The organism is Streptomyces sp. MNU76, assembly GCF_020982545.1.
Taxonomy (GTDB): Bacteria; Actinomycetota; Actinomycetes; order Streptomycetales; family Streptomycetaceae; genus Streptomyces.
This window is the reverse complement of record NZ_JAJKLK010000030.1, coordinates 1-56642: the sequence shown is the minus strand read 5'-3', so window position 1 is coordinate 56642 and position 56642 is coordinate 1. Positions and strand designations below refer to the sequence as shown.

Here is a 56642-nt window from a genome sequence, read left to right as displayed (position 1 = left end):
GAGGCGGCCAGCGTGGGCAGCAGCAGCTCCCAGAACCTGGCGACGGTCCGTCGGGAGAGCCAGTCACCGTCGCGCCGGGCGAGCATGTCGAACCCCGCGGTCGTGGCCACCACGGCGGTGACCACGGCCGGGGCGGAGACGTCCTCGCGCAGCTCACCCGCCTGGTCGGCGCGCGTGAGCAGATACTCGACCCAGTTCTGCCAGTGCGCGCGCACATCGACCCGCGGCCCGAGGCCGGCCGCCCTGCCGAGTTCGAACCCCGCCCGCAGCACCACGTCGTCCCGCAGTCCCCGCGCCAACCGGTGCGTGGTGTCCACGAGGTTCTGCAGGCCACCGACCGCGGGGGTGTGATCCACGATGTCGCGCAGGCGCAGGGCCGCCGCGTCCTCGACAGCCTCCGCCAGCGCGGCCTTGTTGGCGAAGTGGAAGTGCAGTGCCCCGCTGCTCACCCCGGCCTGCGCGCTGATGGTGGTGAGCGAGGCGACCGCGTACCCCTCCCGGTCGAAGACCTCGGCCGCGGACCTGATCAGGTTCTCCCTGGTCCGCGCCGCCCTTTCCTGTTTGACCATCGCGTGCTCCGTTACTGAGGGGGATTGCCGTGCTTGCGGGAAGGGGAGTCGGCGTGCTTGGTGCGGAGCATGGTCAGGGAGTTGATCAGTACTTCGCGGGTCTCGGCGGGGTCGATGACGTCGTCCACGAGACCGCGCTCGGCCGCGTAGTAGGGATGCATCAGCTCGGCCTTGTACTCCTTGACCATGCGTTCACGCATCGCCTCGGGGTCGTCGGCCTCGGCGATCTGGCGCCGGAAGATGACGTTGGCGGCACCCTCGGCACCCATGACCGCGATCTCGTTGGTCGGCCACGCGTAGCTGAGGTCGGCGCCGATGGACTGGGAGTCCATGACGATGTAGGCGCCTCCGTACGCCTTGCGCAGGATCAGCGAGATCCGGGGCACGGTCGCGTTGCAGTAGGCGTACAGCAGCTTCGCGCCGTGCCGGATGATCCCTTCATGTTCCTGGTCCACTCCCGGCAGGAATCCGGGAACGTCCAGCAGGGTCACGATCGGGATGCTGAAGGCATCGCACATCTGGACGAACCTGGCACCTTTTTCGCTCGCCTCGATGTCCAGCACACCGGCCAGCGCCTGCGGCTGGTTGGCGACGATACCCACGACCTGTCCGTTCAACCGTGTGAGGGCGCAGATGATGTTGCGGGCCCAGCGCTCGTGGACCTCCAGGTACTCGCCGTCGTCGACGATCTCCTCGATGACCTTGGCCATGTCGTAGGGCCGGTTGCCGTCGGCCGGGACCAGGTCGAACAGCGCCTGTGAGCGCCGGGCCTGGGGATCGGCGCACGGCACGCACGGTGGGTACTCGCGGTTGTTCTGGGGGAGCATCGACAGCAGGTAGCGCACCTCGGCGATGCAGGTCTCCTCGTCGTCGTAGGCGAAGTGCGCCACGCCGGAGGTCTCGGCGTGCACGTCCGCGCCGCCCAGGCCGTTCTGGGTGATCTCCTCGCCGGTGACCGCCTTGACCACGTCCGGACCGGTGATGAACATCTGCGAGGTCTCACGGACCATGAAGACGAAGTCCGTCAGGGCGGGGCTGTAGGCCGCGCCGCCCGCGCAGGGACCGAGCATCACACTGATCTGCGGGATGACGCCCGAGGCCCGGGTGTTGCGCTGGAAGATGCCGCCGTAGCCGGCCAGCGCCGAGACGCCCTCCTGGATCCGGGCGCCCGCGCCGTCGTTGAGCGAGACCAGCGGGGCACCGGCCGCGATGGCCATGTCCATGATCTTGTGGATCTTCGTGGCGTGGGCCTCGCCCAGCGCCCCGCCGAAGATCCGGAAGTCGTGCGCGTAGACGAAGACCGTACGGCCCTCCACCGTGCCCCAGCCGGTGATCACACCGTCGGTGTACGGCTTCTTGGCCTCCAGACCGAACCCGGTGGCCCGGTGCCGGCGCAACTGCTCGACCTCGTTGAACGAACCCGCATCCAGCAGCAGCTCGATGCGCTCCCGGGCCGTCAGCTTGCCCTTGGCGTGCTGCGCCTCGGTCGCCCTCTCGCTGGGGCCGGCCAACGCCTCGGCCCGCACCAATCCCAGTTCCGCCACACGCTCGCGGGCGTCTGCCGCCCCCGAGGTCCGGGGGATGTCATTCACAATGGTCACGGCGTGTCCCTCCCTCGTGGTGAGGCCCGGAGGAGCTACTTCCATCCTAACAAACCGTCCAGGCGGTTTTGGATGAGCGGGCCGTTCGTGCATCAGCCATGAACGACGACGGCGGCGGCCTACTGCCAGCTGTACGGGGAGCGGTAGGCGTCGGGCGCCCGCTCCGGGCGCCACGGCGGGACGTCGGGCGTCTGCTCCTCCCCGGTGTCCTCGCCCCGGGCCGCCAGCAGGGAGAACAACACGACGGTGAGCGCGGCGAGTTCGGCGTCCGTGGCTCGGCCCCGCTCCACCCGGAGTACCGCTCGCGTGCTGCTCATCCGGTCGGCTCCCTCTTCGTCGGAATTCCCCGCAACCGTCGGGCACCGCACTCAAGAACCGCTCTCGGCCCGGTCGAGATCCCTCCTCCGAGCGGGCCCTGCGCCCTGGAGGAGTGCCCCGCACGGCGTACGGAGCGCAGACGCTCTGCCGGCGGAGGGGCTGTCGCCCCGGGCCGGTCCGCCGACGCGGGCAGAGCCCGGACGCGCTTCAGGCATCCCGGCCCCGCGTCTCAGTCGGCCGCGTCGCCCCTGCGCGTCACGGGGATCGCCCCTGGGTTCAGCGAGGCCGCCAGCCGGGGCAGGAGCAGGGACCAGAACTGCGCGAGCCGTTCGCCCGAGAGCCAGGTGGCGTCCGCCACGCCCAGTGCCCCGAATCCGACAGTGGCGGCGACGACGGCCGTCGTGGCGGCCTCGGCGGAGACGGCCGACGTCAGTTCTCCCGCCTCCTGCGCCTCGGCGACGAGGTCACGCACCCGACGCTGCCACCAACGCAGCATCTGTGCCCCGTTCTTGCGGGAGGGGTCGCCGCACAGCCGGAAGCCGGCCCGGACCACGGGATCGGTGGCGACGGCGAGCAACAGGCCGGAGACGGTGTCCACGAGTGCCTGGAGCGAGCTGCCGGTCGCGGACCGGCACCCCTCGGCCAGTCTCCGGGCGGACTCGGTCGCCGCGCTCTCCACCTCCGCCGCCAAGGCGTCCTTGCTCGCGAAGTGAAAGTGCAAAGCTCCTGCGCTGACGCCCGCCCTACGGCTGATCAGGGGCAGCGTGGCCAGAGCGTATCCCTCGTCGGCGAAGATCTCGGCCGCCGCGAGGACGAGGGCGCGACGCGTCCTGGCAGCTCGCATCTGCTTGACCACATGGCCCCTTCCCGGTCTGACTCCACAATAGCAAACCGCATATTTGGTCTGTTTGCTAGTCCGATGCTGGTGTCATCACGAGAAGGACTTGACATGCTGCGGGTCCTCGTCCGGCGTGGGGCAAGGCTGAAGGGCTCGTCGACGCGCAGGAGGGCGGTCGTCGGAGGGTCAGACCTCGGCGTGTTCGGGCGCGTTCTCGGCCTGCCGGAGGCCCTGCGCTTCCTTGACGACCCGGGCCCCCCGGTCGGGGGCCGTGTCCAGCCGGATCAGCGCCGCGGGCGTGGCGATGGCCGGCAGGATGTGGTTGAACAGGACCGAGACGCGCTGGCTCAGATCGGACCAGTTCGAGGTCGCCTCGGAGAACATCTGCGTGCCGAGCCAGGCCCCGAGGAAGCACTCGGCGGTCTCGGTGGGGACGACGTGGGGCAACACCTCGCCCCGGTCCTTCGCCAGGCCGAGGTAGGTGGTCGACAGTTCGATCCAGGCGGGCCAGGCGCTGCCGAACAGGCGTCGGCTGTGCAGGTCGGCCGACAGACGGATGCCGGCGAGGAGAACGACGTCGCGGGGGATCCGGTAGGCCAGCACCATGCCGACGTCCACCCATTCCTGGAGCTTCAGCTCCCGGGGAACGTGGCCGCTGCCGGTGATCTGAGCCTCGATCACACCCCGGGCCAAGGCCTCCTTGGAGTCGAAGTGGAAGTACAGCGCTCCCTTCGTCACCCCGGCCCGGTCGAGGATCTCGGCGATCGTCGCCGCGGCGTAGCCCCGTTCGGCGAAGACTTCCGCTGCGGCCCTGATAACAGCACATCGGGTCCGTACTGCACGTTCCTGGCGCGCCATGGTGGGCTCCTCAGCCGAAATTAAAAACCGAACGTTACGTACCTTACCCACGGCGCCACTGTCTGCTCCTGCTCGCGGGACTTCTCTTGCCGCGTCACCTCCTGCGACGGACGGGGGCCGGTCCTGCGAGGGACGGGGGCCCGACAGTCACCAAGCCGTACGGCCCCCGTCCACGGTCAGCGTCGCGCCGGTGACGAAACTCGCCAGGTCGCTGCAGAGCCAGGCCGCCGCTTCCGCCACCTCCTGCGGGTCGGCCGCCCGGGCCTGCGGGGCGGAGGCGAAGGCCCGCTTCTCCCCCGCCGGGTTGAGGGCGAACCACTCCTCGACCATCTCCGAACGGGTCAGGCCGGGGGCGATCGCATTGACCCGTATCCCGTGCGGTGCGTACTCCACCGCCGCGGCCTTGGTCAGACCGATCACGGCGTGCTTGGAGGCGATGTAGGGCGCGCCGGCCGCGGACGCGACCAGGCCGCCCACGCTGCTCGTGTTGACGATCGCCCCTCCCCCGCCCGCCAGCATCGCGGCGATCTCGTACCGCAGGCAGTTCCAGGTGCCCCGGGCGTTCGTCCCCATGATCAGCTCGTACGCCGCGTCGTCGATGAGGTGCAGCGGCGTCTTGTCGATCCCCGCCCCGGCGTTGTTGAACGCCACGTCCAGGCTGCCGTACTGCTGCACCGTGAGGTCCACCACCCGCCGGATCTCTTCGCCGTCGCGCACGTCCACGACGTGGTATCTCGCTTCGGCTCCGGTGCGGCGCAGGTCGTCGACGAGTTGGCTCAGCCGGCTCCCCCGACGCGCCGCCAGCACGACGACGGCTCCCTGCCGGGCGAAGACCTGTGCCGCGGCCGCTCCGATGCCGCTGCTCGCGCCGGTGATGAGGGCGACCTTCCCCTTGAGCGGAGCCGCGGGGCCGCCGGTCATGGCCGCGGTCCTCTCGTGAGGATCGCGGGCCCGGCCCCCCGGCGCCGCCAGAGGGTCCCCTCGGCGGCATCACGGTCCAGGGTGGAAAGCAGGTCCGCGTCGATGTCGGACAGGGACTCCACCACGTGCCGCACACCCGCTGCCCGCATGAGCCGGCGCTGGAAGCCGTGGGCGTAGGAGCTGGGGTGACCGACGAAGGCGACGCCCAGTTCTTTCGCCTCCTCGGCGACGCTCGCCACGTCGTCGATGAAGAGCACCTGGTCGTAGCCGAGTCCCCACACGTCCTGGGTGATCTCGGTGATTCCCGGGCGGAATCCATCGGTGCAGACGTAGCGCGGCCCGGCGAAGCAGGAAGCCCATGCGCCGAGGTGACGGTCGAAGTGGCTCTTGTCCAGGCCGCCGTAGCACACGATCTGCAGTCCGGCCGCGCGCAGCCGACGCAACAGGGCGAGCGCTCCGTCGGCCACCCGGACCGGATGGGTGCGCAGGTACCGCTCGCGTTCGGCGAAGTAGAGATCGATCATCTTGTGCGGGAGCATCGGGGCCCCCGCGGCCTCCACGAACGCCCGTGCCGCCGTCAGGCGCGACCGGGAGAAGACGGCGTGCTCCAACTCGGGCGTGTAGTCGAGTCCCCAGCGGACCGCGAGGCGGTGGATCACCGGGCTGAACGTGTCGTCGAGCAGCACTCCGTCGATGTCGACGGCGGCGAGCCGCAGGGTACGCAGTGGGGCCTGGGACATGGAAGTCTCCTGGAGGACCGCGGAGTTCGGGGGAAGGTCAGGACATGGGTGCCAGCAGCACCGGAAGTTCCGTGTGCCCGCTGGAGATGAACGACTCGAGAAGGCCGAGCTCGTGGGCCGGGACCGCCAGCCGCAGATCGGGAAACCGCTCGAAGAGAGCCGGGAGCGCGATCGTCGCCTCGCTCATGGCCAGGAGCCGGCCCAGGCAGTGGTGCACCCCGTGTCCGAAGGCCAGGTGATCGCGGCGCGTGGAACGGGTGACATCGAACGTGCTCGCGTCGTCGCCGTGGGTTTCGGGATCACGGCCGGCGGTGACCAGAGACAGCACGATGGGGTCTCCGGCGGGGACGACGGTTCCGTCGAGATCGATGTCCTCGACGGCGAAACGCAGCGGGATGTTCGCCACCGGCGCCTGGCACCGCAGCGTCTCATCCACCACCGCCTCCCAGCCGACGACGCCCTCGCGCACGCGACCGAGCTGTTCGGGGTGGGTGAGCAGGGCGCAGATGGCGTGGTCGAGGAGGTTGACGGTCGTTTCGTGTCCCGCCCCGAGAATCAGGTGGAGGGTGTCGACGAGTTCCTTCTCGCTCAGTCCCCCACCGCCCTCGTCACGTGTCGCGATCAGCGCACTGGTGAGATCGGCGGCCGGCTCGGCCCGCTTGCGCCGGACGAGACCGCCCAGCAGCGCGTACAGCTCGGCCTGGTTCTCCTGGGCCAGCGCCGGGTCCGTGGAGGTGGTGAACAGGACGCTCACCACGCGATGGAAGTCCTGGCTCTCCCGGCCTTCGAGTCCCAGCAGTTCGGAGATCACCCGTATGGGCAGTTCGTAGGCGAACTCCCGGCGCAGGTCCACTGTCCGACCGGGCGGCACCGTCTCGAGCCGGGTGAGCAGTTCGTCGGTGATCTCGCTGATCCTCTGCTTCAGTTCGGCCACGCGCCGGGCCGTGAAGGCACCGGCGACCAGCTTCCGCAGGCGGGTGTGCTCCTCGCCGTAGGCGGTGAGCATGCTGCGCACCGACACCCACATCGCCAGCGGCCACGTGTGGTTCACCTCTCCGCTGATCCACTTCGGCCAGTGCCGGTAGGCGTCCTTGGACACCCGCGGATCCATCAGCACCTGCTTGATCAGGTCGTGCCGGTTGACCGCCCAGGCCGTGACGCCTCCGGGCAGTACGACCGGGGCGACGGGGCCGAGCTCCCGCAGTCGGCGGGCTTCGCCGTGCAGATCCTGGCCGGTGGGGTCGAGGACGAGCGGGACAGGTGAGGTGTGCACGTGCTGCCTCCTTGCGAACGATCATTAAAACAAACCGCGCATAAGGTTTTTAGCTTCACACAGACTGATCGCGAAGCGTAACGTCACCTGAACCTATCGTTACCCATCTGGCCAAAAACTTGTCAATACCCCACGCAAGTCTGCGACTTGGCCTGGCGCGGCGGAATCTTTCATTCAGCAGACCGCTCGACCCTTGACTAATCCTTTACCTTTGGGGTCCGTCAAGAAAACCGGTAGGTCCGTATCTTATTAGCCGTTGTCGCACAGACATCAAGTCAGGGGGGTCTTCGATGGTTCTGCCCGCTGCCCAACACGCAATCGCCCCACCGGCGTTGCCCCGGCTCACCACCACGGTCCCGAAGGAGTACGTCCACCGGGCCTGTCTGGCCGAGGTGTTTCTGACCGGCTGCACCAGCGAGGGGAACCAGCGCTTCTCCCTCACGGGGCAGTGGCCCCGGGCGCACACGTTCTTCAGCGACGGGACCAGGCATGACCCCCTGCAGGTGGCGGAGACCTTCCGTCAGGCAGGGATGTTCCTCGCACACGCCGAGCTCGACGTCCCGCTCGGGCAACGGTTCGTGATGTGGAACCTCACCCACACCACGTACCCCGAGCACCTGCGGATCGCCGCGACGCCGACCGACTTCGATCTGCGGGCGCGATGCACAGAGATCACCTGGCGCCGGGGCGTGGCCAACTGGATGCGCATGGAACTGTCCATCCACCGCGAGGACAACCTCGTGGCAACCGGGGCCGGTACCTTCTCGACCACTCCGCCGGCCGTCTACGAACGGCTGCGGGCGAGCCGGAAACCCTGGGCGGGGCCTTCGTTCGATCTGCGCACCCAGCGTGCGCCACTGGCCCCGGCGGCCGTGGGCCGTACCTCCGTGTCCGACGTGGTCCTCTCCGCCACCGACACACCCACCCGCTGGCTGCTCACCCCGGATCTCGCCCATCCGATCTTCTTCGACCACTGCGATGACCACCTGCCCGGCATGGTGCTGCTGGAGGGCGCCCGCCAGGCGGCCTGCGCGGCAGCCGCCCCGTGCAGGCTGGTCCCGGTGAGCGCGTCGACCGAGTTCTTCCAGTACGCCGAACTCGACCGGCCCTGCTTCCTCGACATCGCCCAGGTGACCGCGACAGCAGACGGCATGACGGCCGTACAGGTCACCGGCCATCAGGACGGGAAAACGGTCTTCACCTCGACGATCACCGGTTCGGCCGGCTGACGGCGACACCGGCAACCGCTGTCCCCGCACCACTGCCGCGTACCACCGTCCGTCCGCGAGCCGCACGACCGGGCCCGCGGACGGCACCGTTCCACCGCCACCCGGCCGTCCGCAACGGCAACGTGCTCCCCAGCTCCCCACCGCCGCCGACGGCGGTCCCCTCGCACCGCCCGGTCTCGCACCCCTTGCAGCCGGGCGCGAGCGTGCACGGGTCGACGGCCTCCGCGGGCGCCCCGCTCGCGTACAGGCCGCCCGCAACGATGCCCCGCTCACGTCCCGTGTGCCCCCGAGAAGAACAGCATCCCCTCGTGCCGGGACGGCGATACACCGGCGGCTGATCGGATGAGGACGCGGCTCCCGCCGTTCGTGTGCAGATGAGCCGCTCCAGCCCGCCGCTGACGGCGCCCGGCAGCTGCAGTATCGGGCGGACACAGGCCTACCGCCGGGCGGGTCCAGGCTTTCCACGACCGACTCGGCCCGGTGGAGGTACCCACGTTTCACAGGAGCGGTCCGGCTCGACTCCGGCCCGTGAGGCGTCCCAAAAACCACCCGTCGCGCCGCTTGATCCGTTCGCGCCTCATCGCTCAGAGCTGCGCCCCGGGTAACGCACGACTGCACCACCAACTCACCGCTGTCCAGCCAGGGATACGGTGGCCGGGTGGACGGATCGAACGCACCGGCCGGGTCAGTTGCGCCCACCTGGCGGCCCGATGTGCCGGGTGCCTTACAGCCCCTTCTGAGAACGGATGAGAGGGCCGTCGCGTTCTTTGCCGACGTCGCGGACCTCGACGCGACGTACCCGGACTCTCACGAGTTGGACGAGGGGGTCCGGCTCGCCTCCGGGACCCGGCTGGAGCAGTTCGCGCGAGCCGGGTCGGGGGACGCGTTCTGCTTCGTCGGCGAGGACGGTGAGGAACGCCCAGTGGTGTACGTGGGCCTTGCCGGCGAGGCCGACCTGCTCGCACTCGGACTGCCGGAGCTGATGCAGCTACGCCTCGTGGCACCGTGGTGGCGAGACGCTCCAGGCCGGACGCCCGAAGAACTCCAGGCGGTCGCCGACGAGCACCGGGAAGACCTGCCTGACTTCGCACGGCAACGGGACCGTGCGGCCCGGGCGCTCGGAATCGACCCGGATGAACTGCCATCCCAGGCGACGGTCCTGGCCCGGCTCGTTGAGCGCTCCCGGGGACCGGCAGCAGCGGCTTGCCTCGTCGTCGGAGGCGAGGGCGATCCGCTCGACCCCCTCTTCAACGCCGCCCGCCCCTGATCGACCGGCCACCGCAGGCCCCTGGCTCGTGCGGGTGCTGCCGACGTCCTTGCGCACACCAGCGCGCCAGACCCCGGTTGGTGATCTTCGCCGTGACGTACGAGTCGCGCTTATTGATCTTTCGGCGACAGCCCGCTGCCACGCTCGTAGAATGCCTAAATGCCCGAGCCGTTACGGATGAACCGCTGCTGGGTCGCCGCGCGGGCGGTGCTGTGCGTGGCCGGCATGGCTGCCACCGCAGCGCTGAACGCCTTTCCGGCGCCTGACCCGCAACCCGAGAAGCCTGTCAGCGCCGAGTGCGCCGAGTACATCGCGGACATCGAGACGCAGCTGGCCAAGGCAAAGAGTGAAGGCAATGACGACGGCGTGTTGGCCTTCACACGAACGCGGGTCGGCGCGGACGACTGCAGCGATGAAGTTCTCGACCACTTCAGCGGTGAAGGGGCTGTACAGGGCTCGCGGTGATGGCGGAGCTGAGAAGGGCGACATCCGCCTCGTCGAGGCCGCCGGCGACGACCTTGTCGGACCTACCGACTCGATCCCGGTATTCGGCAGGTCACGAGCATACGGCGGCGAGCGCGGCCGTGACGGCGGCTGGGAGGCTGGCCACGGTGGCGAACGCGATGGCGGCCCGTTTGAGGGCAGCGGGGTAGGTGGCGCCGTCCAGGGCGAGCGTGGCACCGGCAGCGGCGCTCGCCGCAGCACCCCTGCCTCAGGCAGCCGGACCGGGTGGGCGATAGACGCGCCCTCGGCGATCGTCGGCAAGCGCTCGCCGCGGCCGGCCGGGTTCATGTCGAGCCCTTCGTGGTCTTGGCCCTCCATCTCCCGTACCGGCTGCCCGAACCGTGCCGAAGTCGACGACCAGGTGCAAGCGGCTGGCCCTGCCGGGTGAGAGGACGCTCCAGGCCGCCGCCGGGTGACCGTCACAACCTGATGCCGGGTGCTGCCCGCCATCACCTCCGCCTGCGCATGACCGGCCGCGACGTACCGGGTGCCGTCGCGGGTCGCTTCGAGATGCCGGGGCGGTCAACCTGCCTGTCGCCCGCTCGACACCTGAGATAACGGCGGGTGCAGGACGCCGAGCGGCGGCACGCCCGCACCAGTGCCTTCACGGAGGCGGAGGACGTCATCACCGCTGTGCTGTCCGACCCTGGGGTAGCAGGGGGCGCGGGACCGGGTGGAGGACGCCCGGGGCGCAGCCTTCCACCGGAGGCGCCAGCCGCTGCGAGGACGGCCTGATGACATCGAATCTCGCTCACCAATAGTAGCTACCGAGGCTTTTGCCCGTTTGGTGATCCCTGTGGTGAGCGGTTGAAGCCGGGTGTCCGGCCCGGGTGACCTCTGTCCGAGGGGTCATGGCTCTTTTCCATCAGCAGCCTCCTCCCGTCAGCCTGAGATCGCCCGCAGGATCGGCTGGCCGAGTGCGCCGAGCCAGCCCGCGAGCGCTCCAAGCGGCCCGATCAAACTCGTGCCGGCCGTGGCCAGCGCACCCGCCGAGGACAGCAGCCGGGTGATCCGGCCGAGCCGGCCCGCCACCGCCTTTCGGTCTGGCTCCGGCCGGGCGACCTCCTCGTCCAGCGAGTCCAGTTCGGCCCGCACCTCGGGCTCGATGGCCGGCGGCAGTGCCGTCTGCTCGATGGACGCCCGTAGTTCGCGGACCAGGCCGCGTACCTCCTGCCCGCCCGCTGTGAAGACGGCCGACTGGCCATCGTGAACGGTCTGATTCCCGGCGACGTTGTTGACCACGCCGCCCTGCTGGTTGCCGATGTTGAAGGCCATGGCTCCCCATCTCCTCACCGCTGCCGCCAGAACGCCTGCCGCTCGGCATCCTCGAAACGGCGGCGTCGGGACGTCGCCACGACGTGCAGAACAATCCCGATGACCATCAGGACCGTCCCGACAGCCGCCATCGCGAACCCGACCGCCCCTACCGGCACCCCGGCCACCTTCGGCCCGAGCAGTTCCGGGGAAGAGTCGAAGTTCGAACTCCCCGACGAAATATCGTCGTCGGCGCCGGAAATGAATCGAATGATCACCCAGCCGTAGATTCCGCCCCCGACCAAAAACAGCAGGAAGCCGAGCAGGATCAGGTGTCGCGCCCTGGTACGGGTCGCGGCGATCTCTTTGAAAAAGCTCTCGCGCTGCGCCTGCTGAACGTAGTTGTACTGATCCCCGGCGATGTTGCTCAGCCGGTCGGCCTGCTGTCCTCCGATGTCGAACCGCCGCCCGCCGCCCGGCGGGCCGGCGGGTGGCGGCCCTGCGCCGGGAGCGCCGTGAGGCGGGGGCCCGGGCGCATGGGCGGGGCCCCAGCCCGGCATGGTGTCCGCGGTACCGCCCGGGGTGCCGCCGGCTCCGGGCTTCGGGGCCTGAACGGTCCGGTCGGCGGAGCGCCGCTCTTCGTAATGCACTTCCAGGGGCCCGAAATCCAGCACGTCGCCCGAGTGCAGCACCTGCTGCCCGAGCACCGGGTGCCCGTTCACCATGGTGCCGTTGGTGGAGGCGAGATCCTCGACGGTGGTCCGGCCCGAGGCCCGCCACACCACCGCGTGCCGTCGGCTGACACCCGGATCGCCCACCTGGATCTGGCAGTCGGAGTCCCGCCCGACCAGCATCGGCTGGTTGCCGATGACGAAGACCCGGCCGCGCATCCGGTCCGGTCGGTCGACCACGAGTTGCGGCAAGCTGCGCCCTCGCTGAGGCGGGTCCATGGCACGACCTCCTGCCTTGGCGAAGCACCCGGCGGCGGACGAAATGATTTGGCCGCCTGTACCGGTGATCCCCTCCTTCCAGTAAAGGCCGGTCGGCCCCGTCCTGCCACAGCAACCGGACGGCCGGATCTCGGCAGTACGTTCGGCCGCCGTCCCCTCGGCCCGCAGCCCTCCGATCCCGACGGGCTGGTCTCCGCGACTCCGGCCTGCACCCGCCCGCCTCTCCTCGGTCCACGGCGCCTTGATCCAGACGCCGCAGCACCACCGTGATCGCGCCGAAGGCTAGGCCGCAGGTCAGGTCACCGTCTGTGCTGCCTGTCCGCTCGTTTCAGCCTGCTCGTCAGGCAGCCACGTCGGCGTCAGCGGGGCGGCTGTGGGCGAGGATGTCGGGTAGGGGCCGTGCCAGCCGGCGCTGACCTGGCACTGGGGGCAGGTGACCTGCTGGCAGTCGAAGTCGATGTGGAAGTCGTCGCGGTTGAAGCCCTCGTTCTTTGGAGTACGGCCAGGACAATTGGTTCCACGCCCGGGTACGCAACCGGGCCGGCGCCGGTACGGCGGCGCACTTCGTGGTGACGTTCCGGGCGACCGGGTACGCGGGGACGGAGTTCGTCTTCCCGGTGCCACCACCTACCCCGTCGGAGGGAACACCGCCACGCTCGAGTTCAGCTCAAGCGCGTCGACCAAGTACGGCGTCGCGAGCAACATCTCCGGCAGCTGGAAGGCGGGCGGCTCCAAGAGCGCTACGGCCGGATGGGGCTTCAACTGGAATAAGAGCAGCGGCAAGCGCGGCTACCAGACGCAGGTGGAGTACGGGAAGTACCGCTACACCAGCGGTGGTTGCGGCGGTACCGGGACTTATTCCAAGTGGCAGCCTCGCAAGGAGACGGGCGGCACCGACACCTACACAGCCACTGCCCCGAACTGGACCCAGTGCGCGAACGTCGCGTCCGGAGACTGGTACCGGACCCGTACCGACGGCAAGGACTATTACCTTGAGGGAGGCGTGAAGATGAAGGATGTGATCGGCATCGACCTGAGCAGCCAGCGGGCATACGCTTCCACGCACAAGCTGATCTACAACGTGTCGGGAAGCGCGAAGAAGATGTGCGGCAACAACAGCATGCCTGCCACGGCCGACAAGGTCCAGGAGAAGAAGAGGTGACGGCTTCCGTCGCCGCTAGCGGAGCCCGCCGCACGACAGTGCGGCGGGCTCCGGCCCTGGCTGCTGCTCTCCTGGCATGCGTGCTGCCATTGGCCGGATGTTCCGACGCGGACTCCCTGGGGCGCGTCCATCACGACGACTCAGGGAAGTGCGGTCCGCTGTCCGCCAGCTCCGGCACGGGAGGTGTCAGCATTCAAGCCCCCAAGACGGTCCCGTGGTACGGGAGTTTCGGCTCGTTCGTGCTGTGTGCCCGGTACCCGGGGGACAGGATTTCCCTGCGAGACATCGAGTACGAGGCTGACGTCGAGCCGCTTGAGGTACGGACGTATCTGCGGACCGTCCGAAAGAGCCAGATCGCCTTCGGCGACGACGGCTCGCGAACGGCCGAGACCAGCGGTTTCGTCAGTGCCCTCGGCCGCCCGCCCAAGTTCGATGACCTCGATGGACAAGCGGTCGGGACCTTCACGAGCAAGATCAACGGTCACCTGATCACCCAGTCCTGCGAGGACGCGGCAGACCAGGCGAACGGCTACACCGAGCTGCTCTTCGTCATGAAGTTCGGCAAGGAAGGCGGCCATGTGCCCCGGGCGTCGATCAACTACGTCTCCGACAAGGGACCCGCGGACTCCGGTCAGTACATCCTCGACCTGAAGTGGGCCATGACCGGCTGCGCTACGAAAATCCCGATCCCCGGCGACAAGACGACCCAGGACTACTGCCAGGTCCAGGGATGAGAGGTCACGGCGTCGTCAGAACCGCCCCTCAGCATCAGCCACCGACGCCGTGATCAGCTTCGTCCGCGTCCGGATACCGCATGCCCCCCGACGTACCAGCCGGCACGGGATCAGGCGGCCGGCAGGCCGGACCAGCAGCACAGCAGCAGGCCGCCGAGAGCCCTCAACGCCTGCGGCCGGAACCTTGACTCTCGGGGTGCTGGCGCGCCGACCCCACGTGCGGCCCTTGGGCGACCGGCCGGTCCCGCCCGCTTCTTCCTCGAAGCAGATCCACGCCCGGCCGCCGCCCTGCTGGTTTTACTTCTGCCAGGTCACCTCCCGCCAGCTCGTGCTGACGACCGCGGAAGTCAGCTGCTGACGGACGATCACCTACCGACGATCACGTCTTTGACCGGCACGAGCACCCCATCCACGACCCACGCAAGCCCCGCGACCTGCAATTTCAGGTTGAAAACCTCTCAATGCGGGAAGTAGCTGCCCTGGCGCAGCTTGGGGACGGCGAGTTCGACGGTCCCGGCGCGGGTGTCCCACTCGCGCGGGCGATAGCCGTTGCGGTGGTTGACCCTCTCGTCGCTGACCTGCCCGTATTCGGCGTTGCAGAGGGCGTCGGCCTCGGCGGACATGAGGGCGTCGGCGAACGTCTTGATCATCGCGCGCAGCAGATCGGGACTCGCCGCGGCGAGATTCTCCTCGGCGAGGGCGTGCAGGGGCAGACTGTCGGGTGCGGTCATCGTGCTGATCTCCTTCGAGCTTCGACATCTCGAAGATCAGCCGGTGGCCGTTCTCATATCCGGGCCCTCACTCCGACGCCAGGCCAAACACCCGGATCAGGTGGGAACCCGTACACCACTTCCCAGGACGCAACCCTCGGGGCAGCTCACTCCGACATGTCATGACGGTAGAACTGCGCCAACTGTTCGATAACGGGACGCAGTTCGCTGTCCGCTGGCCAGAGAGTGACCGGCATCGTGTCATCGGTCGAGCGCATTCAGGGATTCTGGCACCGATACACAACATGGATCCACGGGGCGACGAGAGCCATATGCGACAGCGTCGGCCGTCGAGCATCCGTCCGGCCTCTGCACCACGACGGTTCAAGGACGGGTTCTAACGTTCGTCTCAGGTTCGCTCGGTAGGAAGTAGGCATCCAGATAAGCGATGCAACCCGTATGTAGGAGGCTGGTGATGGCAGTCGACGCAGCGCCGTCACGGAAAGCGCCGCCCGGGCGGTTGAGGTTCGGGGCGGCCACCAGGGCGCTGGCGACGGCGTTCGCTGTCGCCGCCCGCGGGTCGCACGCCGACAACAGTGCGGCGCCCGCCGTGACCGGCCCGCACAGCGCGCACGCGAACGGGTCGTCAGTTCCACCCCAGACGCTGTGCGTCGGCGAGCGGTTCCTCGACCTGAGGATGGCCGAGGCCTAGGGGGTGTTTCGGAAGTCCCGCACAGCACCCACGGCGCCCGGCACGCACTCTCGCTGCACCGGCCGAAACCCCAAGTACGTCCAGTACGAGGGCTTTCGTCCGGCACGCCGAGAGCACGCACCGGACACCGCGGGCACCGCACAAGACTTTCGAAACACCCCCTAGTACTGCAACGGTCTTTGCCGTGACTGCTGGCCAGCTCTGTCGTTGGTGTGGTCATGGGTGGGGACCTTGCTGATGTCAGGTTGTGGGCGGGTGAACTGGGTGCTCTGCATGAGCGGTTCGTGCACCGGTTCAACCGGGAGGAGCCGCGTCAGTCGGCGCTGGCTTACATGCGTGGGCTGGTTGCGCCGCTGCAGCGCAAGAACGGCTGGACGCTGGCGGAGGAGGCAGGACACGCGGGTCCCGATCGCATCCACCGGCTGCTGAACCGGATTGAGTGGGACGCCGACGAGGTCCTGAACGACGTACGCGACTACGTGGTGGAACACCTCGGAGACAGCGATGCCGTCCTGATCGTCGACGACACCGGCTTTCTGAAGAAGGGCGTCCGTTCGGCCGGGGTGCAAAGGCAGTACTCCGGCACCGCCGGCCGCACGGAGAACTGCCAGATCGGCGTGTTCCTCGCCTACGCCACCGGCCGCGGACGCACGTTGATCGACCGCCGTCTGTATCTGCCCACGTCCTGGACGGACGACCGGGAACGCTGCCGCCGGGCGGGCATCGACGACCACGTCGCCTTCGCCACGAAGGTGGCCATGGCCAAGGCGATGGTCCGCCGGGCCATCGCCGACAAGATCCCGTTCGCCTGGGTCACGGCGGACGCCGCCTACGGCTACAGCAAGGGCTGGCGGTTCGAGCTCGAGCAAGCGGACGTCTTCCACGTCATGGCCACCACCCGGCACGACACCGTCGTCACCCGCTGGTCCATCGACCACCCCGTCCACGACCTGTTCCCCGGCCTGCCCCGGCAGAAATGGAAACGCCGTTCCTGCGGCGAGGGAGCACATGGCCGACGGATCTACGACTGGGCCCGCGTCGAAGTGAGGCCCTGGCACCGCGAGGACCGCCGGCACTGGGTCCTCGCCCGCCGCAGCGTGAGCAGGCCCGAGGAGATCTCCTACTACATCGCCTACTGTCCCGCCGACACGACGCTGGACGAGCTGATCCGCATCGCGGGCAGCCGCTGGGCGGTCGAGGAATGCTTCCAGACCGCCAAGCAGGAATGCGGCCTGGACGACTACCAGGTCCGCCGCTACCCCGGCTGGCACCGCCACATGACTCTGGCCATGGCCGCCCACGCCTGCCTGACCGTCCTGCGGGCCCGACAGCTGGACACGGACAAAGCAGAAACGGATCCTCCCAGCTCATCCACCTCAGCCTCGCCGAAATCCGACGCCTGATAACCCGCCTCACCAACCGCCGACCAGCACCGGTCGACCACATCCTGCACTGGTCCCACTGGCGCCGCCGACGCCAGCACCAAGCCCGCATCAGCCACTACAAACGACGCGGACACAGCCCCTGAACTGCCCAGTACTCAGAACAAGCACCGTTGCAGTACTAGGGGGTGTTTCGAAAGTCCTGTGCGGTGCCCGCGGTGTCCGGTGCGTGCTCTCGGCGTGCCGGACGAAAGCCCTCGTACTGGACGTACTTGGGGTCTCGGCCGGTGCGGCGAGAGTGCGTGCCGGGCGCCGCGGGTGCTGTGCGGGACTTTCGAAACACCCCCTAGTAGGGCTCCGTTAGGTTGCTCTGGCTCTTGGGTTCTGGCTGGTGGTGGATGTTCTGGGCAGCGGGCGGTGGCAGGTGGTGCAGGTGCCGGTCCAGCAGTTCAGCAGGTCCTGGATGGCGTCGAGGATCTGGTAGAGGGTGAGTCCGCTGTATCGGCTTTTGGGGACAGGCGCTGTTCGGTGAGGAAGGCGTGGGCGGCGGTGACCAGGGTGACGTGGTGGTGCCAGCCGTTCCAGGAGCGGCCCTCGAAGTGGTCCAGGCCGAGGCCGTGCTTGAGTTCCCGGTAATCGTGCTCGATGCGCCAGCGGATCTTGGACAGGCGGACCAGTTCGGTGATCGGTGTGTCGGCGGGCAGGTTGGACAGCCAGTAGTCGGTGGGTGCTTCGGCGTCCTGGGGCCATTCGACCAGCAGCGTCACCTCGGGCAGGACACCGTCCCAGTGGCCGTGCTCGGCAGTGGCGGCGGCTTGGGCCAGACGGCGGGCCCTCACCCCGGTACCGCACCCGCAGCGCCAGAAAGCGTGAGTGCATCGGCCCGCGGGAGCCTTCACGCCAGGTCACCTCGGTGAACGCCTGCCGTCCGTGCTCCTGAGCCAGCGCTGCCACCGAGGACGGCTTGTCCCGGTAGCGGGGCTGCGGCCTGCGACCGTTCCCGGACCAGGCCGGGGCGGTGGGCCGCACGTCGTGCGGGTGGACCGTCACGTCCGAACGGACCGCCACGACATAGCCGATGCCCCGCTCGCTCAGACCGTCGCGGAAGTCGGCGTTCTGCCCGTAGCCGGCGTCGGCCACCACCACCGGCGGCACCAGACCCCACCCGGCCAGCTCGTCGAGGATGTCCAGGGCCAGACGCCACTTCTCCCGGTGCCCGACCTCCTGCGGTATCCCGGTCTTCTGCCGCCGCACCGCATCGTCCGCCCACTCCTCGGGCACGAACAGCCGCCACTGCAGCGGACAGGACGCGGTGTCGGAGACCGCGTGCACACTCACCGCGACCTGGCAGTTGGCCCGCTTGCCCAGCGCCCCGCAGTACTGGCGCGCGACCGCCACCGACATCTTCCCGTCCTTGGGGAACGACACGTCATCGACCGCCCACGCCTCCGGGCCGATTCTCGGCACCATCCGCTGGGCGATCCGCCGCCGCACCGGCACCGGATCCCACGTCGACTGGTTCACGAACTGCTGCAGGTTCTGCTCGTTGCCGTCGGGCAGCCGTTCCGCCATCGGCTGGATCGACTTCCGCCGTCCGTCCAGCATCAGTCCCCGCAGGTAGCAGTCGCCCTTCGCCCGCTGATCCTTGCGCGGCACCGACGCGAACACGTCAGCCACGAATAACGCCAACGTCGCCCGAGCCCGGTTCACTTCATGTGCGTCCACACCTTCAGCGTTCCCCCAAACAGGACCGACAGACAGACGTAACGGAGCCCTACTAGACGCCCGTGCCGCCGGAGGGCGGCGGCTCGGACGGGTACCGGTGCCAGGTGATCGATCCGGGCCTGACCACGACGGCGTTCCTGACCGGGACCCGATTCGCACCGGAGAACGTTGCCATCGCGCACCACGCCGTCGTGTACGCGGTGCCGTCGGGCGGCGCTGCCGTGGTGCGCGAGCAGGACGCGAAGACCCGTGGTCTCGGCTGGCAGTGTTTCGGCGGAACCGGCGCGGCCGGCGTCGAGGTCGAAGGGGGGCGCGGCGTGGGTGGACACCTGGGCGCGCCTGGTAACGACGAAGGGTCGATCTGAAGCATCTCGCAGACGGATGCCGCACGGATACCGCACCACACAAACACCTGAGGAGAGACTGACATGAAGTCTATGGGACGTCGCGGCTTTCTAGCCGCTTCCACGGCACTTGGCGCTGGTGCCGGCTTGTCCGCGTATGCCGCCGTTTCGGCAGCGGACGGGAACAAGACTGCGGACAAGACTGCGGACATTGCATTGCGAGACCGGGACCTGCCCTTCATCGGCACGGAGGAGACCTTTTCGACTCCCACGTTGTTGAAGCTGAACTCCATCAATCAGGATCACATAGCGTTCCTTGAGGAGATTGGTCTTTCGGATCTAGGTCAACGCCGCATCGGCGATATGGATGCGGGGGGACTCAACGTTCAAATCCTCTCTGCTCATACACCCTCCGTACAAAATGTCCCTGGACAAAAGGGCATCGACCTTGCCCATCACCTTAACCGGCAACTTGTAGACGGGCCAATCGCCAAATATCCGGGCCGCTTCAAGGCTTTCGCCACCTTGCCCTTGCAGAGCCCGGAGGCGGCGGCGGACGAACTGGAACGCTCGGTTCGGGAAGATGGCTTCTTGGGCGCACTGACCAACGGACACATCGCGAAGAAGTATCTCGATCATCCCGATTTCGAGCCTGTGCTGGCACGTGCCGTTGCTCTCGATGTGCCGATCTACCTGCATCCCGGCTATCCAGCTGACGAGGTCTTCAAGATCTACTACAGCACCACACGGTCTAAATACACGGAAGAGTACCAAGACTACATTTTCAGTGGGTCTGGATATGGCTGGCACCAGGAGGTGCTGACCCAATGCATTCGGATGATCACGTACGGGGTTTTCGACAGATTCCCCGAACTGAAAATCATCATCGGCCACATGGGCGAAGGTCTTCCCTTCTACTACGAGCGGATCGTCAATGACATGGGCGAGCCAACCGAAGACTCGCTCGAGAAGCCCATCGGGCAATACTTCCAGGACAACTTCTGGGTCACAACCAGCGCATTCCCCCAGACCGAACTGCTCGATCTCCTGCTGAAGTACATAAGCGTGGATCGAGTGATGTTCGCAACCGACTACCCGTTCGCGGACATAAAGGAGCAGACCGACTGGTTCCGCGGAGTCGATTTGCCACGCGAAGACAAGGAAAAGATTGCGTTCCGAAATGCAGAGAAACTGTTCAGAATGAAATTGCCCGTGAAGTGCTGAGGTTGAACTCGCAGTGGCGGGCCGGTCGATCATCCGGCACTCATGATCAGTCCGGTCTCGGTGAGGCAGCCGTCGATCAGTTCCGGGCGGTACTGGATCTTCTTGAGCTTGCGCTTCATGACGCGGGCCAGGTGGTCGAGGTTGGCGGCGGCGAAATCGGCCAGGCCGCGCTTGACCAGCGACCAGATGCCCTCCTGCGGATTGAGCTCAGGAGCGTACGACGGCAACTGGAACACCGTCAGCCACTCCTCGTTCTCCACGAAGAACAGCGCGAGCTCGTCGACCAGATGGACGTTGAGATTGTCCCAGACCCAGACCACGGGGGCCTTGAGCTGGTTGTGCGCTACGACGATCAGGTCGCGGTAGTCCTGCCATCCGAAGCTCTTCGCCTCACCCTTCCGTCCCCGGTACACGTGCAACCGGTAGATCAGACGCGATCGTTCACCGCTCTTGAAGCAGACCACGCCCGCCACGGAGACCCGTCCCCGGTTCGAGCCGCGCACCCGTACCACCGGTGTCCGGCCGCGCGGCGCCCACGTGTGCCCCTTCGGCGGCCTCAGCCCCTGCCCGGCCTCGTCCTCGAAGCAGATGTAGGCGTCCCGGGCCGCCGCGGTGGCTTTACGGTCTCCCACACCTCACTCCGCCACCGCTCGACACTCGCGTCGTCCCGCTCCAGCGCCCGCCTCGCCGGCACCTGCGCAGACCAGCCGTGCCGCCGCATCAACTTCCACACCCCCTGCACCGTGTACTCCACCAGGAACAACCGGATGATCAGCGCACGGATCCGCACCAGCGTCCAGCCCTGATCCTCATCCCAGCCGTGCGCCAGCGTCCCGCGCTCCAACTCCCGCACCAGACGCTCCCATTGCGCAGGACTCAGCAGCTCCACGCACATCGGCCCCTTCGAGCGCAGCGCCTCCGCCCCGCCCTCGCGCCACGCTCTGCGCCACTTCTCCACCTGGCGCTCCCCGACCCGAAGCTCACGCGCGATGTCCGCGGTCTTCTCGCCGCCCGCGAACCGCTCCGCGGCCTCCAGCCTCAGCTGCTCGCGAGCTGCCTGCCGCCTGGGCGTCAGCCCACCACCCTGCGCATACCTCATCCCTCCGGCATACCGCAACGATCACGAAACGTCAGCTCCCCACCCGCCACTGCGAGTTCAACCTCAGTGATACGCCAGCGTCGGCCGGAGTGAAAGAATGCTTTGCTGTAAGGCGAGAGTACGGCCGAAGACCGTACAGACCCTCCTGACGGATGTCAGGGTGGCCGTTCGCGCCCTGTGCGGACGGTCGGTTCCCGGCCCGCGGGCTCACCCCGACAGCAGACCGACCAGTGCACCGCCCGAATTCGTGCGTCGCGCGACCACGTGTTGTCCTCGGCGTTCCCGGGTGAGGAGGCCGGCCGCCTCCAGCTGACCGCAGTGGTAGGTCACGGTCGCCGGCGTGCAGCTGGGCCTGGACGCCAGCGACCCCATGGTGCACGGACGGACCAGCTCGCGCAGGATCCCCGCCCGCAGGGGGCCCACCACCAGCTTGAGCCGGTCCGTTCCGGAGGTGGTGTCCTGGCCGGTCCACAGCGAGTTCAGGCCGGGCGCGGGATAGCCGAACCACACGGTGTCGGAGCGGTCGAAGCTGAAGACCGAGGCACCGTTGCCCGACACGATGGGTACCAGCACCACGCGGGCGGGCACCCCGCTCGAACTTCTCGGGGTGCGGATCGGGCACGTACAACGTCTGCCCGGAAAAGCGGATCTTGGGTCCGAGTCCACTCATGACGAGGGGCAGGGCGTTGCTGACGGCCGCCACTCCCACCCGTTCCGTCTCCCGGTCCAGCAGGGCGCCGGCCCGTGACCAGACCGGCCCGAAGGCTTCCCACACGGCGCTGAGAATGGTCGCGTAGGCGTGGATGAAGACTTTCGGCCGGTCGACGACCGACTGCCACTGCCGTGGGACCGTCCCCCCGAAGTCCGTCTCCAACTCGCCCAGCAGCAGATGCGGCGGGACCTCCGCCAGACGGTCGAGCTGGACCGAGAGATCGGTCTCCCACAGCGGGGCCGTGGGGGTGCTCAGTCAGGGACCATCGAGTATTCAGGGGCGAACAGCGGCCGTAACACTCGCTCGGCCCCTCGGCCCCTCGGCCCCTCGGCCCCTCGGCCCCTCGGGCACCGCGGAACGTACCGCGCGCCGCCAGGTCGGGTGCAGGCCCTGGGAACGGCCCCCCCAGCGCATCCGCGACAGCGACATCAGGGTCACGCCGGGCTGCGCCACGACGGACACCGGCACCGTCTCCAGCGGTCCCAGACACAACTCGGAGAATCGGGCCATGAACACTCCCCCGTCGACGTACTGACATCTCTTGAGACGAACGGGTTTTGGTAAAGGTTTCGAACAACCTGGGCAAAGGTGCCGACGAGGACACGTTTTGAAGCTGCTCGAAAAGCTGGGTCACGGCCCCGCCTGTGAACAGACTGTGTCCGACCACGGGGGACGGTGGCGGCTGACCGACCGCGCCCATCGCTGTGCCTCCGCGCAGCAGAAACACGAGAAACGGGGGCGGATCGGCCGCGCAGCCGATCCGACCGTGCCCTGCCTGATACGCGGACCGAACATGCCGCTCTTCGCCCCACCATTCGACTTGAGGAACTGACGTGACGTTGAACAATCGCCGACGTCTGGCCGCCGGTGCCACCCTGATCGCCGCACTCGCCGCCGGTGTCGTCCCCGTCACCGCCGCGCACGCCGCCCCTGCCGTCCCGGCCGCCACCGAGGCGACCACACCCGCACCCGACATGGAGGGCGTGGTCGCCGCGCTGGACGCCGCCATGGCCGAAGGCGCACCGGGGGCGATGGCCCGGTTCACCGGCCCCGAGGGCGTCCGGGCCCGGACCGTGGGGGTGCGCGACCGGGAGTCCGGCGTCCCCATGGACGTCCGCGCACGTTTCCGCATCGGAAGCGTCAGCAAGACCTTCTCCAGCGTGGTGCTGCTCCAACTCGTCCAGGGGGGCGGCTGGAGCTCGACGCCCCGGTGAGCCGTCATCTTCCCGGCCTGCTGCCCGACGACCGGATCACGGTGCGCCACCTCCTCACCCACCGCAGCGGGCTCGCGGACTACACCAACGCGATGTTCGAGCAGACCGTGCCCGGCTTCGAGGCCGTACGCAACCGGGTGTTCAGCTACCAGGAACTCGTCGACCTTTCGCTCAGCGAGCCCCGCACCACCGAGCCCGGCGTCTCCTACCAGTACTCCAACACCAACTTCGTGGTGGTCGGCATGCTCATCGAGCAGATCACCGGCAAGCCGGTCGCCAAGGAGTACCAGCGGCGCATCATCAAGCCGCTGGGTCTGCGCAACACCTCGTACGTGCACCCCGACGTCCGTATCGCGGGCCTGCACGTGAACGGCTATCTGCACCCCGACGAGGCCGGCGCGCCGCTGGTGGACTCCACCGAGCAGACGGTCTCCTGGGCACAGTCGGCCGGAGCGGTCATCTCCAGCCCGGCGGACCTGAACACCTTCGTCACCGCGCTGATGAGGGGAAGGCTGCTGTCGCCGCAGATGCTGAAGGCGATGACCACCGTCACGCCGACCGACACCACCAACACCCGCTTCTACGGCCTCGGTCTGCGCCGCTACGACCTGTCCTGCGGTACGCAGGTCTACGGGCACACCGGCACCGTGCAGGGCTACTACACCTACGCCTTCGCGTCCGGCGACGGCAAGCGCAGCCTTTCCGCAATGGCCAACACCTCGAACAAGGGGTCCGCCAACACGGCGCTCGGCGGCACCCTCGAAGCCGCTTTCTGCGGCAAGAAGCCGACCGCGAAGGCTTCGTCGCACGCGCGGCCCGAGCTGTCCGTCCTCCCAGCCGAATCGGACCTGCCCGAACGCCGCTGACGCTCCTGGACGATGACCGCGTCACTCAGCTACATCACCCAGGGCCGCGTCGAAGCCGACCACGCCACCCTCTCCCCGCGGCGCACCACCCGCCTCCTGCTCACCGATCCCGCCCACCTCAAGGAGGAACAGGCCGCGCTACGCGACAAACTGTCCGCCGCCTGCCCGGAGATGACCGCCCTGGCCACCCAGGTCAGCGACTTCGCCGCACTCCTCACCCCCGCACCGGGCAATCCCGGGCGGCTCAACGCCTGGATCGCCCGAACCCGCGCGGCCGACCTGCCCTTCCTGCACTCCTTCGCCACCAGCCTGGAACGCGACCGGGCCGCCGTCGGCGCCGCCCTCACCCTGCCCTGGCACAACGGACGCACCGAGGGCGTCAACCACAAGATCAAACTGTTCAAGCGCCAGACCTACGGCCGGGCCGGCTTCCGCTCCTCCGCCAGCGCATCCTGCTCAGCTGACGCTCCGCCAAACCCTGCGATCACCAGCTACGAAAATCCTGGAAGACCCACTCCTTTGGCAGTCCCCAAATGATCTCTGTGTGACAGATGGCTGGAATCCGCTGCGGCGGGCGTGCGCCTCGGCATCTGTGCGCGTGCGAGCGGTGCAGACTGTCGGCATGGCTGAGAACGAAGCGCAGGTCAGCCCTCCTGAGTCGCTCCTGCGGTTGATCGACAATCTCGCGCGGTTCCATCGAGAGCATGAGGAGTACTACTCTCAGGCGCCGTTGAAGCAGGCCAGTGAGCTACAGGCGCGGTCTCGGGTGCTGAAGGCGCTGGCCGACCGGTGGGGCGAGGTCAGCGTGGGTGAGCAGGCGTCGGAGGTCGGGTTCACAGGTGCGGAGGACCTGAATGCCCCCGGACTCGTCGCGGAGTCGGGAGTCCTGTTCATGGAGGGTGAGGGCGAGCCGGCCGAATTGCAGCGGTTGAAGCGTGAGGTCCGACAGGTCGCGGATGACGCGGAACAGACGGGTGCCTGGCTGACTCAGGCAATGGAGCAGGCCTGGGAGGTCGCGGGGAGCTTGGCCGCCTACCCCGCGCTGGCCGACCTGCTCGGGGAACGGCATCGGATCATCTCCAATGACTGGCAGTCGGCTGCACTGCAGTCCCTGATCGCGCGGCTGCTGCGGCGCGCCCTTGACTTGCTGGCCAAGGTCGACTGCACGCCGGCGGCACTACGGGCCGACCTGGCAGGTGAACGGCGGTCCCCCGCCTACCTGCACTCGGCTTCCGAACTGCTGGATCGGGCGGCCGACCTTATGGCGGAGTCGGCGATGTTGGTGCATGACAACGAGCGGCGCTGGCGTATCTTCCGTGCTCGAGTTCGCGAGTTGCAGTCCGCACAGGCAAGTCCGCGGGGATGAAGGCCCTCGCGCGAAATGATCTCCCTATGGCAGGAGTGGTCACGGCATCCGAGCCGTCCTCAATAGTCCCCGTTCACCGGGCTGAACCCACGTCAGTTCGGCATACTGATCACCGCATTGCGGAGAAAGGGCGTGGCCCTTGTGCGCAGGGGCGGCCCTGGAGCCTGCCGCTGGAGGACCGGGTGCTGCTGGTCACCGCGTACTGGCGGACCGACCTGACAATGCGGCAGTTGGCCCGTACGAAGTAAGGACGTCTGCCAGCGCCTGACGGGTGCTGGCGTTGACGACCCGGGCGGGGAGATGGCACACGGAGATGCTCAGGAGAATGCTCGTGCGTGCCGATGCCGCCCTCGTCCGCGAACAAGCGGGGTGAGGCGGTCCCTGGTGGTGAGCGGGTAACAGGGTTGGGAAGGCTGCAGATCCCACATCCCTCCAGGCGCACCGGGCCCTTCTCCCACACCGGAGAGGCAAGGGCTTCGCTGATCCTCATCAAGCGTGGAACCCGTTGGCCTGAACCCTTGGAAGGTGGGGTTCCAGTCCTCGCCCTTGAGGGTCCAAGCGGCGGCCGCGATGGGGCGGCCGGCCTGGCTGAGACCGTAGAAGAGTTCCTACGAACAGACAGAGCGGGACATCCTGTGGATGGCAATCGGTGGGCCGATGAGCTCCCGGAGGGTCAATCTGCGGGCGGATGCAGTCCGAGTGCGGCGCGTGCCAGCGTTCCGTCCGTGCTCATGGAGCGCCCGATTCGGCTTCCGTGACGCACCCGAGGAGCAGGAACACCCTGGGGAGGGCCCGTGACCACCATGCCATTCACACGCATTGTACGCAGTCGCGGTCCAGAACCGGCAGACAGCCTGGTAGTCGGCGTCCACCTCGGCCTGTACCCGGGTCTCGATCCGGGCGACGGAGAAGACGCGCCATCCGCGTCACTGGAGCCCACCTCTTCGTTGTCATCCGCTGGGCGCTCTCCCGGCTCAGCACGTTTCGGTCCGCCGCAGCCCGCACCGTCTGAACCCGGCTCGTTTACTGTGACCAAGGGCCCGTTCTCAGGCGGTGCTCTCGGGGCATCCCGCGCGCCGCCACAGCACTCTCACCTTGAAGTGGACGGCGGAGTCGCCACGATCAGTGAGGTCCGGGCCGCCACCCGGAACGACCTCATCCGCCGCCACGCCCGTAGGCCAACCAGACCGTCCTGGGCCACCTGGGGGCCTGGTGGACACCGGGCTCGTCGACGCCTCCATCTTCCAGGAAAACAAGGCTTCAACACGGTGGCCGAGAGCCATACTTGATCGTACGGGACCATCCCGTGGTGGCCTGATGCGGGAGAGGCAGCAATCCGGTGCGCAGTGGAAGCCAGGGAGTGGGTAAGGCCGAGGTCCGGTTGAAGTGGGATCCAAGTCCCTGGAATCAGCCGCCTCATCATCTCGACATCATCGCCGCGACCTACGCGGCGGACGCCCCCTACGGGCGGCCCGTGTACGTCGTCCACTTCGACAGCCGCTCACCGGACGGCACCATCAACATGAGCCGACACAGCCAAACCGGTCAGGGTTTCGGCTATGTCGAGGCGATGACTCTGGAATTCGGTCGCCTGGCTTCCTCCCTCGTACGCGTGGTGGTGGGCGTGGCGATCCACCAGGACAGCGGTCCCAAGACCTTCGGTGACATATCGAACGCCGGGGTGCTGGTGGTCGAGGGGTACGAGGAGCTGCTGAAGGACGACTTCGCACAGGTTGCCGGGGCCAGCGCCACCACCGTAGCGGAGTTCACCCGGACCACCTCCTCGGCTTGGGAGTTCCACGAGATGGTCCGAGGATTCAACTGCGACCCCGTGGTCTTCGCTGCTGAAATGGGCAATGCCTCGTAGCACCTCTGTCACGCCTCCCGCTGTGCAGGATGACGCTTCATCGCGGCTGACGGTGAGCGGGCGCGTACGGCACGTACTCGACCTCTCCCTCGCATGGCTGCGCGCCTACCCCTTCGTCCCGGCCCCCAGGCCCGGCCCGCCACAACCTCCCGGACGGCCGCGAAGTGGACACCGTCTGGTACCAGCACGAGGGCACCCCGTTGGCGTGCGGAGAAGCCTTTGGTCATGCGAGGGATGCGTCCAACTCCTTTTCACGGCAAGGTCAGCGCATACCACCCCGCTGATCCCGAGGTCCTCCCTGTGCGAAGAAGTCGAATGGCGTCCCTCCTGGCGGCCGGCGTCGTCGCCACCCTGGTTCCCGCACTGATGCCTGTGCTGGCCCCCACCACGGCGTCCGCCGCGGGCAATCCCCTCGACCCGTACCTCCAGCAGAAGCCGTCGTGGCACCGTTGCGCCAATCGACTGCCGGCCGCCTTCCAGTGCGCCAGGATCAAGGTTCCGCTCGACTACAGCCGGCCGGGCGGCAAGACGCTCGACCTCGCGATATCGAGGATGCGGACGAGCACCAAGAACGAGCGTCGCGGGGTGCTCCTGCTCAACCCGGGCGGCCCGGGCGGTGAGGGCGTCACCATGCCGATGGACGAGGCGAGCATCCTGCCGAAGTCCGTGACGAGGAAGTACGACCTCGTGGGCTTCGACCCGCGGGGCATCGGTGAAAGCTCCCCCGTCAGTTGTGGTCTGACGTCCAAGGAGGAGAACCGGGAGCGGCCCTACAAGCCCGAGACCTTCGCCAAGGACGTCACGTGGGCCCGGACCGTCGCGGAGAAGTGCTACGCCAAGCAGGGCGACAGGCTCGGGCACATCACCACCCGCAACACCGCCCGGGACATGGACGTGATCCGTGCCGTGCTCGGTGAGAAGAAAATCTCCTACCTCGGGGTCTCGTACGGCACCTACCTCGGCGCGGTCTACACGCAGATGTTCCCCGAGCGCACCGACCGCTTCGTGCTGGACAGCGCCGCCGACCCGGCACGGGTCTGGCGCGGCGTCTTCCAGGACTGGGCGCAGGGCGCCGAGCCCGCCTTCGCCAGGTGGGCCGAGTGGACTGCACGCCGGAACTCCACGTACAAGCTGGGCAGCACTCCCGAGTCGGTCCGCAAGACGTTCTACGACCTGGTCGCCCGGGCGGACCGTGAGCCGATCCGCTTCGAGGGCGCCTCACTGGCCGGTGCCGACATCCGCTCCGAGAGCCGCGTCAGGTTCTTCTACCTGCGCGACGCCGCCCAGTGGATCGCCAAGGTGAAGAAGGCTGCGGGTGGCAGAGCTCCGTTCTCCGGCCAGGACTTCAAGGCACGCCCGCAGGCTCAGCCGTCGTTCGGCCGTGCCGTGCCCTCGGACAACGAAGGGGCTGCATTCTGGTCCATCGCCTGCGCCGACACGCGCGACTGGCCGCGTGATCCGGAGCAGTACCGCAGCGACGCGATCCGGGACAAGGCCGCGTACCCGGTGTACGGCGACTTCGTGTCCAACATCAAGCCGTGTGCCTTCTGGAAGAAGCAAGGCAGTGAGCCCGCCACCAGGGTCGACAACAAGGTCGGCGCGTTGATCCTGCAGTACGAGTGGGATTTCCAGACGCCGCTGACCAGCAGCCAGGGCCTGCGCCGTGTCATGAAGGGGGCGAAGATGGTCACGGTCGCCGGAGGTGTCGGGCACGGTGTCTACGGCTTGGAGACGTGCGCCGACAAGACGGCCACGGCCTACCTGACCACCGGCAAGCTGCCGACGAAGGACATGACCTGCAAGGCACCTGCGGCCACACTCCGGCAGGGCGGCGCCGACCCCCTGCCGTCCTCTGCTCCGCAGGGTTGAGAAGGACGACCCGCAGAGCTCCAGGGCGGGCAACTCTGGTTGTGGCAGGGTACAGCCGGGGAGAAGCCGTGGACACGTTGCGGAACTCGGCCGGGGGCGGACGAGTGGTACGCCCGCGGTGGCGATGGCAGCGACGGCCATCGTCGCCCGGGGGTACGTGCGGGTAAGAGAGGCCGGCACTCGGGCAGGAAGGCCCCTCAGCCGGCCTCGACTGATGCGCGATCGGCCCAGCCGCGTCCGGTCGGCGAGGCCCTGCCGTGCGTCGGCCACCCAGAGACGCCGGGACATCCGTAGCGGCGGCCGGACAGCATCCGGCGGTCACGTACGAACCGGTCCCGGCCGGACGGACGGCCCGGGGCCAGGCAGATCCAAAAGGGGCATGGGCACGGCGCGGGCCGCTTGTCGAGGGTGCCCGGCAGGGGCCGATGTCAGCCCCTCCGAGCGTCACCGCCTCCCTGAGCCACAGGTGAACGTCACAGTCGGAAAGGGTTTTCGCCCGCGGGAGGCGAAAAGTACCTTGGCTGCTGATCAGTTTGTTGTTTCCTGTGTACGCGAAAGAGGCTTCACCGATGGGGCGTCCCGAACTCCCGGTCGACCCGGCGGCCGGTCCGGTGCAGCGACTCGCTCATGATCTCCGGGAGCTGCGCCGTTCGGCGGGTGGCGTGTCGTACCGGGCCTTGGCGGAGAAGGCCGGCTTCTCGGTGACGACCCTGGCGAAGGCCGCGAGCGGCGAGCGACTGCCGTCGTTGGCCGTGCTCCAGGCGTACGTCCGGGCTTGCGGCGCCGACCCCGAGGCCTGGGAGGCACGGTGGGCGGAGGCCGAGGCGCTGGCAGGTGAGGAGCGGCAGGAGGACGCCGACGCCACCCCGCCCTATCGCGGCCTCGCGCGCTTCGAGGCGGACCACCGTGAGCTGTTCTTCGGCCGGGACCGGCTGATCGACGAGCTGAGCGAGCTGGCGTGCGGGTCCCCCTTCGCGGTGGTGTTCGGAGCGTCCGGCAGCGGCAAGTCCTCCCTGTTGCGGGCCGGTCTGATTCCGCTGCTACAGGAGAAGATCGCGCAGCAGGGACGTGCGGCGGTGCTCCGGATCCTCACTCCGGGAGACCGGCCCGCCACCACCTACGGTCATCTGCTGACACCTGAAGCCGCCGATCCTGAGTGCTGGGTGGTGGTCGATCAGTTCGAGGAGGTCTTCACCCTCTGCCGCGAGCGCGCGGAGCGGGACCGCTTCCTCGAGCTCCTGCTCGCCGCGCGCGAACCGGGAAGCCGGCTGCGCGTGCTCATCGCCGTACGGTCCGACTTCTACGCTCGCTGCGCCGAGCACCCGCGGCTGGCGGGGGCCCTGCACGGCAGCGGGCTCCTGGTCGGGCCCATGACCGCGGACGGGCTGCGTGAGGCGGTGATCGGTCCCGCGCAGGCCGCCGGGCTCATCGTGGAGCGGACGCTGACCGCGCGGATCGTCGAGGACGTGCTCGACGAGCCCGGCGGACTGCCGATGCTGTCCCACGCCCTGCTGGAGACCTGGCGGCGCCGTAAGGGACGGATGCTGACCCTCGCCGCGTACGAGGCGGCCGGCGGGGTGCGCGGCGCGATCGCGGCCAGCGCCGAGAAGGCGCACGGGGAACTCTCACCGGCGCAGGCGCGCGCGGCCCGGCACCTGCTGCTGCGAATGGTCGAGCCCGGGCAGGGCAACGCCGACACCCGTCGCCCGCTCACCTGGGCGGAGATGGACGGGTGGGAGGACCCCGACGTGCGGGCCGTCGCCGGGCGGCTGACCCGGGCCCGGCTGCTGACCACAGACGACGACGGAGTGCAGCTCGCCCACGAGGCGCTCATCTCCTGCTGGCCGCGGCTGCGCGAGTGGATCGAGGCGGACCGGGAGCGGCTGCGCCACCACCGGCAACTGACCGACGCCGCCCGCACCTGGCTGGAGCACGACCGCGACCCGGGCACCCTCTACCGGGGCACCCGCCTGGCGCGGGCCGAGGAACTGTTCGCGGACGACGACGGTCTGACGTCGGAGGAGACGGCCTTCCTGGTCGCCGCGGCGGAGCAGCGGGCGGCGGAGGAGCGGGCCGCCACCCGGGCCCGCCGCCGCAGCCGCACGCTCACGGCCTCGCTCTGCGCCCTGCTGGCGGTGGCCCTGGTCGTCGGCCTGACCGCCGTACGACTGCGTCAGGACAGCGAGAAGCAGACCACCGACACAGCGGCCCGCCGGGTGGCCGCGGTCGCCGACGCGCTGCGCACCTCCGACCCGCGCACCGCGATGCTGCTCGGCGTCGCCGCATGGCGCACGTCCCCGCTGCCGGAGTCCCGCCATGCCCTCCTCGGCGCACTGGCCCAGCGCGAACTGGGCACCTTCACCGATCCGGCGCCCGGCTCCACCCCCGAGCGGTTGCTGGACGATTCCGGGCGCTCGCTGCTCAGCGTCGAGGGGGGAACCTGGCGGACATGGGATGTCGATACGCACCGACGCATTGCCTCGGGGCCGGCACCTCAGGGAATGGTGCTGGGCGCAACGCCCGGCGGCCGGGTGCTCGCCATCCTGAGCGCCGAAGGGATACGACGACTGTGGGACACCCGCGCGAGGCGCTGGATCGGAGCCCCCATGTCGCCCACGGACGTCGTGAGGTTCGGAGCCAGTGGTCGGCATTACCTGGTGTGGACTTCGGGCGACGCCCGGGCCGAGCTCCGCTCCCTGACGGACGGCCGTCCGGTCTTCCGAACCCCGTCGGCGGGGAGGGCGGGACTCGCCGACGCGGCGGCCGACGACGGCCGGCTGTTGGCCGTCTGCCCGAGCGGCAAGGCCCCGCAGGTCTGGGACACCGCCACGCGCAACGTCCGGGCCGGTGCCTGGACGAGTGCTCGCGGCGTCTGTGGCGACCGCACGTCCCTCACCCTGGCCGACGGCCGGCTCCTCGCCCTCACCGGGGACCGGGCGCGGGTCTGGGACACCGCGTCGGGGCGCCGGCTCGCCGACCTCAGGGATCCCGGCGCCTACCGTGCCGTCATGAGTCCGGACGGCTCGTTCCTGGCGACCGGCGGTGGCCAGGAGGTCAGAGTGTGGCGGCTGTCCACGCCCGCCACGCCCGTTTTCCGGCACTCCCTGAACAACGAGTCGCTGTCCGATCTCGGCTGGGACCCCTCGCGGCCGCTGCTGCGGTACCTCGAAGGCGGCACGGTTCACACCCTCGACCTCACCACCACGCTCACCCGTGCATGGCGCACCAGGCCGCTCACCGGCATGCGGCTCAGCCCCGACGGCAGGACGCTCGCCACCGCCGAACGCATCGGTGACCACTACGTCTTCCAGCTCCGGAACACTCGCGACGGCAGGGTGCTGCGCACTCTGCCGCCCTCGACACTTCCTGTCCCCCTCAACCGCGAGCTGGCCAATCCCATCCACCTCACGCAACCTCTGCTGGCGTTCAGCCCCGACAGTCGCGCGCTCGTGTACGGGGTCTCCGTCCCCGGTGTGGAGACGGCTCCCCAGCGTCTGACCGTCTGGGATCTGACCGCTGGGCGCACGAAGAGCACGGTGGACGTGGCCACGACGACGGCCGCGGCGTCCACCAACGCGGTCGCCCTGGGACCGGGCGGCCGTACGCTCCTCACCGCACGCGGAACCCTGGACGGCTTCGTCAACGAGAAGTGGGACACCACGCGGCAGCGGAGGACGGCGCTCCTGCCCGGCCCGGGCGGCGGTCATCTGGCCGTCAGCCCGGACGGCGGGCTCCTCGTGACAGACAACCGTCTGGTCCGAGGGAACCGGTCCCACGCCCACGACCTCGTCCAGCACGACGACATCGGAGCGATCGCCTTCGCCCCCGACGGCTCCACCATGGCGGCCGGCGACGAGACAGGGCGGGTGGCCCTGTGGGACGGCGACCTCCGGCACCAAGCGGGCATCCTCAGGAATGTCTTTCCGGGGCCCGTCGATCAGTCCTCCGACTCGGCCGAGAGAATCACGGCTCTCGCGTTCAGTCCGGACGGCAGCACGCTCGCCGTGGGCGGGGACGGGGGCACCGTCCAACTCTGGGACGTCGCGACCCAACAACCCCTGGGCCCTTCCCTGCCCACCCCTGGGGAGAGCATCCACACGCTCGCCTTCAGCCCGGACAGCACCACGCTGTACGCGGGCGGCATGCACGTCCCGCTCCAGCGGTACGTCGTGGATCCTGACCGAGCCGTGTCCCTCGTCTGCTCCCGTGCAGGGAACACGGAACTGACCCGTGCGCAGTGGCGGACCCACATTCCGGACCGGCCCTATCGACGGGTCTGCCTCTGATCCGCGTCGGCCGCGGATCAAGAGAGCAGCCGGGCAGTCCCGCAGCCCTGGTGCACGCTGCCGCGCCTGGGTCGTCGCCGCCGGCAGGCCGGCCTGGGCGCCCGCCACATGTTCCGCATGATGTCGATACCGAGCCGAGCCAGTCCATACCGGAGTCGAGGCACGTGGCGGGCTCCGCGGCCCCGTCGCTCGCGTCGACTGCATGCGTCCGGCGACGCCCCGTCGGGGTGAAGCCGGCGAGCAGCGACGGAAGCCGTATCGAGCTCATATCAGGACCCTATCGGTACGAATAGTGCGAATCTGATGCTCCGGAGTTGTATGCGGCGGCAGAAGGGGCCTGCCAAACAACCTTCCGGCTGTGAGCGTGAGCAAGATCGCTGCACGTCGAACCACCGGAGCCCACCCCATGCCCACCAGCGTCGTCATCACAGTCGTCCTCTCCGTCATGCTCGGGATTCTGGTGATCTTTCTTCCGCTCGGGGGCGCCGACACATCCGCATCGACGGCGGCGGACCGTATGACGACCGACGCCGAGACTGCCGACGGCCGGAAGAACGCCGACTTCCCACAGGTCCACTGGGACCTCAACCAGGGCTCGGGCGCCTATCTGGCCATGCTGGACCATCTGCGGAACCTCGCTGAGACCTCCGCAAAGGGCCGCATCACACCCGACGCCGACACCGGGGTGGACACCGTCATCCCCGACGAAACGGAGTGCAGGGGTTTCGCCGACGTCGTGATCAGCTGTGGCAGCGACACCCCAACGGTGCATGCGGTCGTACGGCTCAGCGACTTCTGCGTCGTGCGGTTCTTCTCCGACACCCCAGCCGACATCGTCCTGAACCTCGCCTCCGACTGCGCCCACAGGGACGACGCCAGCGATGACGACTGGTTCCTCGGCAAGGCGGGCTACGACACCCTCGCCCGCGTCGCGAAACAGCCGCTGACTTCCGTCAACCTGAGCCAGTCCAGCCTCGAGAACAGCCTCGGGGATCTCGGCTTCCGCGGCATCGACCGCACCGCTCAGGCACGCGGCATGCTGCGCTACCTCATCGCCATCACCGAGGCATCCCAGCTGGGCCCCATCGCCCACCGCATCGCGAGCGGCATGGACACCCGGTCCGACGTTTTCCTGACCGCACAGCAGGTCGGCCTGATGCGCCACCAGGTCTGAACCTGAGCAACAGGCGTATCGGCAGTTGCCGGGATCACCGGCAGATGATCGACGGGATCTCTGCACCGGGTCGTGGACAGGCGGTCAGCGGCATGGCCGGCCCGCGTGACACGGGGGGATGCCCGCGTCCACCACGAGTGTGGTGCAAGCGCCCCCATGAAGCGACGAACAGGCGGGAAGGACGACAGGGCGTGGCGAACGCGGAACAGAGCGGACGGGACGAAGCCATAGGCACCGGTCGGGCGACGGGCCGGTGGGGGACGGTACGAGCCGTGCTGTGGCTGGTCGTCGCGGTCCTGGCGGTGCGGCAGATCGCCGTCGCTCTGGACACACCGAACGATGAGGCGCTCATGGACCTGACCCGGTTCACCGGCACCCCGTTCGGCGGCCTCGACCTCAACCCCCTCACCTCGGCGGCTGAACAGGCCCTCGGCTGGGGCTGGACCTTCGGCACCCTGCTGCTGGTGGTGGCTCTCGGCCTGGTTGCCGCCCGTGCCCTGCCCGGGCCCGTCACCCGCCGCACCGCCCTGCTCGCGGCCCCCGTGGCCGTGGCCCTGCTGATGCTGTCGCTGCCGGTGCGCGACACGCTGTACCTGGGCCAGACCAGTGTCCTGCCCGTCCTGCTCGTGCTCGTGGGCTGCTTCCTCGTCCGGGGCGAGCGCGCCGGCGGTGTCTGCGTCGGACTCGCCGCGGCCCTTCAGCCGACCGTGCTGCTGTTCGTGGTGCTGCTGTGGCTCACCGACCGCCGGCGCGCCGCCGCGAGCACCGCGATCACGTTCGCCGGGGCCACCGCACTCGCCTGGGCCGCGCTGCCGCACGACTCCACCACCTACTGGGTGCACCATCTCGCCGGTGTCGGCCTCGGTGGCCGGGCCGACGACCTCGCCAACCAGTCCCTGCACGGCGCCCTGCTCCGCTTCGGCCTCACCGGCCCGGTGGAGATCGCCGTCTTCCTCACGCTGGCCGCCGCCGTCGCCGTGTTCGGCATGCGACGGGCCGTCCACTACGCCCGCGACGGACAACTGCTGCTCGCCGTCGCGATCACCGGCTGCGTCGTGGTCGCCGTCTCCCCCACGTCCTGGCAGCACCAGCTGCTGTGGGTGCTGCTCGCAGTGGTCGGCCGGGTCGGCAAGAAGGCATCGTCGCGCTGCCTGTGGCCGATCGCTGTCGTTTCGGTGATGACGCTGCCCGCGAAGATGATGGTGCCGAACGTCGAGATCCTGCACCCGGCACGGGACAACGTGGTCCTGCTGGCGGCGCTCGCCTGCGCGCTCGTCGTGCCGTTTCTGTCGCGTACTTCGGAGTACTACGGGACGCCGATCCCCACGCAGTACGCCCCGAAGGCGGAGACCCGTCTCCGCTGGGTGCCGCTGCTGCGCCGGGTGGCCACCCGGCCGAACCTGCTGCTCGAACTGCTGCTGATCCGCGTCGTGTACACGGCCTACCAGCGCACCCGCCTGGAGGCCACCGGCAGCAGGGCCTCGGCCGAGGAGCACGCCCGGCAGATCCTCTCCGTCGAGGAGGCCCTGTTCCTCGACGTCGAGCACTGGTTCAACCACGCGGTCGTCGGGATCGGCTGGCTGCGGGTCTTCTTCGACTTCTACTACACCTCGTTCCACTTCGTGGTCCCGCTGACCGTCCTCGGCCTCCTCTACTGGCGCCGCCCCGCCGACTACCGCTGGGCCCGCACGGCCATCGGCTTCACCACGGTCCTCGCGCTCGTCGGTTTCTTCCTCTACCCGCTGGCGCCGCCGCGGCTGATGCCCGGCCTCGGCATCATCGACACCATCCACGGCGTCCAGGACTTCTCCCGCCCGGACTACGGCAGGCTGACCGAACTCACCAACCAGTACGCGGCGATGCCGTCCCTGCACTTCGGCTGGTCCCTGTGGTGCGGGCTCACGATCGCGATCGTCGCCCCCAGGGTGTGGATGAAGGTCCTCGGCCTGATGCACCCCTTCTTCACGGTCCTGGCGATCGTGGCGACGGGCAACCACTGGGTGCTGGACGCGGTGGGCGGGGCGGCGGTGGTGGGTGCGGGCTTCGGTCTGACGTACCTCCTCACGGGGCCGAGGGCGGCCCTGGGCAAGAACGGCAGGAAGGCGGACGAGGGGGTCCCGCTGACTGTCGTAAGCGGCCCGCCCGATCCCGTCCGCCGTTGACCGTCGGCCGGGATCCGCGGTGGTGACTTCCACCAGAGTCCTGGGCGCCCACTACGGGCGTCCTTGCAGCCCTCCTCCGGTCTCCAGCCCCAGCCGGTCTCCCAGCCTCCCGGCCGCCATCGACTACACGGGCCGCTGGTCAAGGCCGCCGTGCCGGCTTCCGAGCCGGATGTCGGCCTTCGAGGTGGGCACCGACTCCCTCTCCCGTCGCTTCCCGCCCCCGCCCACAGGTACTGTCGGCGGCCACGGCCGAACCGCCGGCACGCAGGTCCGGCCGATCCGTGTTCCCGCAGCGGCTCCGGCGTGGTTGACAGTGACCTACCACTGGGCTGAACCGGGGCCAGCGGTGGGCCGGCGGGCTTCACCCAGAGCGCCCCGGACCGCCGTCACATGTAAGCAGGCTTGAACCGTCGGCTTCAGCCGCCTGCCACGGGCTTGGAGCCGATGGCCGCGCAGGCCGCCTTCTCCGTCGGGTAGCCGTCCGCCGGATAGATCACCGGCCCGCCGAGTTTCTTGCGGGCGTCGGTGGCGGAGGACTCGCCGTGGTCAGGCTGCGCATTGGGGTGATAGCAGGCCGCGAACCGGGTCGGCTTGGGATACTTGGGCGCGGTGCCCGGTGCGGACTGGTTCCACAGTCGGTCCCAGGCCACGGCGCAGGAACGTGCCGCGTCCTGCGGGTCGAAATCCTTCATGTCCTGGAGCGGCAGCTGGCTCAGGTCCGCCTCGGGCGACAGCGTGCGCGCGCAGAAGACATCGCGCCCGCCCTCGCTCCAGGGCCCGAGAGTGGCTACGGCTGCCGTGGTGGCACCGCCCAGGAGGGCGGCCGTGACCGCACCCACCATGAACAGGTGCCGGCGGCTGCCTGTACCGGCCGTGCCACGCGGCTGCTCGGTACGTCGCAGGATCTCGCGCAGCACGGCCTGGCCGTCGGCGGATGCGGCCCAGCCGTCGGTGTCGTCGCCGGAAGGCCGCAGGGCTCGGATGGCGGCGAGGTCGGGTCCCCGGCCGTGCTGGGCGGCGGTCGGCTTCATGCTGACTCCCTGTGGGTGAGGTGGGGCTGGGGAAAAGCACCTTGGGCCGACTGTGCATGGACCGCAGGGGGCAGTGCTGCCCTGAACCGTTTGCGTGCCCGATGCAGACGCACGGCGAAGGCGGGGGCCGTACAGCCCAGCACCACCGCCGCCTGCCTGGCAGTCAGGCCGTACCAGGCACTCAGCACGAGTACCTCCCGGTCCTGCTCGGACAGCGCCGACAGCGCAGCGGCCACCTCGGCACGCGCCACTATCGTGTCCCCGATCTCCGAGGTCTCCGGTCGGTCGGCCATCACCGCCAGACGCTCGGTCAACGCGTGGCGCCGCCGGTCGGACCGCACACGGTTGGCGAGCAGCCGCCGGGCCGAGGCGAGCAGCCACGGCAGGGCATCGTCGGGTACGGATCCGGACTTGCGCCAGGCCAGTACAAAGGTCTCCGAGAGGATGTCCTGAGCTGTCTCCCGGTCCGTACGGTGCATCAGAAACGCCAGGACCCGATCGGCATGAGCCGTGTACAGAGCTTCCAGGGCCCGGTGTCCGGCCGGGTCACCGTACTCCCCAGCGGTCGTTCGTCGTCGTCTCACAAGGTCTCCATGTTCCGTCCAGCAGTGGCCGTCAATGGGGAGATGTACGGCCGGGCCGGATCTCTTACTGGCCCTGACAAAGCCTTTGGACGTGGCGATGCGTGATCAGGCAGGCGACAAGGCCGGTCCGCCACCTCACCGGTCGTTCGTGGCACAGCGCGTCGCACGGGCCTCGGGCTCGACGGGAGCTCGCAAAGCCCGGGCATATCAAGAGGTCACCATGTAGCGGGCTCGCACCGCCAACGTCACCGAGCAAGCACGGCCTGGGGTGGCGGCGGTCACGCAGGCACGAGCGCTTCGCTCTTCGCTCAAGGCCTCTCAAGCCAGGCTTCGTGGAGGAATCCGTCCGACGCCCACGCGACCACCACCACGAGCACGGGGACGGCACGCCGCTCTGTGCGGACTCAGTGCGCTCGACGACCCAGCGTGATGTGCCCAGACCGGTGCCGTGAGGCCGGCCGCGTTCGGCGATCGCTGTCCGGTTGCCGCGCTCGCGCAGGAACCGGCGGTACTTGTCGTGGTCGTGGCCGCGGTCGGCGAAGAGCGTCTCGGGCCGCCTGCGCGGCCGGCCGACGACTCCGCCACTGCCGGGATCTTGTCCAGCAGCGGCAGCAGTTGGGTGACCTCGTTGTGGTCTCCGCCGGTCAGCGACACCGCGAGCGGGATCCCTTGTCGGGCACCCCCGGCCGCCCATCCACCTGCTTGGGCAGTGGTTCGGGCAGCAACGGCTCGATGAGCGACCACAGTTCGCCCGACACGATCCACGGCGGCGACTGACGCTTCCCCATGTCCTCATCAACAAGCGATCAAGGTCGGCACCGAGGGCAACCTCGGCGGCCGCGCCCAAACGGACCTTCACATGATCAACCCGCATTTCGGCAGAGCCAGTTAGGGCCTCCGGGGAGAAGAGCGGGCAGAGGGCGGGGGCTGGGGTGCCAGCGGCAGCGTCTCGCGGAACTCACGCGCCGTCCCGTCACGACGCACCGAAACACGCCGGGTTCCTCACCGGCACACGATGGGGCCCAGGGGTGCCCGACCGCTCGTCGTGCGCCGCTCGTCGTGCGCGGCTCGTCGTGCGCCGACCTCCAGCCTCCCGGATCCTGGAGGGACCGGCCGGCCCCTGCATCTCGGCCGACCGGCCGACCGGCTGCCAATGAGAAGACCAAGGACAGGGCACCAGCGCCATGACGATCGATGTGTCCGCGGAGCGCGTGATCCCGCTCCCTCCCGCACGAGTGGCGGCGTACGCCATGGACTGGCGCCACGACCCCGAGTGGACTCAGGGGATCCGCGTCGCGCAGTTGACTCGCGAGGCGGACGAAGGGGGCTTCGGCGTGGGCGCCGAGGTCACCCGGACGGCGTACTTCCTAGGTCGTCGCATCGACTACGTCATGCGCGTGCTGGAGTACGAACCGCCCCGCCTGCTGGAGATGGGCTCGGTGGCCGGTCCGATGCCCATGCATGTCACGTACACCTTCGAGCCGGACCCGCGTGGCACCCTCGCCCGTATCCGCGTTCGAGGCGGTGGGGGCGGCTTCTACCGGCTGGCCGCGCCGCTCTTGGCCCGCCAGGTCGGCTCGTCCATCGGCAAGGACCTTCGCGACCTCGGGCACCGGCTCGGCACACGGGAGGGGGATGGGCTGTGAGGTACGACGAGTGACTGGTGGAACGGATCCGACGACGACTGGGCACTGACCAGGACGTCCCCGACAGACGGTTGTTCGGCGGGATCGCTTTCCTGCAGCGCGGCACCGTGGCCGTGGGCGTGGGCGTGCGCGGCGACGATCGCATGGTGCGGGTCGGCCCCGACTGCACCGACGCGACCCCGGCCCGGCCGGTCCGGCGCACATCATGACGCCATCTCGCCGGGTGCGGCGTCCTTGACCGGTGCCCGGCCGCGGCGAGGCGGGGAAGAGCAGGGGCGGCCGCGGCCGGGGCTGCGATAGCCGTACGGGGCCATAGCGGGTGTCTGTGGCTTTTGAGCCAAAAGTCATGAGCGGGTGCGCAACTTCTTGACCCCCGGGGAGTCACCCCATAGACATGGCCATGACCAGGGCCGGGCCTCGCCGGAGTCGATGTACCAAGGGGGACAAGGGCAGGAACGGCCTGCAGAACCAGGCAAGGGGGAACGAATGAAGAAAGTCAGCTCGATCTTATTCGCCACCGCGATCGCGGCGACCGGCGTCCTGCTCACGGGACCGGCGTCGGCGGCGGCCACCTCCGAGTCGTCGATGGGCGGCGCCGTCGCCGCCCTCGGACAGCAGAAGATCAACCTGAAGCAGGACGGGTGGGGCTCCGCCGAAAGCTGCGTGGTGTACTCCAAGACATCGGTGCGCTGCTTCAAAACCCACGAGGAAGCCGACCGGGTGCTGGGCTACTCCCGCGCCACCGACCCCCTGATGAAGGGCAAGAACTCGGCGCAGATCCAGGCCACACCGGCCTGCGCGAGCGGCTGGCTGTGCCTGTACGAACACGCCAACGGGGGCGTGAACCGCCCCGGGTTCGGTGGAGATCTCAGTTGGTGGCTGTGAGCTGGGTTTTCGTGGTTGCTCGGTAGTAGTTGGCTTCGTATTCGACGGGCGGAATGTGCCCTATCTCACCGTGGAGCCGGCGGTGGTTGTACCAGTCGACCCACTCGGCGGTGGCGAGCTCGACGTGCGAGAGCGTCTTCCACGGCCGCTGCGGTTTGATGACCTCGGTCTTGAACAGACCGATCGTCGACTCCATGAGCGCGTTGTCGTACGCGTCGCCGACCGAGCCGATTGAGGCCGCGATGCGGGCCGCGTCGAGGTGTTCGGCGAGGCGAAATGAGGTGTATTGCGACCCGGCGTCGGAGTGGTGGACCAACTCGCCAGGGGCCGGCGGACGGCCGTCGCGGTCGCGCTGCCACAGCCCCATGTCCAGGGCGTCCAGGACGAGTTGGGTCTCCTTCGACAACGACGCGGACCAGCCGACAATGCGACGCGAGAAGGTGTCCACGACGAACGCGACATAGACGACGCCCGCCCAGGCCGCGACGTGTGTGAAGTCGGCGACCCAGGTGCGGTTCGGAGCCGGGGCGACGAACTCGCGGTCGAGCAGGTCCGGGGCCCGGGCGGCGGCCGGATCCGGCATGGTGGTGATGACCTTCTTGCCGCGGACGGCGCCGGCGATGCCGAGCTCGCGCATGAGGCGCTCGATCGTGCAGCGGGCCACCTCGTGGCCCTGGCGGTTGAGCTGTCGCCAGACCTTCCTGGCGCCGTAGACCCGGTAGTTGGACTGGTAGACCTCCTGGATCAGCTCCTTGAGTTCCTCGTCTCGCACCGCTCGCGGAGAGGGGCTTTCGAGGCGTTTCTTGCAGGCGTAGTAGGTGGAGGGGGCGATCTTGCAGCTGTGCTGGGTCAGTACGCGGCAGATCGGCTCGACGCCGCCGAAGCGGTCCCGGTGCTCGTCGATGAACGTTACGAGCGAGGAAGTGGCCGGTCGAGCTCGGCCGCGAAGAAACTCGCCGCGGCCTTCAAGATCTCGTTCGCGCGCTTGAGTTCGGCGATCTCCTTCTTCATCGCCTTGATCTGCGCGGACTCCTCGCTCGTCGTCCCCGGCAGGGTCCCGGAATCGATCTGGTCCTGGCGGACCCACTTGCGCAACGTCTCGCGCGAGCCGATGCCGAGCTTCGCCATCACCGCGTTGATCGCGGCGGACTCGGTCGGGTAGTCACCGCGGACCTCGGCGACCATGCGCACCGCGCGCTTGCGCAGCTCAGGGGGATAGGAGGAGGGACGTGCCATGACTCTGATCCTTACACGGAATCGAGTCTCCATTCGAACCGGGGCGGTTCAGCGGACGCCGGCTGATCTTCAGCGACTACTACTGGCACAACCTCAACGAGTACGGCTTCAACGACCAGACGTCCTCGTGGCGCAACAACCAGGGTTCCAGCCAGTGGGGTTGGCTGGCCCGTGACGAGGGGGGCAATGGTGGGCAGATCTCCATCAGCCCCAACACCTACAGCTCCAACCTCGGCGCCTACAACGACTGGGCGAGTTCGGTAGCCGCCTGACGGCCGAGGACCGAGTTACGTACGTGCGGGGCGGCACCTTCGGAAGGTGCCGCCCCTTCACACGCCGCGTCGGCCGAGATGGCGGCCGGCCTTCAGTGGGGCAACGGTCACCTTCGCCCGCGCCGCGGGTATCGGGGAGGGCACGGTCTTCCGGGTCTTCGCCGACAAGAGCGAGTTGCTGCAGGCCTGTGTGGCCGAGGCGCTCTCCCCCGAGCACGCGGTCCGTGAGCTCGACGTGATCGACGTGTCCCAGCCGCTGCCCGACCGGCTCGCGAAGACGGCCGAGGCGCTGCAGGCGCACATGTCCAGGATGGGCGCGATCGCCGGCGCGCTGGGGCATCGCGGTGGCAAGCACCCCGGCACGGTGCGCGGCGCGGGCCGCACCGAGTCGACGACCCGTATCCGCGCGGCCCTCGCAGAGCTGCTGGAGCCCGACAAGGCCGCCCTGCGCCGGCCGCCGGAGCAGATCGCGGCCCTCTTCTTCGGGCTGCTCTTCACCCAGCCGCGCAGGGACGACGAGCCCGACCTGACCCCGCAGGAGCTGGTGGAGGTCTTCCTGCACGGGGCGTTCTCGGGGGACGCCAAGTGAGCGCGCGGAGAAGGCGCCTGGGGGTTACGGCCCTGGCCGTCCTGGCCCCCGTCCTGGTGTGGCTGGTCGCGGACCCACTGCTGGGGCACCGGCTGCGGATCGCCGACGGCGAGCAGACGCTCGACATCGGCGCCGTGCCGGTGGCGGGTGATGACGCTCTCTCAAAGCGGCCACCCAGTGCTCTGAGGTGGACCAAACCTGCTCTATTGATCTCCCCACCCTTCGTGTGACCTTGGCGGGTCTCTTCGCGTGATGTTGATCGGCGTGTCGCACTGGTGGCGGTGTGTTGTGGAGAGCCTGCGTGAGCTTCGAGTTCGGCCTGGTCGGGGCCTGGATGCTCACGCGGGAGGAAGACGTGGACGCTCATGCACTGCGTCGTCAGGGTTGGACGATCTCGGCGATCGCGCGGCATCTGGGCCGGGACCGCAAGACCATCCGCGCCTATCTGAACGGCGAGCACGTCCCGGGGCAGCGCCGTCAGAGTCCAGACGCCTTCGTGCCGTTCCTGGAGTACTGCCGGCAGCGGCTGGCAGACGATCCTCACCTGTGGGCCTCGACCTTGTTCGACGAGGTCAAGGGCCTGGGCTATGAAGGCGGGTACTCGACGTTCACCCGCGCGCTTCGCCGCTATCAGGTCCGCCCGCACTGCGAGCCGTGTCATGCCGCGACCGGCCGGAACGTCGCGGTGATCGCGCATCCGCCGGGCGAGGGGATCCAGTTCGACTGGCCGGAGCTGCCGGACCCGCCGGAAGGCTGGGGAGTGGGCGAGCACGCTCATCTGCTGGTCGGGGCGCTCGCGCATTCGGGCAGGTGGCGGGCGGTGCTGGCGGAGTCCGAGGACTTCCCGCACTTGGCGTTCCTGATCACCCCGGGTCAGTGGGGCGACGCTCCCCAGCTCATCCCGGTGCTGGAACGTCTGAGCGTCCCCCGGCTCACCATCGGCCGTCCCCGCACGCGCCCCGACCATCTCAGCGGAGATAAGGCGTACAGCTCCTGCCGCAACAGTCGATTCCTTCGCAGACGCCAGATCAAGCACACCATTGAGATCGTTTCATCTTGAATTCGCAGGTCGCGGTACTGGTGTGCGCCCGTGACGCGGTCCTCGTGCCGGCAGGCGGAGTGATCGCCGTCGGGTGATCGTCTGTCACCGCTGGACTTCGCTGTTCGCCAGAACGAGCAGGGCCCGTAGCAGCGTGGTGGCGTGATGGGCGTTCATGCGGACCTTGGACAGGATGCGCCAGGTCTTCAGGTTCGCGAAGCCGTGCTCGACGGCTGCGCGTTCGCGGCTGACCAGCCGGTTCGCCTCCTTCTCGGCGTCGGTGAGGCGGTGGGAGCGGGTCGCCTTGCGGCCCGTGATGATGACTGGAGCATCGTCGAGGCCGTCGTCGAGGCCGAGGTCGGCCAGGGCGCCGAGGCCAGCCTCGCGCAGATGCCTGGTGATGTGGTCGTGGCGGGCGGCGGTGATCTCGCCGGCCCGGCCAGGGCGGGCGGAGGAGTCCGGATCGGGTTCCCCTTCTCGTCGGTCTGCGCGAGGAAGAGCAGGCCATGGGCCTTGTGTTTCCCGCTGTAGTTCTCGCGGTTGGCCGCCCCGGTGCGGCGGCGGGTGCGCACGAGGGTGCCGTCCAGGAGGACCACCGCACCGCGCCGACGGGCGATCTTCTTCAGGGCGCGGTCCAGGCGCGGGGCCCGGGCGGCGAGCAGGTCGAGGACTTCCAAGACCCAGCGACGGACGGTGGCGGCCGAGACGGCGTTGCCGTCGGCCATGTCGGCCAGGTGCTGGTCGTGGCGCAGGACGGCCAGCACGACGATCGCCTGCGTGCCCGGAGCTGCCTTGCGCCAGCGCGTGCCCAGCTGCTTGCGGCGCCGTCGTATCAGGCCGGCGACGAGATCAATGGTCCGCTTCGACACAGGAAGCCGGACCTGGTAGACAACACCGGGAGAGCCCTCGGCGGGCGGCTGTTTCTTCACATGAACGCCAACTCCCGCTGGGGGCTCCCATGTTACGGCCGGAACTGGCCGCTCTGCCCCAGTCGGCAATCAACGCGGCAGGTACCGTCCCGAGCCCGTCCGGGTCAGCCAGCCCCGGTCGGACAGCTTGCGCAACTGGCCGCGGACCGGCTCGACCTTTGCCGGGTGTTCTCCCGACCCAGCGCGAGCGCGACGTCCTTGGCCGTCACCGGCCCCGACGCCTTCGCGACGATCTCCATGATCCGCCGGTACTCCGGCGTGAGCACCTCCACCCCCATGCCTTCCTCGCGGTCTGGGATCAGCCACATCCCGCCCGCCCCGGGCGTCACCACCGGCTCCGGCTCCGGCTCCGGCTCCGGCTCCGGCTCCGGCTCCGGCTCCGGCTCCGGCTCCGGCTCCGGCTCCGGCTCCGGCTCCACGATGCCCGACGGCCGCCGTCCTCCGTCCGCCGCCTCGGCCCACTGCCCGAACACCACCTCGGCCGCCTCCAGCCGACCCAGCTCGGCGTCAGTCTCCGCCAGCTCCTTGCGCAGCAGCTCGGCCCGCTCAGTCAGTCGCATCCGCCGCTCGATCGTCCACGTCAGCACGTCCACCATGCGCTTCCCTCCCGTTGCGGAACCTACGAGACGCCTCGGCCGGACCACCCCAGAACCCGCGAACCGGCTCGTGGCAAGCCAGCACCTGCTAACGATTACGTCTGCGAGCAGCACGAGCTTGTCAATCTCCATGCCCGGCACGGTGACCATGCTCCTGCGGGCCCTGCTCGTCCTCGCGAACCTTGAGATCGCCCGCTGACGGATGATCTACAGCCCGAGCGGATCTTCACTCCAGCCGTGGCCGGCATTTTCAGGTGAACAGGCTCGCTGTGCAGGTACCTCTACTTGACAGGCGGCGTATCGTTTATCGATAATATCGATAAACGATACGCGTGTAGTGGGTAAGGGGAACTCATGGGTGCCAAGTCCTGGTGGAGCCAGACCGACAGTCGGCTGCTGGAGGCAGCTCTGGGCCTGGCTGCTCTGTTGGTCGGCGTCTTCGGGGTACTGCTTCCGGCCCTCGGAGTGGCCGGTCTGATAGATCCGACGGACACCCGCGAGGTTGAGGCCGCGACAGCGACCCGGGTACCGGGAATCGTGACTGATGCGGTGACGGGGCACGGTATGACCCTCACCGGCACCCACTGGGCGGATCTCGTCTTCGCCGACCCCGACCTGGGTCAGCGCCTGCTGCTCGCCTTGCCGGAAGTCGTCGGCAGCCTGCTCCTGTTCCTCATCCTGGCCCTCCTTTTCAAGATGGCCCGGACCCTGCGCGGCGGCGACGTCTTCGTGCCTGTGAACGCGCGACGCCTGAGCGTCATAGGACTCGCGGTGCTGGTGCAGGCCCTCCTCGCCCCGGTGCTGCCAGCGCTCACCACAGAAATACTAGTGACCGGTACCCCCATGGCCGAGCAGGTTCCGTTCTCAGTCACCTTCACCGGCGAGTACGTGCTACTGGCCTTCCTCATCCTGGCGCTGGGAGAAGTCTTCCGGCGCGGAACGAAGCTGCGCGCCGATACCGAGGGGTTGGTCTGATGCCTCCAGAAGAGGAACACCGGGTCCAGGTCCACCTGGACCGACTGCTGGCCCAGCGCGGCATGACCCTGTCCGAACTGGCGGCCAGGGTCGGGGTGACCGTGGTCAACCTCTCCATCCTCAAGAACGACAGGGCGAAGGCGATCCGCTTCTCCACCCTCACCGCGATCTGCCGCGAACTGAACTGCCAACCCGGAGACCTGCTCAGCATCCGCAAAGACTGACCCCGTCCCGCAAGACCTGAACAGCGGGGTATCGATCCGTCGCGCACGTCGCCAGCCGGACCACGGAATCCATCGGGGCTCGTTGTCAGACGATCACGATGCTCAGCAACCGCGCACGACCTGCACGAGCACCGGCCACCGCACCCACACCAGCCCCGCGACCAGCGACGTCAGGATGAAACGGGCTCATTGCCGAATCGCGCAGCCAACGGGCCAACCGACAACGCCTGGCCCTACCGCAAGAGCTTCGCCTGGCGCCAGGCACTGGCCGACCTCGGCGCGACCGGCAAACTCACCCGCGCCTACCGGCCACACACCAACGGCAAGGCCGAACGCTTCAACCGCACCCTGCTCGACGAATGGGCCCACCTGCGGCCCTACACCAGCAACACCGAACGCACCGCAGCCCTGGCAGACTTCCTACACACCTACAACCACCACCGCTGCCACGCCGCACTCGGCGGCCAGCCACCCATCACCCGCGTAAACAACCCTGCGGGTCAATACAACTAGCCCACGGCATCGCTCTCCAGAACGGGCAGCCGCCGCCGGCGAAATGGGGGCGCATGGTGGGGCGGAGAGGCCAGCCGCGAGGGCTATCCCTGCGGGCGGTTCCACAGGGCTATCGTCACCTGGGACCTGGGACCTGGGACCTGGGAGCCGAAGGCGGCAGGCAGCAGGCAGTGGGCTGACGGAAGGATCGACCGCGGCCACCCCGCTCTCGCGGCGAACCAGCACACGGCGCGGCCCCGCCGTCGCGCGGAACCGATCTCTCCTGCCAGGGCATCCAGGCCCCCCTTCGCCGTGGGGCCCGCTCGTGGAGCCCGACGGGCTGGGAGAGGTCGCGCCGAGCCGCCACAGACCATCGATATCACCGGCTCCGTCGACCTGGACCAGTTCGAGCCCGTCAACTTCGACCGCTCCGCCGACCTGATCGGCTGCGGCGTAAAGAGTTTTCTCGTCAATCCACAGCGTGGCCGATGAGTTTGTGGCTCCCGGCCGGTCCAAGCTCGTGACAGCCCAGGAAGGGAAACCGCCATGTCGGAACTTCTCGTCGACTTCATCACCTCCCTCGACGGCTACGCATCGGGAGAGGGGTGGCCCGGGTTCTGGGGCCTGGAGGGGCCGGAGTACCTCGCCTGGCTCGGCGAGCAGCCCGAGGCCACCTACCTGATGGGGGCGAACACCTACCGCCTGATGTCGGGCTTCGCCGCAGGCGAGGTCCCGGAGGGCCAAGACGAGTTCAGGCCCGAAGAGGAGGCGTCCGTCGACGAACTCACGCAAGCGTCCAAGGTGGTCTTCTCCTCCTCCCTCGAGGAGCCACTGACGTGGGCCAACTCCACACTCGTCCGCGACGACGCCGTCGAGGCGGTGCGCGCCATGAAGTCGGACGGCACGAGGCTCCTCAGCACGATCGGCAGCCTCAGCCTGTGCCGGTCCCTGCTGCGAGCCGGACTCGTCGACCGCTTCCGGGTCGTGATGTTCCCGGTGATCACCGGGGCCACGGGCGCAGAACGCATCTACGACGGCTACCCGGACGTCGCCCTCGAGATGATCGAGCACCGCACCTTCGACGGCCGCATCCAACTGGTCGAGTACCGGCCCCGCGTGCTCGAGCACCCGCCGCTCGGCGCCCCTGCGTGACGTCGCCTCGTCCGCCGGTCTGGACGACCGCCAGACCGGCGGCGGGCACGGAGCAGGACCTGACAGGGGTGAACGGCCAACACCAGGATGCCGGGGCCAGGTCGTGGCGGGACTGACGGAGACAAGGTTCCAGTGAGTGTGAGCATCGCTGCGGAGTGCTTGGGCAGCGTCTCGTGGTCCCTGACATTCCGGGTGCGTGCATCCACCACTCCAGTGACCTCCCCGCCATCGCCGGGGCTCGGCACATCCACGAACCCGTTCACCGCTTTCGGCCTGCTCGCGATCTTGATCGTCAGTCGGAGTAGGAGTTTCGCCCGGTCGACAAGCAGCCCAGATCCGCAACGTCCCTGACGTCACGACCCCACCCGGCCGACAGACAGCCCTGGTCGCACCCCAACGGCCGTCGAATCGGCTGATGGCAGCCCTGCCGGTCGGCCCTTACGGCCGGCTGATTTATGATCGCCAGGCTGTCACTGCGCCCGTGCCTGCTGCTCATCACTCCACCGAGTGGCACTTCGCGCTTCTCCCAGGGAAATCGGAAGCGAGGCACATAGCCTGCGCTGGTGCCGAAGCGGGCCGAGTACGGCCGAGTACGTGTCATCGGCGCACCAAGAAGCTGCTGTGCCAAAACGGCGGTAGGTGATGGAGGTGCCGGTTCCGCACGATCCGCAAGGTGTGTACGGTGCGCAGCCTCACGTGCAGGGCCCGAAGGTGCTCGAGGACGGCTTGGCTGTCGCAGTGATCGATCCCGCGGGTCGGATCAGCATGTGGAGTCCGAGGCGCAAGCGCTGACCGGACATTCGGCCTGTGAGATCGTCGGCCGCGACGCCTCCGTGCTCGCCGACCGACCTCTCGACCACGGCCGCGCACTCGTCGCTGAGCTGGTCCGGGCCGGCGGTGCCGTCCGAGTGGACGCCGTGCGGGCGGCGATGTCGCGCATGGTCAGCCTTGTTCGTGACCCGACTCCCCCGCAGCCAACCCGAGACCGCGGCCAACGCCAGGCTGTTCTGGACACCGCCCTCAGGGTAGGCACGTGCATGAAGGAGGAGTGACCATGCCTCGCCGGTGACCGGGCGAGATCAGAGCCTGTCAGCCCCGTCGCAGGAGCGGCGGCAGTCGACACGTCATCCCTGGTCTGTCCGCTGCGACGAACCGGCAGATCGCAGAGTTCGAAGTCCAGTACCGGTTGCCGCCCGGTCACGTCGCCCACGCTTTCCGGGCATGGGCTCTGGCGCTTCGCTCATGGCCGGACCACGGCGTCAACCACGGGTGGGGAACAACCCTCTGGAGGGACACGCACGCGCGAACACTGTTGCAGGGCGCAGCCTCGGCCATGAATCGCACGGCACGCCGTCAACTTCTCGGAGCGATTCTCGGACGCGCGGGCTGCCAAGCGTCCTTCAGGTCCACTACACAGGCCTGAGGCTGGAGAGTTGGCCGGCGTCGACGGAGGCCGCAGCGCAGGTGGCGAGGAGACAGGCCTCCAGCGTCACCGGAGTCTCAGGACACCAGGGGCCCGTTCTTCGAAGATGCCGATCAACCAGTCGAAGACGGTTGACCCCCGCTCCTCACGCGCCGCGGCCAGCTCGGCACTGACCGCTGGGCGGTTCGTGGGGTGGCAGCGCGAAAGGCGGATCTCCAACTGCCGAGCAGTCTCTGGGTAGCTCAAGTGCTCGCGAGACGCCTGGTGGTCCCGCCACTCGACCACGTAGTCACCGTCGTCGGGCGTTCCGAATCCGCCGCTGAGGCAGTCGGCGAAAGCGTCGAGGTTCCTGCCGAAGTAGCCATCGGGGCCGTTGATCGTCTCGCCGATGACTCGCCAGAAGTCTTCCAGCGTCCTGATCCGGGTGCCGTCCAGCACGTATGTCGCGGTCACAGCCCGCAGGATACGTGCGGCTTCGTGGAGAGCAACGGCTTCATCCGGCCCGCCATTGCGCTGATTCCGAGTTCCGGTGATCACTGGGACGTGTGCCGCGCAGTCGTTTGAAGGCCACGCTCAGAGCGAAGGCGTTGGCGTAACCCACCTTCCTTGCGATCGTGCCCACCGTGTCGTCGGTCTCCCGGAGCATGTCCGCAGCCAAGGTGATCCGCCAGTCCGCGAGGTAGGACATCGGTGGTTCGCCGACCAGGGTGGTGAACCGCCTGGCGAGCGCCGCCCGCGATACCCCTACCTCGGCCGCCAGATGCACCACCGTCCACGGGTGGACGGTAGTCGGCGCTGGTCACCACCAGCGAGGGTTCGGTCTGGGGGGGCGTCGGCCACCGCGTAGGGCGCGTCGCCGCGGATGACGGCGATGTCGCCAACACCGATCGGCACCGGCTCGTGCTGGTCGGGCACGATCCACACCCGGCCGCGCACCATCGTGGCGAGCGTCAGCGGGGCGCCGCTGGCCATCCGCAGGGCCCAGGGTGGTCGCATGATCGTCTGCCGGAAGACGGCGCCGCGCGCCCGTACCTCTGCCAAGAGCTCCGAGACGGCGTCCATGTCTTCAGCGTAGACGCCTAGACATCAAGTAGAGGCTTTCGACCATGGATCGTCTCAGCTTGATCATTAACCTCGCTGCTGTTTCAGGCGGACGTGTTCGGTGAGGGTTTCGATTCGTTTCACGGTCTTCCCCGGCTCGTGACGCGGGGCTGGCCTGCGGTTCTTCGAGCCGGGTGGGCGTCCGGGGCCGGGCTTGGAGGGTCTGGGCACGTCGGCGGGACGGGCTGTCTTCACGCGGAGGTGGCGAAACCCCCGGCGGACCCGGGCGGGGGTAAGTCGGCGCGGCTCGGCAGGCCGTTCCCAGGGTCGGCGGAGGTCCTCGGCGAGGGCCGGGCGAGGCGGAGTTGGGTGTGGGCGGCGATGATCAGCCAGGTCCACAGGTCGGCCGTGTGTGGATCGCGGACCTTGGGGACGGTCCAGCCCAGGGTCTGTTTGAACAGCCGGAAGGTGTGTTCAAGATCGAATCTGCGGAGGAACGCCTGCCACCGCAGGTCGACGTCCTGTCCGGTCATTCCGGTGCGTGAGGACCACAGCCACACCGGCTTGGGGTCGCGGTCGCCGGGCAGGTGCCCGACCTTCAGCCGGATCAACGTGCCGTGGATTAAAGGGAGTTCACCGCAGTGGTCGAGCCAGGGGCCACGGGCCTGCAAGCGGGGGGTGCATCCGGTCCCAGGCGAGGGCTTCGGCCTGGCCGTAGCGGGTGGTGTCGCACGTCGTGGCCTGTTCAGGGGTGTGCCAGGACTCCGGCTTGGAGAAGGTGAGGACGCCGCCGTGCTTGCGGGGCTGTCCGCCGCGTGGGGTGGAGCGGCGTGGGCCGGCGTCCCGGAGCATGACGCGGTCCGAGCGGAGCCGGCCGATCAGCTCGACGGGCAGGTCGGCCAGGACGTAGGCGAGGCGGGTGACGTCGTAGCCGGTGTCCATGACGACGAGGATGTCCGCGTCGCCCGGCCGCCACTGCCCGGCATGCACCAGCCGGGTGACCACCTCCCGCAGCTGGGTGGCGGTCACCGCGGTGGCATCGTCGGCCGGCCCGAGCCGCATCGCGTCCAGCACGGCAGTCCAGGACGTGCGTCCCGTCTCCAGTGCGGCGACGAAGGAGTAGGGCCAGCCGGGGATGAACTGATCCGCACTGCGACCCCGCCCGTAGACGTGGCAGAACAGCAACTCCGGGCTGGTGGGGGCGTCGGGTCGCAGCCAGTTGCTCACGTCCACCGCGAGCACGATCCGCCCGTCGGCGGCTCGCGGCAGCGGCGTGGAGGCCAGCAGCCTGCGCAGGCGGCGCGGTTCCAGCCAGCCGTGGTTGACGGCGTCGTACATTGCTCCGTGCCCGCGCCGGTGCTCGGCCGTGAGCGTCAACTCGACCAGCGAGGTGACCGGGCCGTCCGAGCACAGCACCGCGTCGGTGAGCTCGAAGAGCGCATCCGCCCGGGTGTAGAGGCAGTCGTAGAACTCGACACGAAAGTGGGACAGGACACCCAACGCGGCGTCAGCGGACTGTTCAGCGGCGAGACTCTTCACCAGCGGCCGTTCCTTCACGCGACGTTGCTCGACACCTCGAAGCGTGAAGAACGGCCGCCCTGCTGTCTCGGGAACGAGCCAAGATCAGCAGGTCAGGTGAACGGCCGAGGTTAAACACCAAGCTCAGTGGCTGTTGTCGTTCCGATCTTGAGTGGTGTGCGTCGAACGGGAGTCTCGATCGGGTGACCGCAGTCGGTCGCGTGCATGAGAACAGACACCTCACGATGCCAACGCGTCAAGCTGCGGCGGCGAGTTCGGTGGGGAACGCGGTGTGTTCGTCGAACAGCTGGCGGTGTTGTAGGCAGTGGTAGAGCTGGCCGATCATGCGGTTGAAGAGGTTGCGCTGGGCGGCGGCGTGCCAGTCGCCGTGCTCGCGTCGTCGCCGGCAGTGGGCGTTGGCTCCGGCGGATGTCCGGAGTGAGGCGAAGGCCCAGAGGTAGCCGGCGTGATTGAGCCGGTCGTTCTTCACCCACCGCCGTGTGATGGACGACTTCTTGCCGGAGGCCCTGGTGATGGGCGAGGAGCCGGCGTATGCCTTCAGGCCGCGGGCGTCGGCGAAGCGGCTGTGGTCGTCCCCGATCTCAGCCAGGATCCGGGCGGCGAGCTGGATACCGAGCCCGGGGAAGCTCAGCAGGATCTCAGCGTCCGGATGCTGAGGGAACGCCTCTTCCACCGCCTCGGCGAGCTGGTCGGCGGCGGTGCAGGCGGCTTCCAGCTGGAGAAGGAGGGCGAGCATCTGCTTGCCGAGCGCGTTCTCGACCAGCGGCGGCTGGTGGGCCCACTCGGCGCGGAAGACCTCGCGGACGCGGTCGGCCTCAGCCTCGATGCCGCGCTTGCGGCCTGCTCGTTTAAGGGCGGCCTGGAGCTGGGTGCGGGTCAGCCGCGCGGCCCGGGAGGGAGTCGGTGCGGCCTTGAGGAGTTCGCGGGCTTCGGGGCGGCACAGGCCGTTGGTCCAGGTGGCGAAGGCTTCCAGGGCGGCGGGGTAGTACTCGCGCAGCAGGGAGCGGAGCTGGTTGGCGATCTGTTGTCGGTTCCACAGCGCGTCCTGCTGGGCGCGGGCCAGGACGGCGATAGCGCGTCCGAGTTCGGAGTCGCCCGGCAGCGGCCGGTGGGCGTGCATGTCGGTGCGCAGGATGTTCGCGAGCACGAGTGCGTCGCCGGGGTCGGACTTCTTGCGGGAGACGGAGTGCCGGTCGCGGTAGCGGGCGGCGGCCAGCGGGTTGATCGCGAACACCTTGCGTTTGCCGGTTCGCAGCACGGCAACCAGCAGGCCGCGGGAGGTCTCGATCGCCACGGGGATCGGGTTCTCCTCGGTGTCGCCGTGCTCGGCGAGCAGGTCCAGCAGCAGTTTGTAGCCGGCCGCGTCGTCGGTGATGTGCCGCTTGGCCACCAGCGCCCCGGCATCGTTTACCAGGGCGACGTCGTGGGTTCGTTCCGCCCAGTCGATTCCGCAGTAGATCAAGGTTGTCCCTCCCCGATGTGCAGGTGTTTGCGCTGGTGACGAGCGCATGCGGGCCACGCGAGCGACCTAATCCCAGGCATCAACCGTCCTGCGGATGTGCCTCCACCTCACTAGCCGTTCGTGGCACCAGTGCACCCCACGGGCCTCGGTCTGCGCGGGAGCTCGGACGGCTCGGGCGTATCAAGAGGTCACCGTGCGGCAGGCTCGCACCACCAACACCAACGAGTGATCAAGAATCGGTGTTGACGCTCGACGGCCCTGGACGGCGCCGCTCTGGCTGGAGGCATCAAGGCCCAGACCGCACAGGCGTCCGTCCAGTGCCGACGAGCACCAGCGCCCGTCGACGGTGGTGGCGGCCCCGCTGCACCGCATGTCGCCGCTCTGCCTTGAGGCATCACACGCCAGGGCCTCTTGGGGCATCCATACGGCGCCCACGCGACCGCCACCACCATGAGCACCAGGACCGCGCACGCTGTCTAAAGCGAGGCGTTGCCCGCCCGGCAGCCACGAGGTGTCACGGTCCGGCACTCGAACATCCCGGGAGCCAACCGCTTCCTCGGAACGCCCTTAGCAACGGATTAGGGCCTCTTGGTAGCTCGGGGTTGCGAAGCCGACCGAGATCCAGGAGACCCTGTTGCCGCAGTTGTACGCGCTCGCGCCGGTGGAGTTCAACTCGGCTGCACCGACGTGTGATTGGAGCCGAGTGCGGGTGTGATCGATTCGCAGTCGGTCAAGGCGGACGTCGCCGTCGGTGCGGACAGCCGTGGCTTCGACGGCGGGAAGCTGGTCAACGGGCGCAAGCGGCACGTCGTGGTCGACACGCTCGGCCTGCTGCTGGGTGTGATGGTCACCGCAGCGGACACCGGTGATCGCGCCGCCGCGCAGGTCCTGCTGCGGCAAGTCGCCGACGCCCACCACCAGTTGGAGCTGGTCTGGGCCGACGGCGGCTACACCGGCGGCCTCGTCGAGTACTGCCTGGCCACGTTCGCGCTGGTCCTGGCGATCGTCAAGCGCAGCGACGACATGCGCGGCTTCGTGGTGCTGCCCAAGCGGTGGATCGTCGAGCGGGTGCGCCGTGAGGCGCTTGTTGATCGAGTGGAGGTGAAAGACCTGCACCAACCTGCTGTCGCAGCAGTGGGGTTGAAGCTGAGGGCAGCCTGATCCGGGAGGTGCCGGGGAGGGCGGGAAGCAGCCCTGACAAAGCCGGGGCGGGGCCAGGACCGTCAGATGGCCGTGTGCCCGGCGAGCATGACGGAGAGGTGTACGAGAGGAACCGGTGTGTGAAGCCTCGTAACGAATTCCCACCAGCTCGAACCTGACGGATCTGGGCTGGGTGCGGTGCGCGTCTGCCATCTGCTCGGGCAGGCGACTTGCGCGGAGGTCTCGTTCGCCGCCGCGCAAGGCCACGGTGAAGGACTGCGGCGTAGCCGTGGCGATGCCGCCGGGTATAGCCGGGCGCCTCCGACAAGCGATCACAGTGAAAGGGAATGGAACCGTCCCGGGCCGCGCCGCGCATCCGGCGCGGACATCCGGGCTGGGTCCACCCGGGCCGAACGGTCCGGGATGGGCGGAGCCGCCGTAGTCCGAGCGCGGGAAAGCCGCGTACATGGCGAAGGGCGGCAGCAGGTAACGAGTGGAAGGGGACTGCAATGCCCGAAGACGCCGGAGTGGAGACTCCGGCCGTGCAGCGCGACGCCGGTGGTGCGGCCGCTGCAGGTACGGGAGATGCAGACCAAGCTGCACCGCTGGGCGGCGGCCGATCCCGGCTGCCGCTTCGATGATCTGTACCACCTGGTATGCGACCGCAGGTTCCTCGCACGTGCGTGGGACCGGGTCGCGGCAACAGGTGCCCGCACCGCGGCGTGGACCGGGCCACGGCCCGCACCATCGCCGAGCAGGTGGGCGTGGAGGTGTTCCTGGACCAGCTGCGCGAGCAGCTTCGGCAGCGGACGTTCCGCCCGCTGCCGGTACGCGAGCGGATGATCCCCAAGCACGGCGGGAAACTGAGGAGTCTCGGCATCCCGACCGTGGCCGACCGCGTAGTCCAGGCGACGCTGAAACTGGTGCTGGAACCCATCTTTGAGGCTGACTTCACGCCGGTCTCCTACGGGTTCCGCCCCAACCGGAGGGCGCACGACGCGATCGCCGAGATCCACTTCTGGGGCACCCAAGGCTACCGCCAGGTCCTGGACGCGGACATCGAGGCGTGCTTCGACTCGATCGACCACACGGCCCTCATGGACCGGGTGCGTTCCCGAGTCAAGGACAAGCGCGTGCTCGCCCTGGTCAAGGCGTTCCTGAAGGCCGGAATCCTGCGGGAGACCGGGACAATGGAGCCATCCGAGACCGGCACCCGCAAGGCGGGATCCTCTCCGCTGCTGGCCAACATCGCGCTGTCCGCGCTCGATGAGCACGATGTGGGCCGTGGAAGCCAGGCGGGACGATGTCCAGCGACTCGCGACGCTTCACGCGGGTGGCCAAGAACCTGCCGAACTGGCGGATCGTGCGCTACGCGGACGACTTCGTCGTGCTCGTCAGGGGCGAACGCCACCACGTCGAGGCGCTGAGAACGGAGATCGGCGAGGTCCTGGCCCCGC

General features: G+C 68.7%; 48 protein-coding genes and 9 pseudogenes (1 of these 57 running past the window's edge). 30 read left to right on the top strand and 27 right to left on the bottom strand.

Translation table 11 applies throughout. The features are described from left to right. From E4N62_RS43915 to E4N62_RS43880, 8 genes are all read right to left on the bottom strand, one after another. Positions 1-569, bottom strand: the 5' portion of a protein-coding gene (locus tag E4N62_RS43915; protein WP_230223836.1) for a ScbR family autoregulator-binding transcription factor. It extends 43 nt beyond the left edge of the window; only the first 569 of its 612 coding nucleotides appear in the window; its start codon is at positions 567-569; its stop codon lies off the left edge, out of view. A gap of 11 nt (positions 570-580) precedes the next feature. Further along, positions 581-2170 (bottom strand): acyl-CoA carboxylase subunit beta, encoded by a 1590-nt coding sequence (locus E4N62_RS43910; RefSeq protein WP_230223834.1) that lies wholly within the window; start codon positions 2168-2170, stop codon positions 581-583. 119 nt (positions 2171-2289) lie between these two features. Beyond that, positions 2290-2487, bottom strand: a complete 198-nt coding sequence (locus E4N62_RS43905; RefSeq protein ID WP_230223831.1) for an acyl-CoA carboxylase subunit epsilon — start codon at positions 2485-2487, stop codon at positions 2290-2292. A gap of 230 nt (positions 2488-2717) precedes the next feature. Beyond that, positions 2718-3332, bottom strand: coding sequence for a ScbR family autoregulator-binding transcription factor (locus E4N62_RS43900; protein WP_230223830.1), 615 nt, complete (start codon positions 3330-3332; stop codon positions 2718-2720). 180 nt (positions 3333-3512) lie between these two features. Then, a complete protein-coding gene (locus E4N62_RS43895) occupies positions 3513-4184 on the bottom strand; it encodes a ScbR family autoregulator-binding transcription factor (protein ID WP_230223829.1) in 672 nt (223 codons plus the stop codon). A 147-nt stretch (positions 4185-4331) separates the two neighbouring features. Further along, a complete protein-coding gene (locus tag E4N62_RS43890) occupies positions 4332-5105 on the bottom strand; it encodes an SDR family NAD(P)-dependent oxidoreductase (RefSeq protein WP_230223828.1) in 774 nt (257 codons plus the stop codon). Beyond that, complete coding sequence (locus tag E4N62_RS43885) at positions 5102-5845, bottom strand: HAD family phosphatase (RefSeq protein WP_230223827.1); 744 nt, start codon at positions 5843-5845, stop codon at positions 5102-5104. The genes E4N62_RS43890 and E4N62_RS43885 overlap by 4 nt, the downstream gene beginning before the upstream one ends. A gap of 37 nt (positions 5846-5882) precedes the next feature. Then, positions 5883-7118: a cytochrome P450 gene (locus E4N62_RS43880; protein ID WP_230223826.1), complete on the bottom strand. Its 1236-nt coding sequence runs from the start codon at positions 7116-7118 to the stop codon at positions 5883-5885. Between the two features lie 290 nt (positions 7119-7408). On the opposite strand from E4N62_RS43880, the gene E4N62_RS43875 reads away from it, so the two are divergent. Further along, complete coding sequence (locus tag E4N62_RS43875) at positions 7409-8347, top strand: ScbA/BarX family gamma-butyrolactone biosynthesis protein (protein WP_230223825.1); 939 nt, start codon at positions 7409-7411, stop codon at positions 8345-8347. On the opposite strand, the gene E4N62_RS49970 is transcribed toward E4N62_RS43875, so the two are convergent. Continuing rightward, positions 8328-8675 (bottom strand): DUF6009 family protein, encoded by a 348-nt coding sequence (locus E4N62_RS49970; RefSeq protein WP_374117244.1) that lies wholly within the window; start codon positions 8673-8675, stop codon positions 8328-8330. The two genes, E4N62_RS43875 and E4N62_RS49970, sit on opposite strands and share 20 nt — an antisense overlap. Before the next feature lie 486 nt (positions 8676-9161). On the opposite strand from E4N62_RS49970, the gene E4N62_RS43865 reads away from it, so the two are divergent. Both E4N62_RS43865 and E4N62_RS43860 read left to right on the top strand, forming a co-directional pair. Further along, the gene (locus E4N62_RS43865; RefSeq protein WP_230223823.1) at positions 9162-9614 is read left to right on the top strand and encodes a hypothetical protein; all 453 of its coding nucleotides are present in this window, start codon (positions 9162-9164) and stop codon (positions 9612-9614) included. Positions 9615-9773: 159 nt separating this feature from the next. Further along, entirely contained in the window at positions 9774-10079 is a 306-nt protein-coding gene (locus tag E4N62_RS43860) for a hypothetical protein (protein WP_230223821.1), read from the top strand. Positions 10080-11000: 921 nt separating this feature from the next. Here the strand turns inward: E4N62_RS43860 and E4N62_RS43855 are convergent. Both E4N62_RS43855 and E4N62_RS43850 read right to left on the bottom strand, forming a co-directional pair. Further along, positions 11001-11393, bottom strand: coding sequence for a hypothetical protein (locus E4N62_RS43855; RefSeq protein ID WP_230223819.1), 393 nt, complete (start codon positions 11391-11393; stop codon positions 11001-11003). Between the two features lie 14 nt (positions 11394-11407). After that, positions 11408-12322, bottom strand: a complete 915-nt coding sequence (locus tag E4N62_RS43850; protein ID WP_230223817.1) for an FHA domain-containing protein — start codon at positions 12320-12322, stop codon at positions 11408-11410. A gap of 511 nt (positions 12323-12833) precedes the next feature. Between E4N62_RS43850 and E4N62_RS43845 the strand changes: the two genes are divergently transcribed. Continuing rightward, on the top strand, positions 12834-13484 hold the full coding sequence (locus E4N62_RS43845) for a hypothetical protein (protein WP_230223815.1): 651 nt from the start codon (positions 12834-12836) through the stop codon (positions 13482-13484). 80 nt (positions 13485-13564) lie between these two features. Next, complete coding sequence (locus E4N62_RS43840; protein ID WP_230223813.1) at positions 13565-14218, top strand: hypothetical protein; 654 nt, start codon at positions 13565-13567, stop codon at positions 14216-14218. 464 nt (positions 14219-14682) lie between these two features. Here the strand turns inward: E4N62_RS43840 and E4N62_RS43835 are convergent. After that, a pseudogene (locus E4N62_RS43835) lies at positions 14683-14949 on the bottom strand (transposase); the annotation flags it as partial. A gap of 454 nt (positions 14950-15403) precedes the next feature. Here E4N62_RS43835 and E4N62_RS43830 point away from each other — a divergent pair. Then, the gene (locus E4N62_RS43830) at positions 15404-15640 is read left to right on the top strand and encodes a hypothetical protein (protein WP_230223811.1); all 237 of its coding nucleotides are present in this window, start codon (positions 15404-15406) and stop codon (positions 15638-15640) included. Positions 15641-15858: 218 nt separating this feature from the next. Further along, complete coding sequence (locus E4N62_RS43825) at positions 15859-17043, top strand: IS701 family transposase (protein WP_230218229.1); 1185 nt, start codon at positions 15859-15861, stop codon at positions 17041-17043. A 428-nt stretch (positions 17044-17471) separates the two neighbouring features. Here the strand turns inward: E4N62_RS43825 and E4N62_RS43820 are convergent. Continuing rightward, a pseudogene (locus tag E4N62_RS43820) lies at positions 17472-18747 on the bottom strand (IS701 family transposase). Positions 18748-18851: 104 nt separating this feature from the next. On the opposite strand from E4N62_RS43820, the gene E4N62_RS43815 reads away from it, so the two are divergent. Both E4N62_RS43815 and E4N62_RS43810 read left to right on the top strand, forming a co-directional pair. Continuing rightward, positions 18852-19112, top strand: coding sequence for a hypothetical protein (locus E4N62_RS43815; RefSeq protein WP_230223810.1), 261 nt, complete (start codon positions 18852-18854; stop codon positions 19110-19112). Positions 19113-19175: 63 nt separating this feature from the next. Further along, positions 19176-20315, top strand: coding sequence for an amidohydrolase family protein (locus E4N62_RS43810; RefSeq protein WP_230223809.1), 1140 nt, complete (start codon positions 19176-19178; stop codon positions 20313-20315). A gap of 29 nt (positions 20316-20344) precedes the next feature. Here the strand turns inward: E4N62_RS43810 and E4N62_RS43805 are convergent, their stop codons facing one another. From E4N62_RS43805 to E4N62_RS43795, 3 genes are all read right to left on the bottom strand, one after another. After that, complete coding sequence (locus tag E4N62_RS43805) at positions 20345-20875, bottom strand: transposase (RefSeq protein ID WP_230224215.1); 531 nt, start codon at positions 20873-20875, stop codon at positions 20345-20347. Then, entirely contained in the window at positions 20872-21414 is a 543-nt protein-coding gene (locus E4N62_RS43800) for a winged helix-turn-helix domain-containing protein (protein WP_230223808.1), read from the bottom strand. The genes E4N62_RS43805 and E4N62_RS43800 overlap by 4 nt, the downstream gene beginning before the upstream one ends. Positions 21415-21621: 207 nt before the next feature. After that, positions 21622-21990, bottom strand: coding sequence for a helix-turn-helix transcriptional regulator (locus E4N62_RS43795; RefSeq protein WP_230223807.1), 369 nt, complete (start codon positions 21988-21990; stop codon positions 21622-21624). Positions 21991-23100: 1110 nt separating this feature from the next. On the opposite strand from E4N62_RS43795, the pseudogene E4N62_RS43790 reads away from it, so the two are divergent. From E4N62_RS43790 to E4N62_RS43750, 9 genes and pseudogenes are all read left to right on the top strand, one after another. Continuing rightward, positions 23101-24206: pseudogene (locus E4N62_RS43790) on the top strand (serine hydrolase domain-containing protein). A 30-nt stretch (positions 24207-24236) separates the two neighbouring features. Next, positions 24237-24670, top strand: a pseudogene (locus E4N62_RS43785) (transposase); the annotation flags it as partial. A 158-nt stretch (positions 24671-24828) separates the two neighbouring features. Beyond that, the gene (locus E4N62_RS43780) at positions 24829-25572 is read left to right on the top strand and encodes a hypothetical protein (protein ID WP_230223806.1); all 744 of its coding nucleotides are present in this window, start codon (positions 24829-24831) and stop codon (positions 25570-25572) included. 26 nt (positions 25573-25598) lie between these two features. Further along, positions 25599-25808, top strand: a pseudogene (locus tag E4N62_RS43775) (IS5/IS1182 family transposase); the annotation flags it as partial. 1103 nt (positions 25809-26911) lie between these two features. Beyond that, complete coding sequence (locus E4N62_RS43770; RefSeq protein WP_230223805.1) at positions 26912-27439, top strand: TerD family protein; 528 nt, start codon at positions 26912-26914, stop codon at positions 27437-27439. A gap of 315 nt (positions 27440-27754) precedes the next feature. Then, positions 27755-29308, top strand: a complete 1554-nt coding sequence (locus E4N62_RS43765) for an alpha/beta fold hydrolase (RefSeq protein ID WP_230223803.1) — start codon at positions 27755-27757, stop codon at positions 29306-29308. Between the two features lie 569 nt (positions 29309-29877). Further along, complete coding sequence (locus E4N62_RS43760; protein ID WP_230223801.1) at positions 29878-33594, top strand: helix-turn-helix domain-containing protein; 3717 nt, start codon at positions 29878-29880, stop codon at positions 33592-33594. Between the two features lie 406 nt (positions 33595-34000). After that, positions 34001-34768 carry a ribosome-inactivating family protein gene (locus tag E4N62_RS43755; RefSeq protein WP_230223799.1) on the top strand — a complete coding sequence of 256 codons (768 nt, stop codon included), beginning with the start codon at positions 34001-34003 and terminating at the stop codon, positions 34766-34768. Positions 34769-34959: 191 nt separating this feature from the next. After that, on the top strand, positions 34960-36930 hold the full coding sequence (locus E4N62_RS43750) for a bifunctional glycosyltransferase 87/phosphatase PAP2 family protein (RefSeq protein ID WP_230223797.1): 1971 nt from the start codon (positions 34960-34962) through the stop codon (positions 36928-36930). 416 nt (positions 36931-37346) lie between these two features. Here E4N62_RS43750 and E4N62_RS43745 read toward each other — a convergent pair whose 3' ends face one another. The 3 genes and pseudogenes from E4N62_RS43745 to E4N62_RS43735 form a co-directional block, all read right to left on the bottom strand. Further along, complete coding sequence (locus tag E4N62_RS43745) at positions 37347-37961, bottom strand: hypothetical protein (protein ID WP_230223795.1); 615 nt, start codon at positions 37959-37961, stop codon at positions 37347-37349. After that, entirely contained in the window at positions 37958-38545 is a 588-nt protein-coding gene (locus E4N62_RS43740; protein ID WP_308186284.1) for a sigma-70 family RNA polymerase sigma factor, read from the bottom strand. The genes E4N62_RS43745 and E4N62_RS43740 overlap by 4 nt, the downstream gene beginning before the upstream one ends. Positions 38546-38951: 406 nt before the next feature. Next, positions 38952-39214 (bottom strand): annotated as a pseudogene (locus E4N62_RS43735) (transposase); the annotation flags it as partial. 515 nt (positions 39215-39729) lie between these two features. On the opposite strand from E4N62_RS43735, the gene E4N62_RS43730 reads away from it, so the two are divergent. The 3 genes from E4N62_RS43730 to E4N62_RS43720 all read left to right on the top strand — a co-directional run bounded on the left by E4N62_RS43730 (position 39730) and on the right by E4N62_RS43720 (position 41076). Beyond that, positions 39730-40191 carry an SRPBCC family protein gene (locus E4N62_RS43730; protein WP_230223791.1) on the top strand — a complete coding sequence of 154 codons (462 nt, stop codon included), beginning with the start codon at positions 39730-39732 and terminating at the stop codon, positions 40189-40191. Between the two features lie 17 nt (positions 40192-40208). Next, positions 40209-40400, top strand: coding sequence for a TfoX/Sxy family protein (locus E4N62_RS43725; protein ID WP_230223790.1), 192 nt, complete (start codon positions 40209-40211; stop codon positions 40398-40400). Between the two features lie 277 nt (positions 40401-40677). Continuing rightward, positions 40678-41076 carry a hypothetical protein gene (locus E4N62_RS43720; RefSeq protein WP_230223789.1) on the top strand — a complete coding sequence of 133 codons (399 nt, stop codon included), beginning with the start codon at positions 40678-40680 and terminating at the stop codon, positions 41074-41076. On the opposite strand, the gene E4N62_RS43715 is transcribed toward E4N62_RS43720, so the two are convergent. After that, positions 41060-42312 (bottom strand): IS3 family transposase gene (locus E4N62_RS43715; protein WP_230213881.1). Its coding sequence is split into 2 segments (ribosomal slippage): positions 41060-42030 and positions 42030-42312, totalling 1254 coding nucleotides; the frame shifts between segments, so codons are not numbered across the junction. The genes E4N62_RS43720 and E4N62_RS43715 overlap by 17 nt on opposite strands. Positions 42313-42630: 318 nt before the next feature. On the opposite strand from E4N62_RS43715, the gene E4N62_RS43710 reads away from it, so the two are divergent. From E4N62_RS43710 to E4N62_RS43700, 3 genes and pseudogenes are all read left to right on the top strand, one after another. Beyond that, complete coding sequence (locus tag E4N62_RS43710; RefSeq protein ID WP_230223788.1) at positions 42631-43173, top strand: TetR/AcrR family transcriptional regulator; 543 nt, start codon at positions 42631-42633, stop codon at positions 43171-43173. Continuing rightward, positions 43170-43403, top strand: a complete 234-nt coding sequence (locus E4N62_RS43705; RefSeq protein WP_230223787.1) for a DUF6069 family protein — start codon at positions 43170-43172, stop codon at positions 43401-43403. Before E4N62_RS43710 ends, E4N62_RS43705 begins: the two co-directional genes overlap by 4 nt. Before the next feature lie 104 nt (positions 43404-43507). Next, positions 43508-44215: pseudogene (locus E4N62_RS43700) on the top strand (hypothetical protein); the annotation flags it as partial. Between the two features lie 102 nt (positions 44216-44317). Here E4N62_RS43700 and E4N62_RS49085 read toward each other — a convergent pair. Continuing rightward, the gene (locus E4N62_RS49085) at positions 44318-44614 is read right to left on the bottom strand and encodes a transposase family protein (RefSeq protein ID WP_230224213.1); all 297 of its coding nucleotides are present in this window, start codon (positions 44612-44614) and stop codon (positions 44318-44320) included. A 631-nt stretch (positions 44615-45245) separates the two neighbouring features. Then, positions 45246-45737, bottom strand: coding sequence for a hypothetical protein (locus E4N62_RS43690; protein WP_230223786.1), 492 nt, complete (start codon positions 45735-45737; stop codon positions 45246-45248). Positions 45738-46091: 354 nt separating this feature from the next. Here E4N62_RS43690 and E4N62_RS43685 point away from each other — a divergent pair, with 354 nt between their 5' ends. The 4 genes and pseudogenes from E4N62_RS43685 (at position 46092) to E4N62_RS43670 (ending at position 48580) form a co-directional block, all read left to right on the top strand. Next, complete coding sequence (locus E4N62_RS43685) at positions 46092-46712, top strand: DUF2975 domain-containing protein (protein WP_230223785.1); 621 nt, start codon at positions 46092-46094, stop codon at positions 46710-46712. Next, positions 46712-46936, top strand: a complete 225-nt coding sequence (locus tag E4N62_RS43680; RefSeq protein WP_230223783.1) for a helix-turn-helix transcriptional regulator — start codon at positions 46712-46714, stop codon at positions 46934-46936. The genes E4N62_RS43685 and E4N62_RS43680 overlap by 1 nt, the downstream gene beginning before the upstream one ends. A gap of 216 nt (positions 46937-47152) precedes the next feature. Then, a pseudogene (locus E4N62_RS43675) lies at positions 47153-47449 on the top strand (integrase core domain-containing protein); the annotation flags it as partial. Between the two features lie 525 nt (positions 47450-47974). Then, on the top strand, positions 47975-48580 hold the full coding sequence (locus E4N62_RS43670) for a dihydrofolate reductase family protein (protein ID WP_230223781.1): 606 nt from the start codon (positions 47975-47977) through the stop codon (positions 48578-48580). A gap of 1489 nt (positions 48581-50069) precedes the next feature. Here E4N62_RS43670 and E4N62_RS43665 read toward each other — a convergent pair. The 5 genes and pseudogenes from E4N62_RS43665 to E4N62_RS43650 all read right to left on the bottom strand — a co-directional run bounded on the left by E4N62_RS43665 (position 50070) and on the right by E4N62_RS43650 (position 54093). Next, a complete protein-coding gene (locus E4N62_RS43665) occupies positions 50070-50456 on the bottom strand; it encodes a barstar family protein (RefSeq protein ID WP_230223779.1) in 387 nt (128 codons plus the stop codon). A 40-nt stretch (positions 50457-50496) separates the two neighbouring features. Continuing rightward, entirely contained in the window at positions 50497-50769 is a 273-nt protein-coding gene (locus E4N62_RS49080; RefSeq protein ID WP_308186282.1) for a helix-turn-helix transcriptional regulator, read from the bottom strand. Beyond that, positions 50748-51065: a cupin domain-containing protein gene (locus E4N62_RS49075; RefSeq protein ID WP_308186281.1), complete on the bottom strand. Its 318-nt coding sequence runs from the start codon at positions 51063-51065 to the stop codon at positions 50748-50750. The genes E4N62_RS49080 and E4N62_RS49075 overlap by 22 nt, the downstream gene beginning before the upstream one ends. 66 nt (positions 51066-51131) lie before the next feature. Next, positions 51132-52544: pseudogene (locus tag E4N62_RS43655) on the bottom strand (NF041680 family putative transposase). Between the two features lie 274 nt (positions 52545-52818). Beyond that, a complete protein-coding gene (locus tag E4N62_RS43650; protein ID WP_230214436.1) occupies positions 52819-54093 on the bottom strand; it encodes an IS110 family transposase in 1275 nt (424 codons plus the stop codon). Between the two features lie 663 nt (positions 54094-54756). On the opposite strand from E4N62_RS43650, the gene E4N62_RS43645 reads away from it, so the two are divergent. Both E4N62_RS43645 and E4N62_RS43640 read left to right on the top strand, forming a co-directional pair. Further along, positions 54757-55206, top strand: a complete 450-nt coding sequence (locus E4N62_RS43645; protein WP_230223778.1) for a transposase — start codon at positions 54757-54759, stop codon at positions 55204-55206. 701 nt (positions 55207-55907) lie between these two features. Further along, the gene (locus tag E4N62_RS43640; RefSeq protein ID WP_230223777.1) at positions 55908-56612 is read left to right on the top strand and encodes a reverse transcriptase domain-containing protein; all 705 of its coding nucleotides are present in this window, start codon (positions 55908-55910) and stop codon (positions 56610-56612) included. Positions 56613-56642 lie beyond the last annotated feature (30 nt).

What these genes read in the sequence shown, in the direction of transcription:
- E4N62_RS43860 (WP_230223821.1), top strand. Translation starts at nt 9,774, where the DNA reads ATGCCCGAGCCGTTACGGATGAACCGCTGCTGGGTCGCCGCGCGGGCG.
- E4N62_RS43825 (WP_230218229.1), top strand. Translation starts at nt 15,859, where the DNA reads ATGGGTGGGGACCTTGCTGATGTCAGGTTGTGGGCGGGTGAACTGGGT.
- E4N62_RS43905 (WP_230223831.1), bottom strand. Translation starts at nt 2,487, where the DNA reads ATGAGCAGCACGCGAGCGGTACTCCGGGTGGAGCGGGGCCGAGCCACG.
- E4N62_RS43875 (WP_230223825.1), top strand. Translation starts at nt 7,409, where the DNA reads ATGGTTCTGCCCGCTGCCCAACACGCAATCGCCCCACCGGCGTTGCCC.
- E4N62_RS43760 (WP_230223801.1), top strand. Translation starts at nt 29,878, where the DNA reads ATGGGGCGTCCCGAACTCCCGGTCGACCCGGCGGCCGGTCCGGTGCAG.
- E4N62_RS43720 (WP_230223789.1), top strand. Translation starts at nt 40,678, where the DNA reads ATGAAGAAAGTCAGCTCGATCTTATTCGCCACCGCGATCGCGGCGACC.
- E4N62_RS43680 (WP_230223783.1), top strand. Translation starts at nt 46,712, where the DNA reads ATGCCTCCAGAAGAGGAACACCGGGTCCAGGTCCACCTGGACCGACTG.
- E4N62_RS43830 (WP_230223811.1), top strand. Translation starts at nt 15,404, where the DNA reads ATGGCAGTCGACGCAGCGCCGTCACGGAAAGCGCCGCCCGGGCGGTTG.
- E4N62_RS43730 (WP_230223791.1), top strand. Translation starts at nt 39,730, where the DNA reads ATGACGATCGATGTGTCCGCGGAGCGCGTGATCCCGCTCCCTCCCGCA.
- E4N62_RS43895 (WP_230223829.1), bottom strand. Translation starts at nt 4,184, where the DNA reads ATGGCGCGCCAGGAACGTGCAGTACGGACCCGATGTGCTGTTATCAGG.
- E4N62_RS43800 (WP_230223808.1), bottom strand. Translation starts at nt 21,414, where the DNA reads ATGAGGTATGCGCAGGGTGGTGGGCTGACGCCCAGGCGGCAGGCAGCT.
- E4N62_RS43745 (WP_230223795.1), bottom strand. Translation starts at nt 37,961, where the DNA reads ATGAAGCCGACCGCCGCCCAGCACGGCCGGGGACCCGACCTCGCCGCC.
- E4N62_RS43670 (WP_230223781.1), top strand. Translation starts at nt 47,975, where the DNA reads ATGTCGGAACTTCTCGTCGACTTCATCACCTCCCTCGACGGCTACGCA.
- E4N62_RS43765 (WP_230223803.1), top strand. Translation starts at nt 27,755, where the DNA reads ATGGCGTCCCTCCTGGCGGCCGGCGTCGTCGCCACCCTGGTTCCCGCA.
- E4N62_RS43890 (WP_230223828.1), bottom strand. Translation starts at nt 5,105, where the DNA reads ATGACCGGCGGCCCCGCGGCTCCGCTCAAGGGGAAGGTCGCCCTCATC.
- E4N62_RS43900 (WP_230223830.1), bottom strand. Translation starts at nt 3,332, where the DNA reads ATGCGAGCTGCCAGGACGCGTCGCGCCCTCGTCCTCGCGGCGGCCGAG.
- E4N62_RS43810 (WP_230223809.1), top strand. Translation starts at nt 19,176, where the DNA reads ATGAAGTCTATGGGACGTCGCGGCTTTCTAGCCGCTTCCACGGCACTT.
- E4N62_RS43685 (WP_230223785.1), top strand. Translation starts at nt 46,092, where the DNA reads ATGGGTGCCAAGTCCTGGTGGAGCCAGACCGACAGTCGGCTGCTGGAG.
- E4N62_RS43850 (WP_230223817.1), bottom strand. Translation starts at nt 12,322, where the DNA reads ATGGACCCGCCTCAGCGAGGGCGCAGCTTGCCGCAACTCGTGGTCGAC.
- E4N62_RS49075 (WP_308186281.1), bottom strand. Translation starts at nt 51,065, where the DNA reads ATGGACGCCGTCTCGGAGCTCTTGGCAGAGGTACGGGCGCGCGGCGCC.
- E4N62_RS43855 (WP_230223819.1), bottom strand. Translation starts at nt 11,393, where the DNA reads ATGGCCTTCAACATCGGCAACCAGCAGGGCGGCGTGGTCAACAACGTC.
- E4N62_RS43780 (WP_230223806.1), top strand. Translation starts at nt 24,829, where the DNA reads ATGGCTGAGAACGAAGCGCAGGTCAGCCCTCCTGAGTCGCTCCTGCGG.
- E4N62_RS43885 (WP_230223827.1), bottom strand. Translation starts at nt 5,845, where the DNA reads ATGTCCCAGGCCCCACTGCGTACCCTGCGGCTCGCCGCCGTCGACATC.
- E4N62_RS43755 (WP_230223799.1), top strand. Translation starts at nt 34,001, where the DNA reads ATGCCCACCAGCGTCGTCATCACAGTCGTCCTCTCCGTCATGCTCGGG.
- E4N62_RS43650 (WP_230214436.1), bottom strand. Translation starts at nt 54,093, where the DNA reads ATGCGCTCGTCACCAGCGCAAACACCTGCACATCGGGGAGGGACAACC.
- E4N62_RS43690 (WP_230223786.1), bottom strand. Translation starts at nt 45,737, where the DNA reads ATGGTGGACGTGCTGACGTGGACGATCGAGCGGCGGATGCGACTGACT.